Origin of the sequence: Vibrio sp. T9 (assembly GCF_003123985.1) — a bacterium.
GTDB classification, from domain to species: Bacteria; Pseudomonadota; Gammaproteobacteria; order Enterobacterales; family Vibrionaceae; genus Vibrio; species Vibrio diabolicus.
The window spans coordinates 1-57,671 of sequence record NZ_NIGY01000008.1 but is presented as its reverse complement, the minus strand read 5'-3'; the positions used below and the strand labels follow the sequence as shown (position 1 = coordinate 57,671).

42 protein-coding genes and 1 pseudogene (1 of these 43 running past the window's edge) are annotated in these 57,671 nt (G+C 43.0%); 7 read left to right on the top strand and 36 right to left on the bottom strand.

Annotated elements, in window-relative coordinates:
- From CBX98_RS17025 to CBX98_RS16995, 7 genes are all read right to left on the bottom strand, one after another.
- A protein-coding gene (locus CBX98_RS17025) for a Na+/H+ antiporter subunit E (protein ID WP_109169827.1) crosses the window boundary here: on the bottom strand, positions 1 to 466 show its 5' portion. It extends 11 nt beyond the left edge of the window; only the first 466 of its 477 coding nucleotides appear in the window; it begins with the start codon at positions 464 to 466; its stop codon lies off the left edge, out of view.
- Positions 463 to 1,959 (bottom strand): Na+/H+ antiporter subunit D, encoded by a 1,497-nt coding sequence (locus tag CBX98_RS17020; protein WP_109169826.1) that lies wholly within the window; start codon positions 1,957 to 1,959, stop codon positions 463 to 465. Before CBX98_RS17020 ends, CBX98_RS17025 begins: the two co-directional genes overlap by 4 nt.
- Positions 1,956 to 2,309 carry a Na+/H+ antiporter subunit C gene (locus CBX98_RS17015; protein WP_109169825.1) on the bottom strand — a complete coding sequence of 118 codons (354 nt, stop codon included), beginning with the start codon at positions 2,307 to 2,309 and terminating at the stop codon, positions 1,956 to 1,958. Before CBX98_RS17015 ends, CBX98_RS17020 begins: the two co-directional genes overlap by 4 nt.
- On the bottom strand, positions 2,309 to 4,978 hold the full coding sequence (gene mbhE / locus CBX98_RS17010; protein WP_109169824.1) for a hydrogen gas-evolving membrane-bound hydrogenase subunit E: 2,670 nt from the start codon (positions 4,976 to 4,978) through the stop codon (positions 2,309 to 2,311). The genes CBX98_RS17015 and mbhE overlap by 1 nt, the downstream gene beginning before the upstream one ends.
- A gap of 166 nt (positions 4,979 to 5,144) precedes the next feature.
- The gene (locus tag CBX98_RS17005) at positions 5,145 to 5,336 is read right to left on the bottom strand and encodes a hypothetical protein (RefSeq protein ID WP_005392611.1); all 192 of its coding nucleotides are present in this window, start codon (positions 5,334 to 5,336) and stop codon (positions 5,145 to 5,147) included.
- 110 nt (positions 5,337 to 5,446) lie between these two features.
- Positions 5,447 to 6,382, bottom strand: a complete 936-nt coding sequence (locus CBX98_RS17000) for a universal stress protein (RefSeq protein ID WP_046875927.1) — start codon at positions 6,380 to 6,382, stop codon at positions 5,447 to 5,449.
- Between the two features lie 396 nt (positions 6,383 to 6,778).
- The gene (locus CBX98_RS16995) at positions 6,779 to 7,498 is read right to left on the bottom strand and encodes an SDR family oxidoreductase (protein ID WP_006741073.1); all 720 of its coding nucleotides are present in this window, start codon (positions 7,496 to 7,498) and stop codon (positions 6,779 to 6,781) included.
- Positions 7,499 to 7,633: 135 nt separating this feature from the next.
- On the opposite strand from CBX98_RS16995, the gene CBX98_RS16990 reads away from it, so the two are divergent.
- Complete coding sequence (locus CBX98_RS16990) at positions 7,634 to 8,542, top strand: LysR family transcriptional regulator (RefSeq protein ID WP_109169969.1); 909 nt, start codon at positions 7,634 to 7,636, stop codon at positions 8,540 to 8,542.
- 93 nt (positions 8,543 to 8,635) lie between these two features.
- On the opposite strand, the gene CBX98_RS16985 is transcribed toward CBX98_RS16990, so the two are convergent.
- On the bottom strand, positions 8,636 to 9,409 hold the full coding sequence (locus CBX98_RS16985; protein ID WP_109169823.1) for a helix-turn-helix transcriptional regulator: 774 nt from the start codon (positions 9,407 to 9,409) through the stop codon (positions 8,636 to 8,638).
- Positions 9,410 to 9,508: 99 nt separating this feature from the next.
- On the opposite strand from CBX98_RS16985, the gene CBX98_RS16980 reads away from it, so the two are divergent.
- Entirely contained in the window at positions 9,509 to 10,645 is a 1,137-nt protein-coding gene (locus CBX98_RS16980) for a multidrug effflux MFS transporter (protein WP_109169822.1), read from the top strand.
- A 113-nt stretch (positions 10,646 to 10,758) separates the two neighbouring features.
- On the opposite strand, the gene CBX98_RS16975 is transcribed toward CBX98_RS16980, so the two are convergent.
- The 11 genes from CBX98_RS16975 to CBX98_RS16925 form a co-directional block, all read right to left on the bottom strand.
- Positions 10,759 to 11,862, bottom strand: a complete 1,104-nt coding sequence (locus CBX98_RS16975) for an alpha/beta hydrolase (RefSeq protein ID WP_109169821.1) — start codon at positions 11,860 to 11,862, stop codon at positions 10,759 to 10,761.
- Positions 11,863 to 12,085: 223 nt separating this feature from the next.
- Positions 12,086 to 12,496: a hypothetical protein gene (locus CBX98_RS16970; RefSeq protein WP_053807869.1), complete on the bottom strand. Its 411-nt coding sequence runs from the start codon at positions 12,494 to 12,496 to the stop codon at positions 12,086 to 12,088.
- Between the two features lie 203 nt (positions 12,497 to 12,699).
- Positions 12,700 to 13,230 (bottom strand): hypothetical protein, encoded by a 531-nt coding sequence (locus CBX98_RS26585; protein ID WP_242446591.1) that lies wholly within the window; start codon positions 13,228 to 13,230, stop codon positions 12,700 to 12,702.
- A 93-nt stretch (positions 13,231 to 13,323) separates the two neighbouring features.
- Complete coding sequence (locus CBX98_RS16960) at positions 13,324 to 13,935, bottom strand: hypothetical protein (RefSeq protein ID WP_109169820.1); 612 nt, start codon at positions 13,933 to 13,935, stop codon at positions 13,324 to 13,326.
- On the bottom strand, positions 13,928 to 16,153 hold the full coding sequence (locus CBX98_RS26580) for a hypothetical protein (protein WP_242446590.1): 2,226 nt from the start codon (positions 16,151 to 16,153) through the stop codon (positions 13,928 to 13,930). Before CBX98_RS26580 ends, CBX98_RS16960 begins: the two co-directional genes overlap by 8 nt.
- Positions 16,154 to 16,165: 12 nt before the next feature.
- A complete protein-coding gene (locus CBX98_RS16950) occupies positions 16,166 to 17,623 on the bottom strand; it encodes a DUF4150 domain-containing protein (protein WP_109169819.1) in 1,458 nt (485 codons plus the stop codon).
- A gap of 148 nt (positions 17,624 to 17,771) precedes the next feature.
- Positions 17,772 to 18,563 carry a type IVB secretion system protein IcmH/DotU gene (gene icmH, locus CBX98_RS16945; RefSeq protein ID WP_006741083.1) on the bottom strand — a complete coding sequence of 264 codons (792 nt, stop codon included), beginning with the start codon at positions 18,561 to 18,563 and terminating at the stop codon, positions 17,772 to 17,774.
- Entirely contained in the window at positions 18,560 to 19,885 is a 1,326-nt protein-coding gene (gene tssK, locus CBX98_RS16940; protein WP_006741084.1) for a type VI secretion system baseplate subunit TssK, read from the bottom strand. Before tssK ends, icmH begins: the two co-directional genes overlap by 4 nt.
- Positions 19,886 to 19,896: 11 nt before the next feature.
- A complete protein-coding gene (tssJ, locus tag CBX98_RS16935; protein ID WP_005392625.1) occupies positions 19,897 to 20,397 on the bottom strand; it encodes a type VI secretion system lipoprotein TssJ in 501 nt (166 codons plus the stop codon).
- Complete coding sequence (gene tagH, locus CBX98_RS16930; RefSeq protein ID WP_109169818.1) at positions 20,390 to 21,883, bottom strand: type VI secretion system-associated FHA domain protein TagH; 1,494 nt, start codon at positions 21,881 to 21,883, stop codon at positions 20,390 to 20,392. The genes tssJ and tagH overlap by 8 nt, the downstream gene beginning before the upstream one ends.
- Positions 21,884 to 21,892: 9 nt before the next feature.
- Complete coding sequence (locus tag CBX98_RS16925; protein ID WP_005392629.1) at positions 21,893 to 22,492, bottom strand: hypothetical protein; 600 nt, start codon at positions 22,490 to 22,492, stop codon at positions 21,893 to 21,895.
- Between the two features lie 538 nt (positions 22,493 to 23,030).
- Between CBX98_RS16925 and CBX98_RS16920 the strand changes: the two genes are divergently transcribed.
- From CBX98_RS16920 to CBX98_RS16910, 3 genes are read left to right on the top strand one after another with little or no spacing between them, the layout of a single operon-like run.
- On the top strand, positions 23,031 to 24,344 hold the full coding sequence (locus CBX98_RS16920; RefSeq protein WP_109169817.1) for a type VI secretion system ImpA family N-terminal domain-containing protein: 1,314 nt from the start codon (positions 23,031 to 23,033) through the stop codon (positions 24,342 to 24,344).
- A gap of 27 nt (positions 24,345 to 24,371) precedes the next feature.
- Positions 24,372 to 27,764 (top strand): type VI secretion system membrane subunit TssM, encoded by a 3,393-nt coding sequence (gene tssM, locus CBX98_RS16915; RefSeq protein ID WP_109169816.1) that lies wholly within the window; start codon positions 24,372 to 24,374, stop codon positions 27,762 to 27,764.
- Between the two features lie 28 nt (positions 27,765 to 27,792).
- Positions 27,793 to 28,245 carry an Lrp/AsnC family transcriptional regulator gene (locus CBX98_RS16910; protein WP_005373369.1) on the top strand — a complete coding sequence of 151 codons (453 nt, stop codon included), beginning with the start codon at positions 27,793 to 27,795 and terminating at the stop codon, positions 28,243 to 28,245.
- A 54-nt stretch (positions 28,246 to 28,299) separates the two neighbouring features.
- Here the strand turns inward: CBX98_RS16910 and tssG are convergent, their stop codons facing one another.
- The 13 genes from tssG to CBX98_RS16845 all read right to left on the bottom strand — a co-directional run bounded on the left by tssG (position 28,300) and on the right by CBX98_RS16845 (position 43,831).
- Positions 28,300 to 29,298 (bottom strand): type VI secretion system baseplate subunit TssG, encoded by a 999-nt coding sequence (gene tssG, locus CBX98_RS16905; RefSeq protein ID WP_006741089.1) that lies wholly within the window; start codon positions 29,296 to 29,298, stop codon positions 28,300 to 28,302.
- Positions 29,295 to 31,043, bottom strand: a complete 1,749-nt coding sequence (gene tssF, locus CBX98_RS16900; RefSeq protein ID WP_109169815.1) for a type VI secretion system baseplate subunit TssF — start codon at positions 31,041 to 31,043, stop codon at positions 29,295 to 29,297. The genes tssG and tssF overlap by 4 nt, the downstream gene beginning before the upstream one ends.
- A gap of 10 nt (positions 31,044 to 31,053) precedes the next feature.
- Complete coding sequence (gene tssE / locus CBX98_RS16895) at positions 31,054 to 31,464, bottom strand: type VI secretion system baseplate subunit TssE (protein WP_109169814.1); 411 nt, start codon at positions 31,462 to 31,464, stop codon at positions 31,054 to 31,056.
- Positions 31,465 to 31,525: 61 nt separating this feature from the next.
- A complete protein-coding gene (gene tssC / locus CBX98_RS16890) occupies positions 31,526 to 33,001 on the bottom strand; it encodes a type VI secretion system contractile sheath large subunit (protein ID WP_005392635.1) in 1,476 nt (491 codons plus the stop codon).
- An 8-nt stretch (positions 33,002 to 33,009) separates the two neighbouring features.
- Positions 33,010 to 33,516, bottom strand: coding sequence for a type VI secretion system contractile sheath small subunit (gene tssB / locus CBX98_RS16885; RefSeq protein ID WP_005392637.1), 507 nt, complete (start codon positions 33,514 to 33,516; stop codon positions 33,010 to 33,012).
- Positions 33,517 to 33,542: 26 nt separating this feature from the next.
- Positions 33,543 to 35,111 (bottom strand): type VI secretion system protein TssA, encoded by a 1,569-nt coding sequence (tssA, locus tag CBX98_RS16880; RefSeq protein WP_109169967.1) that lies wholly within the window; start codon positions 35,109 to 35,111, stop codon positions 33,543 to 33,545.
- Entirely contained in the window at positions 35,098 to 37,098 is a 2,001-nt protein-coding gene (locus CBX98_RS16875; protein ID WP_109169813.1) for a protein kinase, read from the bottom strand. Before CBX98_RS16875 ends, tssA begins: the two co-directional genes overlap by 14 nt.
- Before the next feature lie 237 nt (positions 37,099 to 37,335).
- Complete coding sequence (locus tag CBX98_RS16870; protein ID WP_109169812.1) at positions 37,336 to 38,280, bottom strand: hypothetical protein; 945 nt, start codon at positions 38,278 to 38,280, stop codon at positions 37,336 to 37,338.
- Positions 38,273 to 39,265, bottom strand: coding sequence for a DUF2169 domain-containing protein (locus CBX98_RS16865; protein ID WP_109169811.1), 993 nt, complete (start codon positions 39,263 to 39,265; stop codon positions 38,273 to 38,275). The genes CBX98_RS16870 and CBX98_RS16865 overlap by 8 nt, the downstream gene beginning before the upstream one ends.
- A complete protein-coding gene (locus CBX98_RS16860) occupies positions 39,246 to 40,565 on the bottom strand; it encodes a hypothetical protein (RefSeq protein WP_109169810.1) in 1,320 nt (439 codons plus the stop codon). Before CBX98_RS16860 ends, CBX98_RS16865 begins: the two co-directional genes overlap by 20 nt.
- A 111-nt stretch (positions 40,566 to 40,676) precedes the next feature.
- A complete protein-coding gene (locus CBX98_RS16855) occupies positions 40,677 to 41,159 on the bottom strand; it encodes a hypothetical protein (protein WP_005392644.1) in 483 nt (160 codons plus the stop codon).
- 2 nt (positions 41,160 to 41,161) lie between these two features.
- Entirely contained in the window at positions 41,162 to 43,240 is a 2,079-nt protein-coding gene (tssI, locus tag CBX98_RS16850) for a type VI secretion system tip protein VgrG (protein ID WP_109169809.1), read from the bottom strand.
- A 72-nt stretch (positions 43,241 to 43,312) separates the two neighbouring features.
- Entirely contained in the window at positions 43,313 to 43,831 is a 519-nt protein-coding gene (locus CBX98_RS16845) for an Hcp family type VI secretion system effector (RefSeq protein WP_005373415.1), read from the bottom strand.
- Between the two features lie 455 nt (positions 43,832 to 44,286).
- Between CBX98_RS16845 and tssH the strand changes: the two genes are divergently transcribed.
- A complete protein-coding gene (gene tssH, locus CBX98_RS16840) occupies positions 44,287 to 46,965 on the top strand; it encodes a type VI secretion system ATPase TssH (RefSeq protein ID WP_109169966.1) in 2,679 nt (892 codons plus the stop codon).
- A complete protein-coding gene (locus tag CBX98_RS16835; RefSeq protein WP_109169808.1) occupies positions 46,952 to 48,583 on the top strand; it encodes a sigma-54-dependent Fis family transcriptional regulator in 1,632 nt (543 codons plus the stop codon). Before tssH ends, CBX98_RS16835 begins: the two co-directional genes overlap by 14 nt.
- A gap of 72 nt (positions 48,584 to 48,655) precedes the next feature.
- Here the strand turns inward: CBX98_RS16835 and CBX98_RS16830 are convergent, their stop codons facing one another.
- The 4 genes and pseudogenes from CBX98_RS16830 to CBX98_RS26290 all read right to left on the bottom strand — a co-directional run.
- Positions 48,656 to 53,404, bottom strand: a complete 4,749-nt coding sequence (locus CBX98_RS16830) for an OmpA family protein (protein ID WP_109169807.1) — start codon at positions 53,402 to 53,404, stop codon at positions 48,656 to 48,658.
- Complete coding sequence (locus tag CBX98_RS16825; protein WP_109169806.1) at positions 53,397 to 54,638, bottom strand: hypothetical protein; 1,242 nt, start codon at positions 54,636 to 54,638, stop codon at positions 53,397 to 53,399. Before CBX98_RS16825 ends, CBX98_RS16830 begins: the two co-directional genes overlap by 8 nt.
- A 23-nt stretch (positions 54,639 to 54,661) precedes the next feature.
- Positions 54,662 to 56,317 (bottom strand): hypothetical protein, encoded by a 1,656-nt coding sequence (locus CBX98_RS16820; protein ID WP_109169805.1) that lies wholly within the window; start codon positions 56,315 to 56,317, stop codon positions 54,662 to 54,664.
- A 768-nt stretch (positions 56,318 to 57,085) separates the two neighbouring features.
- Positions 57,086 to 57,671 (bottom strand): annotated as a pseudogene (locus CBX98_RS26290) (hypothetical protein); the annotation flags it as partial.

Below are 57,671 nucleotides of genomic sequence, written 5' to 3'. Positions count from 1 at the left end.
TCACCTCCAAAATTCGATGCTCTAATCCGTTTTTAATTCCACGAATAACTTCTTCATGCTCAGGAGCAAACATGGCATGAACGATAAGATGCTTTTTATCAGGCGTAACGTCCAAACTGAGTGTGCCCGGTGTTAACGAAACCATATTCGCAAGTAAGGTGATTTCAAGGTCGGAATCGACGTCCAAAGGGACACAGACGATATCTGGCTGGCTCAAATGCGTTGGCGTCACAACATCCCACACGACTCTTGCAACCGATATGATCATTTCATAAGCGAAGTACACCAGTAACTTTAATGCCGACGCAAAACGTCGAAAGTAGCTGGTTTTTAATCCAAATGGTTGGCTCAACCGTAAGGCAAAAAAACCGACCGTAAATCCGACAATAAAATTCAAACTCGAATAACTGCCGTTTAACATCATCCATGCTAATGCTAAGAAAAGATTGAGGAATAGATAGATCATAAATTTCCTCCCAATACCGCTCGAATGTATTCATTCGGATTTAACAGTTGTTCAGCGGCTTGAACAGAAAACTGATAAAAAGGCTCCGCCACCAAGCCTATGATCAACGTGAACATGGTCAATACGGCAATTGGAACGAAATACAACCAATGTACTTTGACTTGCAGAGTCTGTTCTGTTTTCTCCCTAACCGGCTTTTTCCAGAATGCCTCACTCCAAATTTTCGTCATCGAGTAGACGGTAAGCAGCCCAACCAATAGCGCGGTACCGGCTAACCAGTAATATTCAGCCTGTAAACTCGATTTGATCACCAAGAATTTGCCCCAGAAACCAGAGAGCGGCGGAAATCCTGCCAGAGAAAACGCAGGGACAAGAAACAAGAACGCTAACCAAGGCATTGCTTTATATACCCCGCCCAAATGTTCAAGTTGACTAGAGCCATATTTGCGCTCAATAAAGCCACCGATTAAGAACAAATTTGCTTTTACAATGATGTGATGAACAATGTAGAAAATAGCGCCAGCCAAAGCTAAAGGAGTGTAAATCGCCAACCCCATTATCATGTAGCCTATTTGGCTAATAATGTGAAAAGAAAGAATTTTCTTAATGTCGAATTGACTTGCCGCCCCCAAAACGCCCGTTAACATGGTGAGGCCAGCAATCCAAATCAACGTCGGCTGCCAACCACTCTCGGCGAGCGGAAATACTAATGTGAAGACTCGTATTAACGCGTATACGCCGACTTTAGTAAGCAACGCAGCAAACAGCGCAACCACACCACTTGGTAAGGTATGATAAGAAGCTGGCAACCAAGCAAATAAAGGAAAGAGTGCCGCTTTGATAGAAAAGGCAAACAAAAACAAGGCGGACAACATCATGTTGATGCTCAGTTCGCTCTCTCCCGCTTTGGTATAGAGATCGGCCAAGTTCAAGGTGCCCGTTGCGCCATACAACAAACCGATGGCAAGTAAGAACACTAGCGTCGAAATCAGGTTCAACATCACATACTTCACTGCCCCATCAATTTGAGTTTTCGTTGCATCTAATATCATTAAACCAAATGACGCGATGAGCATGACCTCGAACCAAACATACAGATTAAAAATATCTCCGGTGAGGAACGCGCCATAAACACCAGCAAGCAACACGTGCGTCAACGCATGGTAATTGCTATAGGAAGGTTTTCGGTGAAGGTCCGCCATGGCATAGAAAACACATATCGCACCAATCACTGCCGTAATCATCACCATGGCAACGCTGAAGTAATCTGCGACAAAGACGATACCAAACGGTGCTTGCCACTGGCCAAAAGCAACGGCTTGAATACCATTACTTATGATGTTTTCTGTGAGAAGGCCTGTGACAACAAGGTTCAAAATCGCACTCGCGCCACTTAACCACTCAGCACTTTTTGTTGAGCGACGTACAAAGAAAATGGTCAGCGCCGTACTCAATGAAAGAACAACAGGTAGCGTCAGCAAAATCGAACTCATTGACCCTCCTCAGAACGTTGCATTTCGTCGACGTCTGCGGTTCCAGAGTCTTTATAAGCTCGATAGAACAACATTAAAGCAAAAATAAGTAGCCCAAAACCGATGACTATCGCGGTTAAAATTAGCGCTTGAGGTAATGGGTTTGCTGCGCCATCTGGTGGCAAAAGAGCATTATCGCCAATCAGTGGCGGCTCTCCAGGAGTCAGCCTTCCCGCGGTAAAAATAGCAAGGTTAACCGCACTGCTGAGTAACATGATACCGAACAAAAGACGCAAGATATGTTTTTCTAGCATTAAGTAAATGCCTGCGGCGACAAATACTCCAACGACAACACTCCAGACTATTTCCATCACTCTAGCTCCTCATTAATACGAAGCAGCATCCCCATCACGCCACCTATAACGGCAAGATAAACACCAACATCAAAAACCAACGGCGTACCTAGTGGTATCACATCTTTCCACCACAACCCGGTTAAAAACGGTTTATCAAACGCAAAGCTCAAAGCTCCTGATATCAAGCTCAATGCGATGCCAAATAACGCAATGAAAAACGGCTTGAAATACAATCTAGAACGAACGTATTTCGGTGATTCCGCGAACATGAGAAGCGATAAGCCAATAACGGCAATCAATGCACCAATGAAGCCACCACCCGGTTCGTTATGACCACGTAATAACAGATACACTGAGAACACGAGCATGAGCGCCGCGACGATATGTGCCGTGGTTGCAAAAATTAATGATTGAATACGGTTTTGCTTTTTCGCTCTTGTCTTAAGCAAGCTCACTGCTGCAATCCCAGCAATGACAACGACGACAACCTCTCCCAATGTATCAAACGCACGAAAGTCGACGAGAATGACGTTGACAATATTGCGACCATGCCCGCCTGGGACACTATTTTCCGCAAAGAATTCAGACACCGATGAATCCATCGGCTGGGACGTGATTCCTAACAAGAGGAAAGTAATCGAAACACCTATCACGCCCGCTATACAAACATTCGCCAATTTGCGTTTTATTGAATGCTTGGGCACGGTGGTTAAACGCGGCATATGACGCATTAACAATGCTAAAAAGACCACCATTAATGTTTCCACTAACAGTAAAGTCTTCGCGACGTCCGGAGCACTGTAGATCATAAAAACAAGCGTGGTCATAAAACCAATCATACCTAGCGCAGAAATCGCAAGAAGCCTTGAGTGAGACAACGTACATACGATCGCTGCACCAATCAGCAATAGGGCAATGCCAATCTCATAGAAAGCCACGTTTGAAAGCTGTTCAAACAAAGGCAGAGGAATAAATGCTACCTGACCAAGTAAAGCGACGGCGAGTACCGCGAAAAATAGCAGGACATAACGACTCAACTTCTTTTGCTGCAACAGCGCCGTTTGCCACTGCGCCAGTGTCATCATGTCATCTAATAGTCGTTCAAAAACATTCTCCGCTTTGGGGACGAATAGATGTAACCGCTGAAAAAATGCAGACACAGTAGGATAAACACGGTACACCACATACCCCAATACTAGCGTGACAACGCTTAGGACCAGCGGTACATTCACACCATGCCATAATGATGTCACTTTAATATCGGCTGCAGGCAGAATGTCAGCAGAGCCAGGAAAGATGATGTGGTGATCTAACCAATTTAAACCGACTAACGGAACGATGAGACTGCCAAGTGCCAGGAGCAAAGGCGAGATCCACATGGCTTTTTTTGTCTCAACTGGCTTCGTTTCAATTGGCACGAGATCACGGCGAGCAAAGAATGGTCTCGCAATAAGCATAATGGTTAGCGCAACCATCAATATATTGACCATTAAAAGTACAAAGGCGATCCAGTTATTGAGCTCTACTGCGGATTTGTACATGTATTCTTTGCTCAAAAAGCCTAACAACGGCGGGAATCCCGCTTTAGACAATGCAGCCAAACTCCCCGCAACCATGCTGATGACGAGCACTGACTTCAAGCCGTACAGTTGATCAATATCTCGTGTTCCTGTCGCTTTGTCGATATTGCCCACCACCATAAACAGCGCTGCTTTATAGAAAGAGTGAGCGAGAATAAACATCAATACTGCACTCACGGCCAAATCTGTGCCCATACCTAGTAATAATGTTAATTTACCCAAAGCAACATTCGTGCTGTAGGCTAGCATCAGCTTCAAGTCAGTTTGTTTTAATGCGACAAACGTGCACCAAACGGCGGTGATACTCCCTGTGATCACTAGGGCATAAAACCAAACCTCGCTATGAGCATAAACTGGCGATAAACGCGCTAACAAGTAAATGCCCGCCTTTACCATTGTTGCCGAGTGTAAATACGCACTGACTGGAGTGGGCGCTGCCATCGCGTTAGGTAGCCAAAAATGAAACGGGAACTGCGCAGATTTAGTAAATGCACCAAGTAGTATGAGCACTAGAGATGGGATAAACCATTCATGCTGCGCAATAGTGTCCGCCTGAGCGATGATCGTATGTAGCTCATAACTCCCTGCCATCGCTCCCAACAAGATAAGGCCAGCTAACAACGCTAATCCACCAGCACCTGTAACGATCAACGACTGCAGTGCATTTTTTCGTGACGTTTTGTTTTCGTGATTAAAACCAATCAGTAAGTAAGAAGTGATGGTGGTGAGTTCCCAGAAAACGAACAACAATAGGATGTTATCGCTCATCACAATCCCTAGCATGGCAAGCATGAATAGGGTTAGGTATAAATGAAAGGAAAATCGGCTATCACTCTCTCGTAAGTAAGCCAAAGCGTATATTTGGATCAGTGCGCCAATCCCGCTGATCAGCCCGGCAAAAAGGAATGACAGACCATCTAACCTAAAGCTGAAGTTAATATCGAGGCCAGGTATCCATTCCGCATTCCAGCTTACGCCTGCGGGTGTGTAGATGTAAAAAAGAAAAGAGAAGATTAAAATTGGCAGCACAGGGAAAATCAGTAAGACCAACTGATTATCGGGATTTTTCGGCAGGTTTTCTTTACCCGTTATGCTATTCAACATCGCAGCCCATTCATTTTTATAAGAAAGTTCGCCCTATTTGGCGCAAAGATAAAAAGCTCCACTTGATTGTTTTAGCCCAAGTATTTCAAAAAAGATCATAAAACCAAGGGATAAGTAGCAAACAGCAATCACTGAATGCTACTTAAAGGAACGTTAATACAAACAGCTACTTGCTGTCCGCTACGGTGTAAGAACGTAGATCACTACTTACGTGTTCTCGACTGAATGTGTATGGATTATCGTCATCAGTTAACTCGAACGCATCGTAGGTGCAGTCACCGATATCATTTCTCGGACAAACATAAACGTTCGAACGTTCTATCATTTCTGTGTGGCATTTCGGGCATAGGTTTTTCATGTCACTCTCCTCTGATAACTTATTGATACACTGATAATTCCATGTTCTAGAACTCCGTCTCCCTCCTTTACCTAAAACAACCACTTAAACCTAGGTTTGTTACACACCAATTACTGAATCGGCGATACAAAACCATCGGGCTTAAGAGCGACCAAACTACAGTTTATAGATTGCAAAATGTTTTCAGCCGTATTACCAATGACGTAGCCAGATATCCCAGTTCTCGCTAAGGTACCCATGACTAGAACGTCCACTTCTATGCTTTCTACGTAATCCGGGATTTTTTCATCAGGCTTTCCGTGTAAATGATGAATCACAATTTCACCCGTAATCCCCGACTCTTCCAGCAGTTGTTGTAGAGCTTGTTTATGATCGGCTTTTGCTTTGTCGAGTTCATGTTTCAACTCAGCATCGTCGACTTGAATCCAAGCATTGTCATGTAGGTAATTCTCTAAGTAATATTCCCAGCAAGAAATCACATGTAAACGACTGTCACAGGTGTCGGCTATTGAACGAGATAATTCAAGTAAACGCACCGCTAATGAGTGCTGTTCATCGCTCGCCGTTAACGGATCTATAGCAACAGCCACACGGCGTTTGTCTCTCGGCTTATCAATCGGTCGGTGTAACCATAATGGACAAGGACATTTGCGTAACAGTGTCATATCAATGGCTTTGAAGCCTTCAGCGCCTTCACCGAGTGGTTCAGCTTCTTTGATGATAAGATCTTTGTTGTCAGCTAATGCTTCTTTAATAATACAGACAGCGGGTTTTTCACTGCTTTTCACAGTAAGAGGAAATGCCAGATCATCTTCAGAAAGATCGAGCTTCTGTCTGTATTCCTGAATGCTTTGTTTGAGGGAGTCTTGTAGCGATTGCTCATAACTTTGCTGATACTGGAGCATATCCGCGGGGAAGTCGGGGCACGCAATTAGCCCTGAAACAGGCACTTTGTTGCTGGATGCGATCCTCATCGCTTGTTCGAGCGCCTCACTATGACCAGGCAATCCTTGTGTTGCAAAAAGTATGTTCGCGAATCGTTTCATACACACCTCCTTGTTTGGTTAAATATTAACCACCCACAAAGTATAATACCTAACGGATAATTGTAACGGCTTGTGACGTTGATGAAATCAATTCTCATTAAGCTATGGATATTGCTTCATTTTGCTTTACGTCACCTTCTCCTTTTCTTTACGACTGTGGCCCGCTGACCCCAATAGAGCTACATACTAAAAATTGAGACCAAATAAAAACCCAAATTACTCAAAGTTTTTTCTCACCTTGAGTAACTTGGGTATAAGCAATAACACACTTAGGCTACGGACTTAAATGGGTAACCTAAATTTTCATACGACTTAGTTGAAAGATGCCATATCAATCACGAATCAGTGTGCAAATATTCACAGCCCTAATGATCCAGAAGTCGCTGTAAATTAATGTTAAGGTTGCTGTTTTGTTGGTGCCAAAGCAATTTCGCGAACACATACACCTTGCGGTTGCTGATAAGCAAACAGCACTGCTCGTGCAATATCGTCGGCTGCCAACACGCCCCCCATATCCTCTTTCCAAGCATCATAGCCATCTTTAATATCTTGAGACGTAGTATGTGAAAGTAATTCAGTTTCCACTGCGCCAGGTGCAATAGTCGTAACACGAACATTCGATGATGCGACTTCTTCACGTACGTTTTCAGAAATCGCATGAACCGCAAATTTGGTACCACAGTAAGCGGCATGATCAGGAAATGTTTTCTTGCCCGCAATAGAGCTGATATTAATGATCGTACCACTGTTACGCGCTTTCATCGGTGCTAAAACGGACTGCATGCCATTTAGCAAGCCAAGTACGTTCACATCAAACATGCGCTTCCACTCCGATGCGTCCTGAGTATCTATCTGGCCTAGAAGCATAACGCCTGCGTTATTTACAAGTGCATCTACCGGACCATACAACGCTTCAGCTTTCTCAATTGCCGCTTCAAAAGAAGCTTTATCGATCACATCTACCTTTTCACAAAGCGCATTTGGCAAGTTTAATGCTTCTAAACGTTCTACACGTCTTGCTAACAAAAGAAGAGCATGGCCCTGTTCGCTGAAATGACGTGCAATCGCTTCACCAATGCCTGAACTAGCGCCTGTAATAACAATTAACTTTTTCATTTTGAATCCTTAATAGAACGGTTTACCTCAATGGCGATAAGTTTAAGAAAACTTAGTTTGTTGATATATACCGACCTAGTTGAAACACTGTTGTTATACTGCAACAATACTTTTTTGAATTACGCAGAAGTCATCATGCAAACACACATCAACCTTGCGGATATCCGCTCTTTCGTCCTAATCGCTCAACTAGGAAACTTCACGAAAGCAGCAGAGCAACTTGGCGTTTCTCGCTCACACGTTTCACGTCAAATAACAAATCTGGAACAACAGATTGGTGCCACTTTGCTACAAAGAACCACTCGAACACTGAAGGTCACCGAAGCAGGCAAGGTTCTGTATAAACAGTGTGAAACCGCCCTTCACAATATTGATCAAGCTGTTATGGCAGTGGTTGATGATGTAGAAGAATTAAGAGGCGAAATTCGTATCAACTGCGTGGGGGGGTATTTAGGGGAAGACGTTGTCGCAGATATCGTTGCTCAGTTTCTAATCCAACACCCACAAGTGAACATTAACTTAGATTTTAGCAGCCATCGTGTCGATTTAATCGCGGATGAATTCGACATCGCTTTTCGAATGGGAAAGTTAGACGACTCCAACTTTATCGCTCGCAAACTGATTGATGTGGAAATGGGGACGTACGCAAGCCCAAGTTATTTAGAAACACATGGCTATCCTTCGCATCCAAAAGACTTAGAAAAACACATTTGTTTGACAGGTAGTGTGACACGCTGGGCATTCGAGAACACAAATACAAAGCAGTCAACGGAACACCAGATACGTGGACAGTTACGATGTAAGAGTGGCAGAGTAATGATAAAAGCAGCGTTGGCGGGAAATGGTATCATCCGTGTACCAGCACTTTATTGCCAACAAGAACTCCAGACAGGCAAGCTAAAAGAAGTGTTTACCGACTGGAGCATTCCGAGTGTGGAGTTTTCACTCCTTTACCATCACGACCGACATCAACCAAAACGCATCCGAGCCTTTGTTGATTTTGCTACTCAATATTTTCGTCAACTGCCGAGTAAGCACAAGTAAAGTGCTCGATAGAATTTCCCTATGTGAACCAATATATACGGAATCTATAGAGCCCAAATTTGTACTAAAGAAATACGTAAGCATCGTGATGTTTTAAGGTCTAGTTTTCATAAACATTAGCGGTGTTTGCCCAGTTTGCTTTTTGAAAAATGCAATAAAAGCACTGTCTGACGAAAACTCCAGCCAATCAGCAACGGCGCTGACTTGCATTCCCGTAGATAACAATTCAACTGCTTTTAAGAGCCTCCACTGTTGACGCCAATCTTGATAATTCATACCCGTTTCCGACTTAAATAATCGTGTTACCGTCTTGGTACTTGCCCCCACTTTGCTTGCAAGAGTAGTAAGCGAAGGAGCGAGAAATGAAGGTTCAACCAACTCCCTGCGAAATGTTGTTAAGCGCCGATGTGATGGCAAAGGCAACTGAAACGAATAACGTTTCGCAGCATAAAACTCCTCCCAGAAGAGTGCTGTCGTATTTAGCATCTCGCTGTTAGGCTTATCCCACTCCCAAAATGACATTTTATCAATGAGGGCTTGGAGTAAATTATTCACTTCTATCATCGTGATCTTACTCGGACACGCAAACACCTCACAATCAAAATACAAAGATCGATACGCAACCACATTCGTCATCAGTGCGCGATGCGGCGTATTAGGTGGGATCCAAACCGCCTTTGTCGGGGGCAGAATACAAATCGAGTCCTTCAGAGCAAAACTCATACAACCTTGAGGTGCGTACAACAATTGCCCTTTCTTGTGCTGATGCATACCCGAGTCGTGCTTGCCAATATCCGCAGCAATTCCCACTACACAATTAGAAATTTTGTCTGCGTCAAACTGTGTTTCTTCGTCAATAAGTGCCATTTTGTCCGAATATTGATGTATTTGGTTTTTATGTTGTTATTGGCTCAATCATAGCCTCATTTATACTGCCCGCCAACTTCATTAACAATGGGTAACAATATGAATACTAAGCCCTCTTTATGGCTCATGCTGGTTATGTTGATGTTTCCGCAAATTGTAGAAACCATCTATAGCCCAGCGTTGAGCTCAATCGCTCTATCATTTGATGTAAACCACGCACAAGCAGCACAAACACTGTCGATTTACTTCCTAGCGTTTGCCATTGGCGTCGTTGTTTGGGGAGTGCTCGCAGATAAACTGGGAAGAAGGCCTACCATGTTAATTGGGCTCTTTATCTATGGTTTTGCGTCTTTACTCGCAACTCAAACCGAGAGTTTTGCTGTTGTCATGGCTGCGCGAGCCCTGAGCGCATTTGGTATCGCGGTAGGTTCCGTTGTCACACAGACCATGCTTCGTGACGCGTTTGACGGTCAAGAACTGAGTAAAGTCTTCAGCTTAATGGGGATGGGTATATCAATCAGCCCGGTAGTAGGCATGCTATTAGGCGGACAGCTTACAGGGCTTGGTGGATATCGTTATGTGTTTTTTGCCTTATTTTTAATCGCGCTAGTATTGCTCGCTTATAACGTTATTAAGCTTCCTGAAACACAGAAGGGACACACACCAGTGCGGTTGCATCAACTTAGCTGGAAAATGGTAAGAGACGCGCGAATTTGGCGCTCAGGATTACTGGTTGCTTTGTATAACATTGCTCTATTTTCTTATTACCAGCTTGGCGCATTTACTTTCTCAGCACTTGGGTATAACTCCGAACAATTTGGATACAGTGGCATGGTACTGGGGTTAGGCACTCTGCTTGGGAGTTATTTAAACAAATCCCTAGTGTCTAAAAATGTTCGAAAAAGCCAACTACTTTGGCTCTCAGCAGTATTGCTTAGTTTGGGATCAGTCGGTGTGTTGATTCTGAGCCAATCAATCTGGTTTGTTGCTCCAATGATGTTAGTCGTCATGTCGTATGGGATTGCGATACCCAATATACTCAGTGACGCACTCGTTGATTATAAACAACAGGTAGGTAGCGCAGGCGCTTTATTTGGGCTCATGTACTACATCATGATCGGGACGGGATTAGCGATGGCTGGAACAGCACAAAACTTAGGTGTCGTTCTACTAGCATGTAGCTGTTTAGCAATTTTATTGGCGTTTTCTACAAAACAAGTTCATACCGACTTGTGACAATAATGAAATACTCTCCGTAATGGTTCACCGAGAATCTAGAGAATTTTTCAATCAATAGGAACTGAGGAGCACAATAGTAACCGCTCCTCAGTTGTCTTCTAGAGTGCGATCTAAACTAAATTAACCTTAAAGAAGCTCTCTAATTTATCAAATGGGATCACATCCAATTGATCGTATAGATCCGTATGATTCGCATTTGGAATGACCATCAATTCTTTAGGCTCTGCCGCCGCTTCATACGCCGTTTCACTGAAATAGCGAGAGTGCGCCTTTTCGCCATGAATGAACAACACTGGGCGTGGAGATATCTCTTCAATGTAGGTCAGAATTGGCATATTCATAAACGACAGCGGCGTTGTGAGTGTCCATGCTGCATTTGAGTTAATCGCTCGTGGATGAAAGCCTCGTTCAGGAGACTTGTAATAGGCTGCATACTCAACAACAAATTGGGGCTCACCTCCAACTAACTCAAGCGATACTGGCCCGTAAGTAGGCGTTCCATTTTCGGCATCTTCCCATCGTTGCAGGCTTAGCTGCTCTAACGTTTGCGTGCGCTGTTCAAACGTCATACTGTCGTTATAGCCTTTAGACATTACACGGGTCATATCATACATCGTACTGGTTGCGACTGCTTTGACGCGTTTATCTGTAGCAACTGCGTTTAACGCCATGCCGCCCCAACCACATATGCCTATCACACCAATTTTCTGACGATCAACGTCTTTCTGTAGGCCAATAAAGTCCACAGCTGCGCTAAAGTCCTCTGTATTGATATCAGGTGATGCAACGTTTCTTGGTTCACCACCACTCTCTCCGGTATACGACGGATCAAACGCCAAAGTAATGAAGCCTCGCTCGGCTAATGTTTGAGCATATAACCCTGAAGACTGCTCTTTCACAGCGCCAAATGGACCACTAATGACGATAGCCGCAAGCTTGCCACTTTTATTTTTAGGTTGATAAAGATCCGCTGCCAACGTGATGCCATAACGGTTTTTAAAACTCACTTTGCGATGTTGAACTTGGTTACTTTTCGTAAATGTTTTATCCCAGGTGTCACCAAGATTTATTTGCGTCTCAGCTTGAACGGAACTCGTTGAGAGCGATCCGACTCCCATAGCAACCACGCTGGCACCCGTCATTTTCATCATATTGCGACGACCTTCATCAGGTTCATCTTGGTAACTTGCTTGATTGTCGTTCTGGCTTTTCATGGTAGGCACTCCTAATTAACGTAACACACGATGAGTACAGTACGCGGAGGCTTTATCGCTCCTACTTTACTGACACGTACATTGTTGCAACTTTCGTATTTTTTCGTTAACCAGATACTACGCATTGCTTGCCTAATCTTCCGAAGATTGGTCTAAACCTCTTCTAACGTTAATTAAGGCGTAAATAAAAAGCGCCTGTCGGCGCTTTAATTATCTATAGCTCTTATTGCCATGTTGGCTCACCAAACTCTTCACAACGTTGCTTGTCGTAATTTTCAATGCGCCCGCGTTTACCTACAAACTGAACCTGAACAACCATTCCAGCTTCAACATATTCACTGAAATAATCGCAAGAAACACGAAAACTAGTATCGCGTATCACAATTGGTACCCATTCATAGCCGCCGCTGCGTGGTAAGTAAGACTTGAAGGTAATGACCCCGTCATCTGAAACGTTGATTTCTTGATCATATTCATTCAACTTATAAAAACGTTGTCCATCAAACTCTGCCTTTGCTTTTTCAATTATTTCCTTCGTTGCTGTCGATTGCATCGGCGTATTTGACACCAGTTGACACCCAACAACAGATGTCAATACGGACAAAGCCAAAGCGAGTTTAGTTATTTTATTCATTTACCTAACCACTGTAGAATTATTCAACACTTATCATTTTAAAAGGAGGGAGACCATACTTTATTTTAAAGAAAATAAAAAGCGCCTTTCGGCGCTTTTTATCTGAACATTTCTTATCCAAACGTCTCGAGTAAATTTTCTAGAAAAGCTAACTCTTTATTACAATGAATTTTATTTAGGCTCTCACTGGAATCTATTGCTATTTAATCCCAAGCTTCAAACTCATTGGGCTTTACGTGTTTTATTTTTAATCTAACGCTAGGAGCCAGAGCTGTTTCAGTTTCCAATTCATAGTAGTACTCAACAGCATTTTCATCTTCAATCATGTCAACGGAGTTAGCAACGACACTCAACCGTCCACCACCTCTTGTCAATGAAAAGTACGCATTCTTGTTTTCATTTACTTCAAATTTCAAAGGAATGTATTCAGGTTCTTTAAGAGAAATATCTACCCATTTATAGCTATCTAAACTCTTCCCTTGTCGTGGGGCATAAACTGTTTTCAACCCATTTTCGTCAACAACGAAGTACATCGAATTCTCGGCTTGATTAAAACAAGCTTTCAAGCCACCACCTTGATTTTCCAAATCACATGTAAATACAACAGAGTCTTGTTCGCAGCATGCATTTACAAAAAATGGTAATGGCAAAATAAATAAAAAACTCACTACCTTAATAAATTTATAAACCATATTAAACTTAAGTGTATCGACTGGATTTAAAAATAAAGACAATACAGAGCCTTGTCAAAATAGAGATCGCGAATATACATCGGACATTCCAAAAATGAAACATTCATCAACATCTACTCTAGTCTTCTATACTGTTCATAAGTTAATGTCGATCGTCATATCTTGTACAGATTTATATAAATTGTTAACTATAAAATCAGAGAGTGCTCTTCTATCATAATTTTCCAAATTAATAATACTCTCTGGAGACTGTACATTGACTTTATATATCGTGTTTTCACCTTCTCTTTTATCAAAATTCTCTTCGAGATATAAAACATCGGTTAGAACAATTTTATTATTTTTGTAAGAATAAACCAAAATAAAACTATAATTAGAATTATCTTCCTGTGTTGTTGTTAATATAATATTATTTCCAACATTTTGGTTGGATGAATAACCCAATTTCTTCACTAGAGTATTTGATATAATCAATTTGTAATTAATATCATTTTCTAACACATCAGGATAATTACTCTCATTGCCTGAAATCGTTGATATTTGATTATCACCAAGCAATATATCTTGACCTAAAAAACGTTGCTCAGATTTTGAAAAGTAATAATCTCCATCAATTTTATTTACCTCAATTTCAACTTTTTTATTTTTAAGATCTATTAAAAATAAATCTTCAACTTGAGAAAAAGAACTAAAGCTCAATAAAGCTGAGGATATAAACACGATCAACCTTACTAAAAATTTATTCATTACATAAAACCTCATATATATCCAAAAAATACTTTGTTCTTTTTTCTTTGTGAGAACGTGGAAGGCGTGAGTTAACAACATTAGTGATACTATTTGTACTAGCTATACTTCCGGACACTTTCTCATTCAAATTATTAACATCCCAAAAGCCAAGAGCAGCTAAAAACCCTTCTTTGGTTTTCAAAACCGAGTAAGGGTCATCTGAAATATTAAAACCCAAGTCTTGAATTTTATTTTCCAATCTAGTTTGAACAGCGTCATAGTTATATTTCCAAGTTAACTGTATAAACCCCTTCCCCTTATACCTCAATCCAGAAACGTCTCCTCCCTTGACGAGTACAAAATGGCCATCTGGTGAGTCACAAGAATAAACACGTTTCGCTATCTCATCTTCCTGAGGAAGCTGGCTATAATAATAGCTTCTTCTTCTCACATACTTTTTCTTATCCGCCTGTGAAAGTGCTTTGTATTCACTTTCATCAATTCGTATGTAGCCAAGACTAGCTGCTTCTTCAGGGTATTTATTGAAGTAACGCTTAAACATTTCTTTTAACCTATCGACAGAATACCATAAGTCCTCTTCATTACCTTCTAGTTTCGAACCAACTTCAGCTCTTATCTGAGCAAAAAATTGTGCTGCTCGTTCATTGGTATTTATTTCAAAGCTACTGGCATATTTATTAAATAAGTCACGCACTTCTTCTCTTTTACTGAGGGAAGAATCTGGAAACATCAGATTCATTTGCTTTTGAGTCACGTAGTAACCCGAAACAAAAGAATTAACAAAAGGCCAATAATGCCAAAGACTCTTGTCACCGCTTAGTTGCAAATCACCTTGTAAATCCTGCATCCATGAGAACTTATCTGCTCTTTCCAGTTCGAATTGCGAGAAAAGATCAAAGCTATCCATCACTTGATCGCGCCATGGGGAGTTGCGGTAGTCTTCTTCAGTCACAAAACCAGCGGAGCACTTAATATCTAGAGCTTCCTTAGCGGTCTGATGGATTGATTCATAAAGACTTTGTGACGATTCTGTATGCCAATCTGTAGGATGTTTCACTATAAATCGCTCAAAGTGTTTACGCTTACCATCTAAGTATACTTTGGCATCACGAGCAGTGAACGAGGAAAAATCCGTTACTTGATCTTCTGTCACAGATTCAAGTAACTGCTGAATAAACGAATTACTCATATCAACGGCACCACTACTATCGGATCCATCGAGAACGACCAGTGGATTTTCTTCCGCATTTTTGGGAGAAATCTGTTTTTTGAAAAATTCGGGCGGCTCCTCAAAAGAAAACATCTCGATATGCACGCGATTATCGTCTTTCTTAGTTCCTATTGCATCGTTGCTGTACTCGTGCAGTCCCATGTAGCCGATATCTTCCCCAGCTGAAACTTTTATTTCCTCTCTAAATAAGATCGGGAGTAAACAAACCACACTACCGTCCCTAATCATTGCCGCGTTGTCCGACATCCATTTAGGTTCTGAAACTGGTTCTGATAGGACAGCAGAGGAATCTTCTAAAATGTCAAAGTCACTATTGAGACCCGAAGCAAACCAAACAATCTTGTTTAGCAGTGCTTTTTCGCTACCACTTGCCGATTCACCATTCTCTACCACACGGCACTTTATCATTTTGTAGGTATTTTTGCCGATCTGGTATGGGTGGGTTTCCTTCTCTTCAGCATACAAGTATTCAAGTAATGTCCCTTTAGACATCGACCGTTTTTTTACTTTTACGCTAGAGTTAGTAGGCACATCACTATGTTCGAAAATGCGTACATTACGCCTTTCTTGTAAGCGATAACGCGTGTTTATTGATGAATTAGCGCCAATATCTGAAGGTGGCGCAAGGTGCATATAAAGTGTATAGAATTTAAATACATCTTCACTATCTTCGGGGTTTACAGCCTCATGCTCGATAAGCACAAAGTTATTACTGTATTTAAACTCTTGCTCTTGGTACGTTGATGTTAGGTAATCAGGATTTATGCGAAATGCCACTATTTTTCCATCAAGCATCGCTTGAATAGGTCTGAGCCCTTTCCCCCACGGTAACATTTTTGATGTTAAGTGAACACCACTATGCCAACCATATCCTTGTCCTATTAAATAACGACCACTCTTAGCTTGAGCAAACAATTTCGTAAAATCACTGAGCGTGTAGTAAGCGTCACCTTCTCGTTGCGCTATCGGAAAAACTGCATCCATGATTTAAATGTCCTAGTCAGAAAAGTTATCGTCAAAAGTGACAAATGATGGGCGGTTCAAATTGTTTGACTTCGTGTACACCACCGCATTAACCCTACCTAAATTAGTAGCAAAGCTAGATTGGCTCGCTATGTTAACGGTACTCCCAAGGGCCATTGCCGATATAGAGATTAGGGTGTCATTTTTGGTCTCGAAAATTTGGCTAATGACGTCAGGAAGTGCTTGTTTGAAGTGGTTAAGTGCTTTTTTATAACCGTTTATACCCTCTTCAACAGAACTCAACGATCTTGCAGAAGCTTGGCTTTGTATGAAATCTAAACGACCGATGATTTCACTGTTTAGCTCATCGATGTATGAACAGATTTGATTGTTTATCAACGTCCATAAAACAAACTGCAAATACTTCACAGTATTCCCAGTCCCTAAAAAGCGAAGCTTCGCCAATAATTCATAGGGAGGCTCAAACACATCGGCTTGATATAAGACTCTCAATATATCGCCATTTTCGTGCACTTGCTCCAAGAGCAGTTCAACTAAAGGTTCATATTTCTCTAGCGCAGTAGTATCAGTTTGGATGTGATAAAGTGCCGAAACATAAGCATCAGAAAAGTCTTTAGAGTGATTTTGACTAATCGCATAAGGAGACGATATACGGCTTTGCTCTAACACAATATCTTTAAAGTCATCATCACTGAAGGATGGGGACATCAATATCCCCCAGTCATTAGCAACCCCAACACGATCTTCCCAAAATGGCGAGCGGCGACCTGCGACAAACATACAAAAATCATTCGGATCAGGGTAAGTTTCCGTCACAATATTTTCAGCTAAAGATTGGGTCGGGGTGTATGAGTCTTGAGTTTCGCTGAGCACTAACTTGCATTCTTTTAGAGCGAGACCATTAACAGATGCTTTTCCGCTAGAATCCAGCACTCCACTCCCAATGACAGCACCTGAAGGTTCGACTAAAGAAAATTGTGCATTAGAGTAAGGGAGCCCATTTGGATATTTGCATTCTATATCCAGCGTATACGTCCCTTCCTGATCTTCCGTAACAGAAACCGATGGGTTTTGTGCCCCACCCAAACACATGGTGTTGGCTTTGTTCATGGTCATTTGATCGGACAGGCGACATACGCCCTTACCTTCAAACTTAACCGTTGGTGAAGCTGAAATGAATTTTGCTTCGGCTTCTATCGTGCCTGAGGCAACGCCTTTTCTGTCACCGCCCGCATCGCCAGTACTTTTTGAGAACGTACTGCCCTTGATAGCGACACTGTTACCGCCATCCATAGAGACCGTCGTAGTCCCACCTGCAAGGTCTGCTGATTTAGCATTGTTGCCATAAGGGATAGGAACGACTGGCTTGCCGACCTTAGTTAAACAAACATCTGGGAGCGTTGCATTCGCTTCACCACCTGAGCCTTTATGAACTATCGAAAGTCCATTCGCACCAACTGTTACGCCCATAACCAATCCATTTGAATTTTATTGATTGAATGATAAAAGAGATCGCACATTGCAATCTCTCTAAATGACTAGTGAATTTCACTAAAAGACCAGTGATATTCACAGCAAACCTTAAAACTGGCAGAAGATCTCATTTTTAGATTTCTGGTTATCTATACACTTCAAGCAGTTGCTGGAATTTTAAGTCTATGACGATGTAGGTTGCCGCATACATAAGCGCAAACGTAATCGCACTAAGACTCAAGATCAGCTTGGGTGAAATTACCCTTTTTAACGGCTTCTTTAGGTATTTAGCTTTAAGGTTAATTAAAGAAACTTTTTCTTGTTCTGCTAGGCGGTCATCTCGCACTAATCGATAAATGGTGCTGCCAATTTCCGCTAACTTTTCGTTACCACGCTCTTCACGGCCGTACTTGCCTTGGAAACCAAGTTGAAGCAATAAATAGAGAAACTCTATAACGTGACGGTATTTGCGAGGGTCGGCTTTTAAGCGGTCGAGAATAACGAAAAACTTGTCACCACCAGAGGTTTCGTTATGGAATTCAGACAGTAAGCTGTTCTGGCTCCAGTGACTATTTGCCCCCCATTCTTGCCGACAAACAGATTCATCAATCGCCGCACACAAGCAGTAACGAATAACAAGAACCGAAGCACGATCGAGCTCCATTTCATTAAGTTTTCGTTCACCTTTTCGAATCTCACGTGCCACTTGTTCACGAAATGGCATCGGGTCATCAAGCCAAGGGATCGAAGACATACAAGACAGACTGGCGATCAACCATGAGAATTGATCCACCAGCGGGTTAATACCCATGTTGTCGATAGATAGATCTTGTACTGCGATGTTTCTCGATAAGTCAGGCGCTGGCATTACCTCCATTGGTTTGCCAGGCTCTGGTTGGAATAAGACTACGGTGACGTCTGTTTCTGCGTAACTCATAGACGAACGGCCCAAAGTTGCAATGATAAGTTAGCGAAATCGCCCGCAACGTGAATCGCAATCGCAGCAGTGTTCTTCAATGCCATCCACTCTTCACCCGTTTTATCGAGCTCGAAATAGGTATAGCCAGCGTGATACGGCAGCGCGCGTGGCACAACTGGCATTGGTTTGATCTCAATCCCTGGCAGTTGAAGGTTAATCAAGTCGCGAATGTTATCGATTGAACCGATCTTCGTTTGGCTGACAAACTGCGTATGCAGGACATCCAAGGTAACGTCGGCTTTAACTGCAAGAATAAAGGTCGTCGTATCAATGATCTTATTGTCAGGGATCGCTGCCGTTCTGATGCCATAGTTCTGATCTTTTAAGGTCAGTGGAATTGCTCTTTGTTCAGACATCACGCTCAATGTCATTTTCGCACTGTCTAGAACGCGAGAAAGACAGCTAGTAAGATCACCATGATTGTATTTAGTAAACTCAATAGGTCGGCGTGTCGTCGAGCACAGCGTCGAAAGCTCGCCTTCTGCCTGAAGAAGAATTCGATACAAAGACTCAGGGTGTACAGCTTCTGTGTTTGCAAAATGCCAAAACAAGGGTTCGTATCTATTGAGCGCTTGCAATAGCATAAAGTCAGAAACTGATGATACGCCTTGTTGATCCACCACTCCCAGTCGCTGAACTATGGATTCTGCGCGGTGCTTGAGCATAGAAGCAAACTCCGTCGCGAACTTATTAAGTACCGTAGATGCGTGAATATCAATACAGGTAGGAATGAAACTATCATCTAAGATCACGCTGCCATCTGGCTTCACTTCCGAGATCTTGAGGATCGGAATAGACGTGTAAGCACTTTTATCTTCATGGTCGTACATTAAGCAAAAGTTAAGCTTACCGACGACGATATTTGCCATGTCTTCCGAATCATAACAAGCATCAACCGCTTCTTGAGATTCCATCGTATAACGTGCACCGTCTTTTTTAGTGCCAAATAACTCAGAACGTTCCGATGGTAACGGACAGCACAAATAAACCACTTTATCGGCAATCGAAGGATCCACATCTTTCACTTCTGGTAGTTCAGCGAGCAGTGGAAGCTCAAATGGCGTGCGGTCCTGTAGGATGCCTTCTGCACGCGTAATACCAATTTTACCGAGGGCTAGCAGTTGTGAATTTATTTCCAAACGCTTAATCCCCCAATGTAAAGGAGATGCGTTGTTGCTCAACATGCTCGACAGTTTACTTTGCGAACGATCGAGTTGTTGAAAATGCTGCGGCTTCATGAACATTCCATCTTGCCAAACAACTGGATTGTATAAAGACATGTTTCTATCCCTTAAAAGTAAACCTGTTCAATGCCGCGAGTATTATCAGAAATTAACTCACTGCCTTCTAACTTGAGCTTGATGTAGTACTCGCTCTTCTCTTCAATGACTTCAACTTTACGCCATGACGAACCATCAATATCACGAAAGGCCACAGAAAAACCGACGGCACGAGTGTCAGGGTCTAGCGTTAGCATTTCATGAACTTTTCCACCTGGCTGTATTTGATATTCATAACGTTTGATGTACTCATCACCCAACGACGCTTTATCGTTTTCAAACAGCGCAAAAAAATCTAAGCTTCGGAATAAAACTGGCGAATTTAATTCGTGAAGACGGAGAATGACCGGAGATGACTGCCCCCCATCTCTCACATTGAGTACAGGTGACGCCTCAATAACCAATTCAATGGACGAAGTTTCTGGTGTGATACCCGTGGACTCTTTAAATTGATCCCACATGGAACAACCGGACAACATGGCAAATCCGAGTAATACGGCGATACTACGCATGGTTTCCCTTAATCACTTTGTTATAGTTTTTCTTAATCAGCCCTTTTAAGGATGTTTCGTTGAGCAGGCGACGATTATTAGAGTAGAAATCTAAATATTCGCCCCACAGTTTTGACTTCGTTGAGAACAAAGATTGACTCGCCACTTTGTTAGCAAATGCAACGGGATCGTTCGTCTCTGATTGTTCTAAAATAAGCTCATTCAGCGCTTTGTTAAACATGACTTGGTGGTCATTCAACTCATCAAGCATTTGTTCTACCAGTTCATTTGGAGCCAGTAGATGTTGGCTATTGAGAGTCAGCATCAGCTCTGCAATGTTAGAGTTAGACTCACTCGTACTCTGCTCTTCTTTCAAGGACTCTACTTCGTGTAATTCTTTCTGTAGGTTATCAATACATAAGCGCAAACAAGTGCCCATTTGTTTGAACAACTGAGCTTCATTCGTCATTAGCTCAGGATTTCTTATACCCAAACCATCAAAAAACGCTTGTGCTATATCTTGAGAACAGGCGGTTGCTTCGATACCCGCTTGCTCTTTAGTCGTACTGTTTATCGTAGGTTCTACCGCAGGCATTTGAAGTGGCTGATTAGTTTGAGAAGAAGGAGTAAATGACTGTGTCATCTCTTCCCATTTTGAACCTTTAGCAGTATGCTCGACGATCGTCTCTGTGGAGTTAGGTGCACGATGTTGTCTTTGAACTGCCCTATCTAGAATCGTCGTTTGGGGTTGAACCGTCTCTTCTGAGACAATATCTTCTCTATATGGCGTACCGTTCTCTACCCCTAACGAACCCTTTATTGATGCGTTACTCTTGGTCTCCGTAGCCATCCAATCTTCAGGGATGAGGCTTGGCTGATCGAACTCGGAGTATATGCTGAAACTGTCATCGACCACCTGACGTGTGCTTTCCACCGTTTTAGGTTGTTCAGGTTCTGGATGCTCATCGTCACGAATCAAATAATCATCATCTCGCTGCATTGAAAAGTTAAGGTGCGCAACAGGATCATGACAATCAATGTCATCCTGTTTAGTCTCCATAAACAAATCTTCTAAAGCGCCTACTTTTTCTTCTTCTTCGACAACTGCGTCTCCGAGGCTAACCAAAGGATCATTGGATACTCTCTCAGGGGCTATATCAGCGGCAATGTCTTGTGTCGAGGTAACATGCTCCAGAGAAACGCCAATTTCATATTGTCCTAAAGAAATAATATCGCCATCGACTATCGCAACAGGTTGATTTTTGAGTATTTTGTTTCCGTTAACCATAGTGCCATTAGTGGATACGTCACTAATATAGTAGGTATCTCCATACACACTGATCAGGCAATGAGTGCCTGATATAAAGCGGTTGTGATCGGTTAAAGACACACTACAACTTGGTGAACGCCCTATTGAACCACCACTCTCGGGCATTTCAATGTGCTTGACACCTGTGTATTCCTCTGGGCATTTAGAAATAAATAGAACTAGCTGATTTGAGTGCATCTATATACCTCAAAATAGCATAGAAACAGACAGTTCAAGCCCACCTATCCCATCATTGATAACTGGGAGAATATAAGAGGCTTGAGGAATGATTTGTATATGAGCATCTGGGTTACTACCTAGCTTAATGACTGTACCAACGGCGATAACTGCACCCAGCTCGAACTGATCGATGTCCTCGACACTCTTATAGCGGTAACCTTCTGGGTCAACTTGCCAACGGTTTGAATATTGTGAGTAACCTGCAGATAAACCAGCACCTACGTACGGTGTGAAAACGCTCCAAGAAGCCAGCGCATATTGCGGTACAACACGAAGTTCATAGTTAGTTACTTCTTGATATAGACCGCTAGCTGGCGCTTCGATATCTTCTGCTAGGTAGTTAAGCCCTAACCACCAGCGCCAACGGTTATTATTTTCATCAATAGGGCGAGAATGAACCAAGCCAAACCTTAGAGTGTCTTGTTCACCACTGTTACCTTCTTCGTAATTAATGCTATCGATAGTCAACATACTGGCAGAGAGTCCATAACGCTCTCCCTTTGCTACTGCAAAAGAAGAAAATAGACACATGGCTGAAATCAGCCCGATTTGACTTGGTTTTAGCATTTCGTCCCTCTAGGAAAACCGATATTCTACTTAGAGGCGAAAGATATCAATTATATTCTCTTTTTCAATAAGCCTAAAAAAACACCTATAACTTAATACATTTCAACTATAGGGTTGGTTATTTTACCTACAAACAAAAACTAATGGACCGAACTGAGTTAAAGCAATGAGCCTGTAAACCTATTTAATTAAATAAAAATTAAGAAGGCTCTACCACCAATTTAAGAGGGCTAATTTAAAGAACACAGGCGAACAAAAAACAGACAAAGTTAACAATTTAGTCACATTTATTAACTCAAAAGATCGACTTCGTCATATATAAGGCTCTCCTTAAAAACAAATCGAACTATTGACATTAATATTATGAACAAAGATCACACTAAGGATAATTTAATTTATTTTTTAAGTGTTTTTATTATCTAAACAACTTCTTTTATCTATAGAATCACTTCGGTAATGCACTGCTTACAATTTAATATAACAGCAGTGGAGTCCTATATACCTTAATACTTCTATATGATCAGTTGGAATTTGCCTTATGTTTTTTAGCGACTTCGCTCGAAGACCAATCGATGAAAATAACCCAAGCGGCTCTAACCCTAATGGCTCTGAAGACTTTGACGAAATAAAACGTCAAATAAATAATCTTAATAAAGTCACCGGAAGAGTCTCTTGGAAAACGGTTCAAACACTCTCAAAAAAAATCTTGAGCACTCACGCAAAAGACTTACGTTGTTGCTGCTACTTCACGGTCGCATCAACATATAACGATGGTCTAAGAGGCCTTGTTGAAGGGTTAAATTCATTGCTTGATGTGTGTGTCGTCTATTGGAACACCGCATACCCTGAACATTCAAAGTCAAAAGCACGAATGAGCGCAATTGAATGGATGGTGGAGCATACTGAAAAACGTATTAATAAGCACCGTGCGTTGCCGGAAGAACTTCCACTGATTGAAGCTGCGCACCAGTTGTGTTTAAGAATAGAGGAAGAGCTTCGCCTTCATTACGGTATTCAAGCGCCTTCATTTGGTCGCATTCGTCGTATCTTAAATCAATGGGCTGAACAGATAAAAGAACAACAACATGCCATAGAGTTACGCGAGAAAAAACAAGCAAATACTAACGCTGCTGCTTCCGCACAGGCAACACCTGAAATTAAAGTGAATGTATCTCCCTCTCCTGCCCCGGACTCGCCATCCCACCTCAATAACAGTGAAAAAACGACCCCAACAAAGTCCGGCCGATTTATGATCTACTTCATCATTGGCTTGATTGTTACGGCGATATGTTCACATTTTGTGTACGAACAACAACGCTATCGAACGCTGGAGCAAAAAATTAGTCAAGCTTCACTTAATGAACTTGTAAAGTTGGTCGCCTCGTTAGATTACGAAAATAAAAAATATGCCCAGTCACTGAAAACACCAACTATTAATCGCGTAGATATTATGATGAATAACTGGTTTTTAGACTCGGCCAAAGTAAGTAACGTCAGCGAGCTCGATAGCTTGACCAATGAATTAATCGCAATCTATCCAGATTCATCTTCTGCCCAGCAGTTACGTCAAAACTTTTTGACACAGAGCGCCCATTTAGAAGACCAGTTTATGGATGTGTATAAGCGATTTTCAGACGCAAGAACGGTGTTTGCCAACGTAGCTAGACAGAATGTAGATAAGAACTCTAAAACGGCGTACGAATATAGTAACTCACTATTCCCGCTTCTAGGTCGTATTGAATACGCTGAAAAGTATTCACAGCAAAAGGAAATTGACCGCGCAACCCTTTTACTGAACATCTACCTATATAAATTGAGTCAGCTACAAGCTGAAAAAACTGACAATAAATAACAATACAATTAAAGAAGTTTTAGGCTTATGTTCAAACAAAAACTGTTTAGAAATCCAGTTGTGATTTCTACTATATTAACGCTTTTAGTGGCGATAACCATTACCGCTATTTATCTTCTTTTTCTAAAAGATGCAGATAAACTGTATCTTTGGCTGAGCCTTGGTGTTATCGCCATTTTCTACGTCACTTTTCAATTCACACTATGGTTGAAAAAAAAGAACAGCGCTAAAGCTCAAAATTTGGAAACTGAGGAAGAAGCTCTTTCTATGGTTATCCAACCTCTTCTTGCTAACTCAGGGAAGAAACCAATTTATCTGATGCTTGGCAATAAAGGGTCAGGGCGACGTCAATTTTTATTTAATTCTAGTGCAATTAAACCAATGGATCGCACGAGAACCGCTAAGAATGATTTTTTTGAATGGTACGAATCTGACAGCGCTGTATACATCAAACCTGACCAACGCTTAGTGTTTCAAGAAATATCAAGCAGTGATGCTTCTTTATGGAATACATTCATCGAAGAAGTGATTCGCCACCGACCTAGAAAACCATTTTCTGGCTGTTTATTCTTCATCGACTTCGAGTTCATGATCGTCTCTGAGCCAGAACAAAAAGAGTACACTATTTCGTCGTTATTGGGGCGCTTGAGCACTATCAACTCTAAAACGTCGTCAGCATTACCCATTTATCTAATTATGTCGAAGCTAGACAAGTTAGATGGATTTAAAGAATACATGCACTTTAGCTCTCTTAAGACACGTGTAGAGTTCCTTTCTATCCCGCTGAAAGAGGCCAAAGGTGTTTTTTCAGAATACTACCGTGATAGCTACCGAAATCTAGTTAAAGTGCTTGAAAGTAACGCGCTAGATGCATCAGCTAACTCAACAGATATCGACGAGAAACAGGCAATTCTCGCTTTCCCTAAGCAGTTTGAGCTATGTCAGTCTGAAGTCAGCTATGTTCTAGAGCGTCTGTGTGATGTTAACAACGGTGTTTATTCGCTAGATATCCGTGAAATTTTCTTTAGCTCAAGTTTACAAGGCGGTCGTAAATACAATTTACTAGCAAAAAGTTGTAGTAACTACTTCAACTTACCAATTATCGCCTCTGAGCATACCCAGTTGACGGAAACACCGTATTTTTCTCGCTTTCTGATTGATTCGCAAATATTGCCTGAAAGCGATTTTGCGGGAGAAAACAAGACGTATCTTCGTCTAATTCAGAGACAAAGCCGTTTAGCCATACTCGGCTCCATTATTCTGCTTGCTGGCGGTGGTTACTTTTTTGCAACTACGTTAGACAGTAATTTACATGTGATGAATCAACTACTAAGTATTGATGACAAATCACAAGCAGAGCACGATGCAAGATTTAGTGAGCTTTTAGAAAATGCAACCAAAGCGATAGAACCGTCTTATGGGGCATGGCTTAAAGGTTCTAAGGCTTTAGATGAGGAAATATTACCACTCAATATTAGCCGTTTGGATCAAAGCACTCGCATTGCCTACGAAGCGTTACTTAAGGAAGTCGCTCAGCAGCTAATACCTCTGATTGAGAAAGGTTACCGTCTACAATTGGCACAAAATCAAAACGCTTTCACGCGCGCTTTACCTCTATTGAAGGGGTATTTAATGCTTAACGATCCATCTAAGCGTGATATCCGTTTTTTACGTCATCAAACACTCCAAATGATGAGTGATTTGAGTAACCAAAGTGACGTCGTTGATCAGGCCATGCGCTACTTAGACGCCTACTTTCGCACACAATTTGCTCCAATCGATATCAACATGGATCTTGTTCGCGCAACACGTCGCTCATTACTTGCAAATTCGAATGTCGACCTCGTGTATGCAGGCATTTTAAACGAAGCAAGCTCTATTGATTTAGGAACATTAGATCTGCAACGAGCCGTCGGTTTTGAGTTTAGCAATGTATTTAATACACCAATCGATAGCGAACGCTTAATCGTCGATAAGATCTATACCTCCACTGGTTTTAGCACCTTTTATCGACCACGCGTGGACTTAATGTCACAACGAGTAATCAGCGACAACTGGGTTCTAGGTCTATCGCAACATGTCATCCCTACCAACGAAGAGCAAGAAGCCTTTAAAGAAGAAGTGCGAAAAAAATATACTGATGACTACATCAATAACTGGCGTAATGCGCTGAGTGAGCTCAAAGTCCAAAACTATGACAACGTTGGTGACCTGACCAACGCGATAGACTTAATCTCTGGCCCTTCTTCACCAATGACAACGGTATTGAAGCAGGTCTATGCCAACACACAATTTTCACCCGTTGGCGAAAAAAGCGCTCTAATTTCAAAACTTGACCCGAAACTCGCGGCAGCAGCAGATTCGGCATCAGATGCTGTAGAAGAAGTGGTAAAGCCTGATTACTTGCTAATGCAACGTGTTGAGCAAGCCTTTCACCTATTAAACCAGCTTCAAGTGAGTGAGACACCAAACTCCCCTACTCCTTGGGATGAGACCGTTGCAGCGTTGAGTCGTGTTCGCACCTACATGAAAGACATCGCCGACGCGCCAGATCCACAAATGGCGGCGCTAGCAGCAGCACAGCATCGAATGAACAGTACTGAGGCGGACCCATTAATCAAGCTTAAACAGATTGCACAAAAATCACCAGAACCCGTTCGCAGCTGGTTACTAGATGTGGTTCAGCAAAGCTGGTCAGTAATGATTACAGAGTCCGCAAAAGGCATCCAAACTCAGTGGTACAGTGAAATTTATACCAAGTTTAAAGAGATTGGATTGGGGAAATATCCATTTGACCTAACAGCGACCGAGGAAATCTCAATTGAAGATTTCGAATTGCTATTTGCTTCAGGTGGTTTGTTAGACACATTTATTCAGAAAAACTTTGCACCGTTCTACGATACGAACTTGTGGACGCCAAAGCAGGTAGATGGTGAGACGATGCCAATCTCTCCAGCTCTGCTAGTGCAACTACGCAACTATAATGTCATTCGAGATACATTAATTAATAAAAGCACCAACCGAGTTCATATTCCGTTTAGTGCAAGAGTACTCGACCTTGACTCTAGTGCAATTAGAGCCAGTTTAAAAATTGCGGATACCAATATGAGTTACTACCACGGTCCAAGCCGAATTCGTGAAATGGCCTGGCCACCGCAAAATGGTGACTTCAATATTAGTATCACACTCCAGGATGTAACCGACGAAGGTAGACAGCACGTTTTAAATAAGAGTGGTCAATGGGCGATATACAGATTGCTAGGTGACTCGACCTTGACAAACACTCATAACGGCAGCTTTGTCAGTGACATAAAAGTGTCAGGGAGGGACTTAAGCTTACGCATCACTCCATTGACGCAGAAAAACCCATTCACTCTTGCTGAGCTATATAACTTTACGCTCCCAGAGTCGATTAAATAACAATATAAAAACAAAATAGGCAGAACACATGATTTCAAACATGACTTTACAAGGTTTAGATAAATTAGATCGAAAAATACTTTCAAGTCTATTGTCAAACGGGCGTGAGTCTATTGCGAATCTATCTCGAAACATTGGTTTGTCTCGTACAGCAGTAGCAGAAAGGATTAATCGTTTAGAAAAGACCGGTATTATCAAAGGCTATACCGCACAAATTCGTGTAGAAAACGAAGGGCGCAAAGCCGCAAGCTATCTATTGATATCTTGTGAAAAGGGTAAGAAAAATGATGTAACAAATGCGCTTAAAGAAATCCCTGAGGTTCGCTTAACAAGCGTTGTTGGTGGCAACTTTGATATTATTGCCCTAATTGAAGCGCCCGATCTGCAGTCTATTCATCATCTTTGTAACGAAATTGAGTCATTTAACGGGATTCAAAGGCTTGATACTACCGTCGTACTTCACCAGCCGATCAGCCGTTAAGCTTTTCTGACCTTTTTGATGACAACATAAAAAGCCGCTCGTAGAGCGGCTTTCTTATATGCTTCCGATAACTCGGATTTTGGCATCTTTATCACTTGGGTTACCTAACCAGAATGTTTGTCCTAAGTGGTTCCCTTCCCCATTACCTAGCTTATTCTCTGGAATACTATCTAAGTTAACTGTCAACTTTAAGTCCCACGACATCGGGTCACGCAAAATGAAACGCATCAGGCCAACCAGTGTTTTGTGTAACTCACCATCGTAGGAAAACTGCTTAAATGTTTCAAAATCGATGCTGTCGATGCAGAGATTAAATTTGCCGTTTAAGTCCGCAATGCTTTGTCCTAAGTGCAAATTTTGCCCTAATATGCAATTAGCACGGTTGAGTTTATTCCGTTGGCTTTCTGCGATTTCTACGCGGCGATATACCCACTCTTCAATGCGCACGCTAGGCAACGAGAAGTAATGCGAAACAATACCGGAAATCAGCTTCGGCGAACGCGTACGCGTAGAAAGTTGGTTTACATAAGACAGTATTTTCGCTCGATCTAACTCTGCGACCTTACTATCTTGCATTACGCTAGATAGGCCCGCCAAGTGCAGAATACGTCCAGAGAAGGCATCACTTGCCCCGCTTTGGTACTGCACGTGATATCGGTATTTCTTCCAAACCCGGTACAACAAACTGGTGTACCGATTATGGAAAAAATCAAAGAAATCTTTTACCGGATTGTCTTCAGGATCTCGCCCTGCTAGTTTCTCAGTATAAGAAGCAGGAAGTGGTGAGCTTGAACCATGCAAGCCAAGAAAGTTAGTTTCGACTCTAGAATACTGCTGGCCATTTCTCTCCATATGAGCAATAAAGTCCATATCGCTCTTTGGAAAAGATAAGTTTGGCGAAACGCTGAACTCAATACGTTCTTGGTGGAAGTACTTGTTCTCACCGACGGCGACAAAGTTAGAGTTCGGCTCTAGTTGATAATGCTTCTCTAGCAGCAAGACTGCTTGATAGAAACTAAACTCATTCGACTTATCAGAAAGTGTATTAATCATAGTATCGTCTGCTGTCCGATAAGACTTGCCCAGTTATAAACCTCGCCTGTCGCTTCATCAAACACTTCCAGTTCGGTAAAGGAGTTCACACTCGAGTACAAACGGATGAATTCGTTAAGCACCGTCGCCATCAAGAACATGTCGCCTTCATTGACAAAAAATTTGGAATTGGTGACCAACTTAAACTGATTGCCGCGTACCGAAACGCCACGAAACACACGGTCTATTGGTTTCATTTCCGAAGAGATAACCCCATCAAGTCGATGAATGGATGCGCGGTGCGCTTGTCTGTCAACACGAGAGTGGAAATCATAGGTAGAGAGAAGCACTTTAAGTACATCAATATTTGCCAGCGATAAGTAGTTGAGTGACATATTCGCAATTAACTGCCACTGAAGCTCACCATTCACTTGCGGACTGACCGATTGAGTGGGCTTGGTAATATTCCTAAACGTCGCATAGGTCGGTGATTTATGAGTCGCGTAAGTGATGTCCCCCACTGACAAACGTTCCGCCAAATCTGCGTTACTACATTGCAGTTTCATGAGTACCGTTTCTGTTCCCAGTTCCGCAATGTCCCCATTATGAGTATGAAATGATATGTAGCGTTCAAGGCCTCTACCGCTTACACGCTCAGCGACTTTAGATTTGTAGAACTCTCGCTTATCACGTTGGTTGATTTGGTGCTCAAACGACTCAAATTCGATTAATGGTTTACGACGGCGTTCGTCCTTACTCCAACTCTCCACTTGATCAATGGAATAAACCTCGTAATGCTCCTGAGTGTTACTTTGTGGACGCACCTTGTACTCGTTTCGTCGATGTTCTAAACGGATTGGATCGCCGTCTTTTTCAAACAAGTTAACGGCAGGTGTGCAGTGCAACCTTAAGTGTTTATCTTTAAGCACCACTTCTGAAGGCAAAGCACGCTTAAAGTGGAATTTGATTTTGACTGTGCTGCGTTGCGGAATGCCTTTTAACCACTCTAAGCCCTTAATATCGAAGAACATGAACTTATCTGGCAAAGAGAAGAATTCTTGCAGCAAACGGTAACCTGCAAATGAATTTTTGCTGTAAGGCAGGAGCGCTTCGTCCTCTTCATGCCCAACTGGCTTAACGTATTCTGGCCCTAAGCGATGTTTGTAACCACCACCAACATCTAATTCGACATAATCTAGGTAACGGAACAGCCATAAAAAGACAGTTCGAGTAATATGAATCTCGCCATGCAGGTGTAATCGCAGCGTGTCTAAACCGATCCGAGACAGTTCAAGGCCATGCTCCGTCGATAAAGTCACATCAATCATCGAACTGGTGCGGCTGTTGGTCTGTTCGATGTTAGTGATCGTAATTGGGTATAGATTGACGTCGTAACAAGTACGGAACAAACATTGCGTGCCCTCTACCTGTTCACTCGCCATTTCTGCGCCACGTTTCACCACGGTTTTCTCAGTAACACTTCCGGTATGCGGTTTTAGTTCGCTAATGCACAAAGACGGAATCGAACGCATGTAATGTGGCCACAGCAAAGTCATCAGAGATTGCGTCAGCTCAGGCAGTTCATCATCAATCTTTTCGCGGATTCGACCTGTCAGAAAGGCAAAACCTTCGAGAAGTCGTTCGACATCTGGGTCAAAGGTTCCCTCAGAGAGAAAGTGAGTTAACTTCGGATGATATTTGGCAAACTCACTACCCGACTCACGCAAATACGTGAGTTCATCTTGAAAGTATTTACTGTTACTCAAGTGGCACCTACTAAACGTTAAATTGGCCGTCGGTTCCCATGTAGACGTCTATCGACATTGGGACTTTACCGCCGTTATGGGAAACTTCGCCGCGAATACCAAAGCCGAGTTGTAGCGGGTTATGGTGATCTTCACGGTAATTAACCTCGACATTCAACAGTCGCGGTTCAAAGCGCTCTATGGTTGACGTGATGTTTTTTTGAATGTGGCGAACTAGGTTCGTGTTGTTAGAAAGTACGTCATTAAAATCGGGTAAACCATACTCATTGTCGATCATTGCATTCCCAGAATGGGTATTCAGCAAGTCTGCGAGATGAGAATGAATAGATTCAATCAAATGCTTGTGAGAAACGACTTTCTCGTAACAGCTTTTGGGTTCACCAAGCTCAATCCGCTCTAAAAGGCGATAACCTTTTTCCATCTTCACTCCTACGAAAAAAGCAGCCAGTCTGTACTGGCTGCTTTATGGTTTCAGCAATGGGTTATTGGTCTAACTTACCAACTAGAGACAAGTCGAAGCTTGCACCCATGTACTTGAAGTGAGGACGTACAGACATTGATACTTTGTACCAACCTGGGTCGCCTTCTACGTCTGATACTTCAACCTTAGCAGCACGAAGCGGACGGCGACCACGAACTTCCGCTGGCGGGTTTTCCTGGTCAGAAACGTATTGACGAATCCACTTGTTCAGTTCGATTTCTAGGTCAGAACGCTCTTTCCAAGAACCAATTTGCTCACGCTGTAGCACTTTGATGTAGTGTGCTAGACGGTTGATGATGAACATGTAAGGAAGCTGAGTACCTAGCTTGTAGTTCATCTCTGCTTGTTTGCCTTCTGGCGTGTTCGCAAACACTTTCGGTTTTTGAACAGAGTTTGCAGAGAAGAACGCCGCGTTGTCAGAACCTTTACGCATGGTTAGCGCAATGAAGCCTTCTTCTGCTAGCTCGTACTCGCGACGGTCAGAAACAAGAATCTCAGTTGGGATCTTAGTTTCGATTTGACCCATGGCTTCAAAGTTGTAAACCGGTAAGTCATGCACAGTACCACCGCTTTGAGGACCAATGATGTTTGGACACCAACGGTACTTAGCGAAAGACTCACTAATTTTTGATGCCATCGCGTACGCAGAGTTACCCCATAGGTAGTTGTCATGGCTGTCTGTTACTTGCTCATCGTAGTCAAACGCCTTAATTGGGTTATCTTCTACAGAGTAAGGTGTACGTAGCATAAAGCGAGACGTACATAGACCTAGGTAACGTGCATCTTCGTGTTCACGTAGACTACGCCATTTAGTGTATTGTGGGCCTTCAAATACTGACTTAAGATCTTTTAGATTCGGTAGCTCTTCATAGCTATCTAGACCAAAGAACTTCGCAGACGCCGATGTAATAAATGGAGCATGAGACATTGCACCCACGTTTGCCATGTACTCCATCAGTTTGATGTCTGGAGACGAAGCCGACATATCGTAGTCACAAATGACTGCGCCAACAGGTTTACCACCAAATTGGCCATATTCACGCGTATAGATTTGTTTGTACAAACCAGACTTCACCACTTCTGGCGCGTCTTCGAAGTCATCAAGAACTTCATCTTTCTTCGCAGAGATCAATTCAATTTGAATGTTCTCACGGAAGTCAGTGTGGTCAACCAGGTACTTAAGGCCACGCCAAGTTGATTCAATCGCTTGAACTTCTTCGTTGTGAAGAATTGCATCAACTTGCTTAGACAGTTTTTGGTCAATTTCTGAGATCATCAGATCAACTAAAGACTGATCCACTTTCTCTGTGTTCGAGCTGCTTAGTAGCTCACTGATGAATGCTTCTACGCCGCGTTTTGCAACATCAAAACCTTCATCACTTGGCTTTAAACGAGTTTCGTTAAGAATGCTATCCAGAAGTGAGCCTGATTCAACTAAGGCTGCTTCTTGTTCTGGCGCTTGTGCTTCTGCAGACATGATATCCCTTACTCTTCTTTCGCGTCTTGGTCGTTACCAATGCTTAGTTCATCCAACAGTTTCTTTCTCGCGTCTTCATCTTGAAGTACTGATGCGATCTTCTTGCGGAACGCAGGAACATTACCTAGAGGGCCTTTCAGCGCCACCAAGGCTTCGCGAAGTTCAAGCAGGCTGTTTAGTTCAGGCACGCTTTTCGCGATCGCTTCTGGAGAGAAGTCCTTCATGTTTTGGAACGTTAGATCAACACCGATTTGGCCGCCTTCTTCATCAGAAAGACGGTTTTCAACGTTCACTTTAACGTTTGGAGACATGCCTTCTAGCACTTCGTTAAAGTTGTCTTTATCGATATTGATTGGAGTGCGTTCTTCAATTGGCGTCTCATCTGCACGTGCAGTAAAGTCGCCAACCACCATCATGCTTAGCGGCAGTTCTACGTCTTCTTGCGTATCGCCAGTTGCTGGAACATAACGGATATTAATTCGCTCTTTAGGAGCCACCGAGCCGTCACGTGACATAATTCGTTCCTTATCTAACTCTTTAATTAGTCATAAATTGCTTTCCACTCTTCATACTTCTCAGGTAAAAGATCCTTACTTCTGAATAACTGATGGAGTGTTTTTCGAATCAGGTCTTCTAACTGCGACGATAAGTGGGGTTCCCAGCTCGCGAGATTAAACGCATTTTGTACTTCCCACCCCTTCTCAAGATACGGCAAACACAACGGGTATAATCCAACAGACTGGTAAGCTGCTATCAATTGTAAATACAGCATGAACTGTCCACGCCCTGAGCCATCCAGCTCAAGTTTGCGGGCGAGTTCTGCGGCATATTCCCCTAGATTTTCTAGAGTGATATCCTCCACCAGCAATGAATCTTCTTCAGCGATCACAACCGTCTGTACAACAGTTTGTGCTGCCGATGAAGTAGCATCTTGAGTAGACAACCAACTCAATGTTGCTTCATCTGCAAATGGTATAGAATTCTTAAAAGAGAGGCGTTCGATGCCCTCCAGTGACTCAACAAACCGCTTTACTTCTTGTTTCACGGCAAGTGCTGCGTCATCAAAACCTAAGTTAGTAAGCATCAAATACACGAAATGGTGGCCTGTGAGCCAAAATGGCGCGTCAGTTAGCGTGCGCTCCAAACGTTTAATCGTGTCGATGTCACTTTCCTGATTGGCTTTGTCGCGGTATTCCGCTTGTTGATCGGACGATACCGCCAAGCTCAATGGCGTTTGATCGTTTTGGTGGTCAGGTAGACCATCAATATCATCCCAAGTCAGATGACGATAAATTCGGTAAGCCAGCGGATCACTTGGATTTGCATGAAGCATGACTTCCGCGACTTTTTTTAACGTGCGTTTTGAAGCCGTAGGCGATGAGAAATCTGTATCGACATCGACTTCTTTTGCTACGGCTTTCTTAACTGGCGCAGGTTTAGGGGCCGGCGGAACCGTCTTCGCTGAAGCGGTTTGAACGTCGTTCTGTGCTGGCGTTTCTACCGCGGCAGGCTGCGTAGCTGGTGCCGCTTGTTCGATGGTAGCGACTGAGTCATCGCTCTGGTCATCGGCAGCTGCTTGTTGAGATAAAACATTGAGCTGCGTGCGAATCTCAAAGAAGTCAGCTTCGGAGTCTTGGTAAACATCGTCGTACTGACGCTGCACTTCTTCAATCGCCGAAATACAGCCTGAAACTAATTCCCAAGATTGCGCACTGTCCGCAAGCTTAGTGCTCATCAATTTAAATTGATGATTCAACCACTCCACCGCTCCGTCTCTACCGCGTTTCCGTGTCGGATAAAGATCACTACCGAAGCAAGCTAACGCCTCATTAAGCAGTTTCAGACCTTGTTCAAAACCTTTGATCCCGGATTCCTCTGCAAGCGCTCGTACTAAATAGCAAAGTGCTTTTAAATCTTTACTATGATGCTCGAGCACTTCCATCGCATTGGTTTTTACTACATTCCAGTCGACCGTTTCGCCAAATAGTGAGCCGAACTTTTTTACCTCGGCTTCCATCATTTCATAGCAAAACTCGTAACGAGCATCGTTACCCGCAGGAGATTCATCAGAAATCGGTTTAAGAAGGTGATCAGTATCAATGTTGGACAAAATTCGCATCTCCTTCAGTCAAGTAGTCTCTCAATGCACGAGCTACGGCGATGGCACCATTTGCAGGCTTAGAAAACTGATGACTCTGATTAATCGCATCCGACGCCATGCTATCTAGAATTTTTGTGATCTCTGTAAATTTTCTTGGCGCATTTCGTTCTAAATCAGCAAGGGACTCATGCAATTTCTGTTTGTCGAAAATGGATTGCTCCATCACCGTACTAAACAAAATAAATTCGCTTCTTGCGATGATTAAGTCTGTTATTTTTTTTTCTAGTTCTGGCGTATTACCGAAGTAGTCTTTGGCTAATTTAGCTTCTTCAATCGCTTTGGTATAAAAGTGCGCTTCTGCATGTTTATCAATGGAGTCATTAATATTTTCCATCACTCTCTTTGGTAAAATTTGGCTATAGAAATATGCCTGTGACTGGTTTAATAACCACGCCTCTTTCATTTCTTCTTCTGCGAGCTTAGCTTCACCATCTAAAATTAAGTGAGCAATCTGCTTATCACGACTGCCAGCAATGGCAGATACTTTCATGGAATCAACAGAGGCGACATTCAAACCCGACATCACTTTAGTCAGTGTTTCGTCCGCATAGGGAAACAATGCACCATCACGAACGAGTTCCTCTCGTAACGTGACAAGCTCCTTGCGTAAATCCACTAATGTCTGTGGTAGTCCATCAGCTAAAGCTTGATAAGACTTCAACAGAGTCTGTTTTTCATTATATAAACCCGAAAGGCTTAATTGCTGAACTCGATACGCTTCTCGGTAGGCTTTAGTTGTATCAACGCTCTGCTCAGTTTTTGCTAATACTTCTTTGATTTTCCATGGCGGCTCAGCCAAAAAAGAAGCAGTATCTGTGGGCGTGATTGTGTGACTTAAAGGTGTCGTTTCTTTGGCAAAAATAGCATCCAATGCATCCGAATTTTGCTGATACAAATAACTTCCTGTCATTGCCACCACACTCAACACTAAACTCGCCTCCAATAGTTTGAAGCGTCCGTACGCTGTTTTATCATTCGACTTACAGTGTGTAAGCAGAAGATCCGCATTACGCAAGCTACTGAAAATTGGTGCGTTAGAATTTGAGTTAATCGATTGAGTATCGATTCGTGCTAACTGCTGGGCGAAAGAAATAGCGGTATAGCCATGCCCTCTTGGTTTATTGATGACTTGTTTCAACAACTTCCAAATATGAGCCGGGATCAATGCAGGACGCTTTCGGTCTTTTAATTGTTTATTCCAAGTATCACCAAATATTGAACCCAAAAATAAATGTCCAGCGAGCAAAGCAAGGGAGTAAACATCATCTTGCGGTTCCGCGATGCCAGTTTCGATATAAAGAGGTGAAGCGTAGTTCAAGCTTGCTTCTGCGTAAGGTTCCGTTTCTCCAATATAACGAGCAGCACCGAAATCGATGAGTTTAACGTAATCGCCTTCACTCACTAGCACGTTGGATGGCTTAATATCAAGATGGCAGATGCCTCTTGTGTGCATAAACTCTAAGGCACCAGCGAGTTGATATACCAACCAAGCGATATGGTCGTGGCGGAAACCTTTAGAAGAGTGACGCTCCATCTTTTCTGCCAGTGATTCACCTTGGATCCACTCGTACATCAAATATGGGCGTTCGAATTCGTTGCCGATTTTTATGAAGTTAGCCACGCTAGGATGTTGGGAAAGCTCTAATCGACTCGCTTCGTTAACCAACATTTTACTCGCAAATTCTGGCGAGTCATCATTGATAACTTTGCAACAGATCTGCTTTTCTGGCTGCCCTTTTTTTGCGAGATGATAAACGGTTGTTTTACCATTTTTAGAGGGAAGCTTGTCTAATACATCAAATTGTGAAAAAAGCACGTACTCAAGCTTTGGCTTATTTTTTTCTGCTAGCCTTTGCTCATTCAGTTTCTTTTTCTCAATAGCTTTCACAACCAACTGATCGATATATCCTTTGGCTGTACTCTGATTATTAGACACTTAGTACTCTTTCATAGAATAAATATTATTAGAGTTGAATAATATTTTCTTGAACATACTTGTATCAAGGCTAGTATTTAAAACAAACAGTAAGCCTATTATTTTAGTTATTATTACTAACTTATTAGAGTTTTTTACTTACGCTTTCACTGCATCAGTTATACGCTTTTTCATGATACAAACGTAAACCTAATAATATGAGTGTATTTTCATTGCCATTTGATCGATGAGTGCCTACTAACATTGCAGCAACTGGAGAATCCCCTTGTCACCATGAAAGTCAAACATTAACAACGTGGTTGGTTGTCTAAAATGGTGATCTCTGACCGCAAAGGCGATTAAGGCTAGAGAAGAGCAACTGCCCAACGTGCCCCACAATTCGTTAATAAGCTGCGGTTGTTCTGGATTCGTGAACCGTTCCGCTTTAGCTCCCAGAGCAAAGCCGTAATCTTCCGTGTGCATGCGAAGGTTCGTCATATCGGAATACACTTCACCAAATGAATCGAGCTTTTTACTCGCACGTTGAACAAGTCGAAACATACCTCTTCGGTCTGAAGTATTTAATTCCGTATCAATATAGCCAAGTTGCGCTTGAGGCTTAAGTTTCAATGTCTCTATGGTATTTCTGCGACAAAGAATTAAACCTGCCCCACCCTCGCTCGGAATAACGCCCCATGGATTATTCGTACTCATTACCATCGCATCGTCGATAAGTGTTTGCATCGAACTCACCAAGGAATCGACACTGATACACATCATGGCATCGTATTTATCCAATGATTTCATGGCCTGGAGAACGAAACTAGGCCCACTGGCATGAACTGCATTCACCACAGAGAGAAAGTCAGCGTAGTGACTTTCACCAAGCCATTCTTGTACTTTTACTAGTGAAATAGACGCAGGCACCGCTATAAGTAACGGAATCGGCCTTAAAGAACGCGGCAATTGTTCCAACAATGAATCAAGCAAGTGGGTTATTAACTCACACGTTTTCTCAAACTGCTCAATTTCTTTGGTGTATTCGATTTTTGCGTAAGTAAACCGCTCGATACCATCATCCCCTACACATTGGTCGAATCTTCCTAAATCAGCATACGAAACTGCACTGGCAATATCTAAGTTCATACCAGTTGGTGTCATCACTTCCATACCCAACACATAGCGACCTGTTGAATTATGCATGCTCGCTTACCTCTTCCGACTTAGTGATAGATGTAGACAGCAGCAAGTGTTCTTTCCCCTGACAAGGAAACGCAGCGGTGTAACTAATTGATATGGCTTTCTTTTCAGCATCAACGAATAAGGTGTACATCGCCATATCAACTTGATAGATATCGTTATTAAAAATGGCAGTTGCTCGATATTTCTCTTTAGGAATGCGGAATGAAAGCGTGTCATCATGACAAAAGCCACTCATCATCAAACGCTCCCCCCCACGAAGAAAGCCTTTGCACTGCTGATCAATAGGCGCGCTTTGGAAGAACCGCTTATCAAAATCGAGTGGCAACATTGGCTTGCGGTTCTCAATCCAATCGTCATCGAACGTGCCGGCCAGCTTCTGGCGCGACTCAAAGAACGGAGGGACTGGCCCGAACCCCGCAACGCGTAGTTTTTTCGCGGCGGCACTCCAGTCCTCTCGAGGATAAAAAACCGAGGGTACTTTCTGTTCAAGCAATTCTTTGTTGGAGTCGGCAACCCCACCACCTATTCGGTTACGTAAATCACCGCCTACCGCGCAAGTGTAATCAATGTCTTTTTCAATAAATGGGATTGGATTACTCAGCGTGATACTGCCAGCATGCTCAACCCATACGCGTTCCCCGTGAATAGCGAGAGTCTTATCGATATGACCATCAATCAACACGCGGCATTCTTGGTATGTCACCGGCTTTTTCGCGTAGCTGCGCGCTTTGCCGTAAACAAGTACGTCTGTGTTGTCTTTGGTATAAGCGAATTCGTGGTCAACTTTCATCGCAGAGAAACCTTCTTCGCCCAAATATTGGGGATCATCGAAGATTTCACTTTCACCTAATTCGTGCCAAACCACACCATCGAATTGCCATGTGCGTTTGGCGACCACAACCCACACTTCATCGCCGTTTTCGTCACGTTGAAAACGACCTTTAAGTGATAGCTCAGGGTGCACCTCAATATCCCATAACTGCATTGCTATTCCTTAAGTTGAATCGTTCGCTCGCAGAAGGTGCGGCCTTTAAATTGTTAAAGTTCCAGTCTTGTTGATGAATCGGCATTGCCATATCCCAAGGCACGTAGGCTCTGGATTGAATACAGAGTTGACGCCATAGCCAATCGCGGAACAGCACATCAACGTTAGCATCTTGCATCGCAGCTAACGTAGACTCGAAGCTCAATGCGTAACCCAAGCGGCTTGGTAGATTTTGGATATATTTTTCATCTTCCACCCACTCATTGAGAAGATCGACGATCTCTTCCCATTCATACTCGACACCAACATCTTGCGGAGCCAGAGGAAGAAGTTTTCCGTAGACGACATACAAGGCTTGAAGCCAAATTTCACCCTCTGCTTCCTCTAGGCTTTCCAAGTGCTCGATGATTTGGGGCATCAACTTCCAATCACCACTCAGAGCAAAATCAACAGGTGCTAATGGAGAAGAGATATCAAACGCCTCAAACTCTTTTAACTCAAGCAACTTGGCATAAGTGAGCACTTGCGCTGATGGTAATCCATTTGGTTCGATGCCAAAGCTCTGACGGAACCAAGTACCTCTGTCACGTTTGGTAATCAAACGTTCAAATAGATATTGTTCGCTGCCTGCATTGTCATTGAGCCAATCAATCCCCTCTTTCACGTCTTGTAAAGCGAGTAGTGGCAAAGCAACATGAGAGCTAATGATGCTGGCTTTGTGCCAGCGCTTGATGAGAGAAACACTTAATGTCTGGCGGACACGTAAGCATTCAAAGTAAAACGCACCGGATGTCGCATTACCCTCAATAAGCTCCGAAAGCGTGCTATCCATAGATTCAACCGGAGATTGTACGGCAATGACCATTGCAGTTTTAGCATCTAACTCTTCGAGTAAACTCAATCCACACAAAAGGTTATCAAGATCTGAACCTAGCTCTCCTTGTAACATGAGCCAGATATAGATTTCTGGCTCCTGGTCTCTTAATTGATGAATCAACCCCGGCGCTAATCGATAAAACGACAAGTACACCTGCTTCAGTTCTTCAATTTGGCGTTCGATCAGTTTGAGATACTCCAACTCACGACTTGGATAACCCCTTTTGTGAATTTGAACTCGCTGCCTGATTAAAAACCCGATACTTTCAGAAGCAATGGACAGCTTTTCATTACAGAAATCCAGCCATGTTACTGGCAACTGGGAAAGGTCATTCACAGCGCGCTCAGCTTTTGCTAACGCGCCTTCGACTTCTTGATTGGTTATGGGTGCCTTTAGGTGCTCGGCACCGATTCTTTGTCGCATCTAGTTGTCCGTTATTAGCGTGCCATAACGCGATTGCAATTAGTTAACTCGAAGTAATTAGCTCACTCGGCGTGACTTGTTAACACAAAACCATTAGCTAACGCGATGTAACTAGTTAATTGCGATCGTTCCGCCTTGAATTTTTTGTGCTTTTTCTGCTTGAGAAGTGACGTACTTCGCTTTAGTGGTAATTCGTCCATCGCGCCCGCTATAGCGAGTTTCTGTCTCACCACTTTTGACTACCAACTCTTGTTCTGTCTCGATAACCATCTTCTTCGCTCGCAATACAAACTCATCAGAGTCATCCAGAATGGAGAAAAAAATGTCCGTCACAAGAGGCAAGCTTAAGTCGTCGTTCAAAAACTCAATTCGACAACTTAATCGATTATCGATAGCCATTTGCAGTTCAGAACGACGAAAGCCACGTCCTAGTCTCGCAGTGAGTGGCTGCTTAAATGGGTTACCATCAAAATCAACTCGCACACTGCCCGTAGACTCATTGATAGCCACTATTATTCCAAAACGCGAAAAGCAAGCCGTTGATTCGGCTTGCTGCTCTGATATTACTTCTGTTGTAAGAGGTTGTTTTTCCATTGTTAGTTAACCACTACGTTGCCACCTTTCACGACGACTTTGTCACTGCCTTCGATCGTAATAGCCGAGCCTGATAACTTTATTGAACCATCACTGTTCATCACTAAAGAGGAACCACCCGTTTTCAATACAATCTTGTCGCCACTGATAATTTGCGTCGCACCATCGGCTTTATAAGCGGTGTTCCCTTTCACTGATACCGTTAAGTTGCCACCAACCGTCTGGTTATCATCAGCACCAATGTCTGAACTCTTAGACGCACCGATAGTAAGGTTACTGTTTTCACCAATATCTAAGTCATCATTTTTGCCGATCTTAGTCGTACGGTTATCACCAATTTCTAAGTCAGAATTGTTTTTCACATACTGAGCTTCATTCGCGTTGTATGTGACGGTAACGTCTTGCTCGACTGTCTCGGTAAACGTACTGTTTACTTGTGTCGTTTTATGCCCATGAATGGTTTCTTTATGGTCACCATGAACTTCATTCGTTTGGTGACGTGCAACCTTCAAGAATTCATCTTGACCGATATCACGGTAACGGTTGTTGAGCACCTTGGTCGACATGTCTTTTTGAGCGTGAATATAGACTTCTTCTTGGTTCGCTTCGTCTTCAAAACTCAACTCGTTGTAACCTGTTCCTTTGTGCGTTTGCGTGCGGAACGTGGTGCGAGTTTTGTTTTCAGGTAAAGAGTACGGAGGAAAATGTAAACCGTTGTAAACTGCGCCCGTAACTAACGGACGATCTGGATCCCCCTCAAGGAAAGTCACTACGACTTCATGGCCAATACGCGGCAAGTACACTGCGCCCCAAGTTGGCGCCGCCATTGATTGGCTTACGCGGATCCAGCAACTTGAGTGTTCATCGTTATCGCCATAGCGATCCCAATGGAACTGTACTTTCACTCGACCAAGTTTGTCGGTGTAAATCTCTTCACCTTCTGGTCCTACAACAACCGCTGTTTGCGGGCCATCCACTACTGGTGCCGCTAGTTTAGGCGCTTTAAATACCACATCACGTGGAATACATGAGAACTGGTTGTAGTAAGTGGTTGGCATACCACTCGCTTCATCTTCATGCACTTGCGGATCTTGCCCTGTGTGCATTACAGACAACATAAGGTAATCGCGGTTGATCTCAGAGCGCGGATGGTCACTGACGTTAAAGCTGTAACCAGATGCTAAGCGCATTACGTCACTCGTTGCTTCCACTTGTTGATTATCGACTATGTGTTCCGACATCCACTCCGTGGTTCTCACTTGGCCCATCAGCGGGTCAACGTATCGTCCAGGATAATCAAACTGCTTGAGATCTTGGTCGAGCTCGCCAGCCTGTGTCATCTCTTGTGGAATTTTAGGGTGTTCGTAGTTGTAATCTGTGTACGTAACCTGTCCCGTTCTAACGCGGTTAACTAACTCGAGATCAGAGATATGTTCGCGATCGGCAACACCGCCACCATCGGCATGATAAACAATCGGCCCAATGTATGAAGCATTTAGTGGTGAGCTTATCAAAGGTGCAATCGCGTCATTACTGTCGACAATGACCATCGTATGATTTGAATCGCTATGGTCAAAGTAATACCACATACCGTGTTCAGCCATCATACGCTGCACGAAGTGCAAGTCAGACTCACGGTATTGCAGAACGTATTCTTTTGGAGGGTAAGTACCCGACACTTCAAATCGGTAATCGGTGACAGCCCCGTCATCGAGTACTTCTGTGATGATGTCTTGCGCTGACTTTTGCTGGAAAATACGACAATCTTGGCGCTGAGATAAGAACCAAGCTTGAGGAACCAAGACTAATTGATAACGAGAAAAACGACGTCCAGTCCCTAAGTAACGAACTTCATTCACCACGCCGTTGAACACACGCGCAGCCCCAACACCTTGTCCGTAAAGTGTCAATGTTCCTGCTTTACGTATTAACTCATCAAACGAGATATCTGGATCAAGTGAAAGTAATGAGAGATTGATGTGGAAAGGCTTAGATAACTCTTCATGAACATGAAAGCTCTCAACCCGAAATTCATGCCCACATCCAGGCACTTCAAATTTAAATTCTACGTCATTCACCATATCTTTTACCTGATACAAATAATCGAATTAGGGCCAACAATCGTTGGCCCTGAATCTTTACGCGACGAGCAATTAAGCTTCGCGTGGAGCACGCCAGTCGTCGTTACCCGCAGTACCACAGTTTTCGTGAGTTACTTCGATCGCACGGTAAGTGAACTTAAGCACTTCTTCTGTCACGCGGTCAGCTGTTGCTGCGTCTTGACAGTGGTTCATACGAGTTTGGATATCGACAAGTAGCGCATCAATCAATTTGATTGAGTAGTAGTGCTCTTGTTTACCTTGAACTGAAGTACGGTAGAAGCGGATCACACACTCAGGAAGTTTTTCGCCAGATACTAGTGCGTTGAATAGTAGTGGAGATGAGCGATCTTGAACTTTAGTTACAACAAGTGGACGGTGTACACGTTGACCAGTTGGCTGACCACTTTGTGGATCACGTGGAACAGTTAGCACGTGATCAAGTTCTTGTACTAGGAACTCATCAACGTGAGCTTCTTGCCATGTGTTACCTACTGAATCTGCAGAGTAAGTATCTTTAGTAATATGGCCTTGAGTCTCACCTTGGATAGACATATATGCTGGAGTTGGCATCGCTATTTCCTTTTCTAAAATCTGTTTTGTTTAAATCACCAAATCGCTTATCACCGCGACTACTTGGTATAATCAAAGTCCATGCCAACTCTAAAAACACAACAAAAACAACGATTTAAAAAAATTAAGACATTATTCACTAATATCTTGAGTACAATTTATTGGATAAAAAAACAAAAAGTTGGATTAAGATAATAATAAATTGTTCTAATTTTAAAAAGTGAAAATAACCATATAAAACTGTGTAAATAAAGTCATTAAAACTAATAAATCCGACACTTTTACTATCAATTAATTTAGAATAACAACGTCATTAAAACAACCACAAACATTAATGTCACAATAATCATTAAAAATAACCAACAAACGATAGTCAAAATATCTTGATAAAAAAAGAACGCAATCACTTTTAGTATAATAGCCGCTACTCTTTTCCTCTAAAGAATAAAATGGCTATGATAAATATAAACCTTTCTTCATTAATTCAGCGTCTACACCCTATTGCAAAAGTAGCATTAGAAGACGCCGCTGCACTTGCAGTCTCTGAAAAAGCAAACGAAGTTCAAATTGAGCATTATTTACTGAGTCTATTAGAAAGGCCAAATAGTGATTTTGACGTCTTATTAAGTCATTTTGATTGTTCTGAGAACTTATTAAGACAATCGGTTCGATCCACGCTCGACACCAACGCCAAAGGAAATGGCAGCAAACCTGTTTTTTCTGCTTTATTAATCGAATGGTTGCAAGAAAGCTGGCTGGTTTCTTCTTTAGATCTATCCGAAACACAAATCCGCTCTGGCGCCCTACTCCTTACTCTTGTTAGCAACCCTCTCCGTTACGGCCAACATGGTTACGCCTCTATCCTTGAAGCGGTAAACCCTGACAGCCTTAAGCGTAACTTTGCAGAGCTAACAAGCCACTCTATTGAGGCGCAAGTCGCGACTTCAGAGAAAACACAAGCTCGTGAAGATGGTTCAGCACTGAGCAAGTTCACAACCGACTTCACTGGTAAAGCACGCAAAGGCGAAATCGATCCTGTTTTCTGCCGCGACCAAGAAATTCGCCAAATCGTAGACATTCTTGCTCGTCGCCGTAAAAACAATCCTATCGCAGTTGGTGAACCGGGCGTTGGTAAAACAGCAGTAGTAGAAGGCTTGGCACTTAAGATTGTACAAGGTGACGTACCAGACAACCTTAAAGGTGTTGAGCTTTACGGGCTAGATATGGGTCTTCTGCAAGCTGGTGCAAGCGTAAAAGGTGAATTCGAAAAACGCCTAAACGCGGTATTGGATGAAGTGAAAAACTCGCCAACCCCTATCATTCTTTTCATCGATGAAGCACACACCCTTGTTGGCGGTGGTAACCAAGCAGGCGGCAGCGACGCGGCAAACTTGCTAAAACCAGCCCTAGCGCGTGGCGAAGTGAAAACCATCGCTGCGACAACATGGTCGGAATACAAGAAGTACTTCGAGAAAGATCCTGCTCTTGCGCGTCGTTTCCAATTGGTGAAACTCGACGAACCGTCTCCTGAACAAGCAGCATTGATCATTCGTGGTCTGCGCCCAGCGTACGAGAAGTCACACAACGTTTACGTGCGTGATGACGCCATCACTGCTGCGGCAGCGCTTTCTGCTCGTTACATCTCTGGCCGTCAACTGCCAGACAAAGCGATCGATGTACTAGATACGGCGTGTGCACGAGTGAACATCAGCCTTAATGCCATTCCTGCTTCTGTTGAGACTCTGCAGCAAGAACTTGCAGCTCAACAGCGCGAGCTTGAAGCACTTGAGCGTGATGCTCTGCAGCAAACTGGCGACAAGCACAGCCTTGCTAACATTCCAGACCTAAAACTGGCAATGGAAACAACGAAAGAAGAGCTAGCAGAACAAGAAGCGCAATGGCACAAAGAAAAAGAGCAGATCCAAGAGATGATTGCTCTACGCTCTCGCTTGCATGAACTGGTCTTTGGCGAAACAAATGAAGAGGAGCTTGTTGCAGAAGAAGATTCAGAACAAGAGCAAGACGTTTCTCCATATGCAGAAATGGATGAAGAAGCCGTTCGCATTGCAATTTCGGCCTGCCAAGAACAGCTAGATGCAATCCGCAATGGCAACCCACTGGTTCACTTTGAAGTGGGTCCAGATGAAGTCAGCCACGTCATCTCGGACTGGACCGGTATTCCAATGGGTAAGATGCTTCAAGACGAAGCAGAGACCACGCTAAAACTGAAAGAAAGCCTAACACAAAGCATCAAAGGCCAAGAATACGCTATCGATGCACTGTCTGAAGGCATTCAAACCGCGAAAGCTGGCTTAGGTAATCCAGACGCACCGACAGGCGTATTCCTTCTGGTTGGCCCAAGTGGTGTGGGTAAAACCGAGACAGCTCGTGCGATTGCTGATCAAATGTTTGGCGGTGAGCGCTTTATGACGACCATTAACATGTCTGAGTTCCAAGAGAAGCATACCGTATCTCGCCTAATTGGTTCACCTCCGGGTTACGTAGGTTACGGTGAAGGCGGCATGCTGACAGAAGCGGTACGTCAGCGTCCATATTCTGTTGTACTTCTTGATGAAGTAGAAAAAGCCGATCCAGAAGTGTTGAACCTGTTCTACCAAGTGTTCGACAAAGGTACGCTGAACGACGGCGAAGGCCGCACCATCGACTTCAAGAACACGCTGATCATCATGACCAGTAACCTTGCAACGCACGAGATTGAATCTTTAGTTCATCAATCCAAAGACATCGATGCAAACATCATCGCAGAAGCTATCCGCCCTACTTTGAACCAACACTTCAAACCGGCGCTGTTGGCACGTATGTCGGTACTGCCATTTGTTCCACTGTCTGATGAAGCAATGACAGAAATTATTCACCACAAGCTGAACAAAGTTTCTCAGCGTCTACAGAGCCATCACAAGTTGTCGCTAAGCTACGAAGAAAGCTTGGTTGAGTTCGTACTAGGTAACTGTCGCCTTGCTGAAACAGGCGCGCGTAATATCGACGCGGTCATCAACCGTCAGTTGCTGCCGCAACTATCGACTCAGCTATTGGTGCATGACAAGGATGATTCACATACGCAAATCGAAGTGTCTGTCGATGAGCAAGGAACACTAACCTATGCGTTCAGCTAACCATAGCGAACTTAGTAACGCCCTACTTGCGATCAGTCAGTCTTTGGCTGATCGCAGCCAGCTTACGCAAACATTGGATGCTGTGTTGACCGCTGCGAGACAAATGACCCTCGCAAAACATGGCATCATTTATGTTTTGGACCAGACTGGCCAGGCGTTGATTCCAAGTACCGCTCACCATAACGATAAAACGATTGTTTCCCACCCTTGGGAAGCATTACAGTTAGACTCAGCCAGTGAGAACGACCCATTTAACTTTGCTATTCGTAATGGTGAAGTGGTGTTGATTAACGAGTTGTATAAGTACAACGGCTATGACTGCGAAAGCATTTATCAAACAGAACAGACACTGGGATTAAAAAGCGAGAACTTACTGGCTTGGCCTTTGATTGATAGCGAAAGCAAAACCATTGGGCTGTTAGTCTTACTCGATTTAAGTGTTATCGACAATGAAGCTGCATTGACTGAGTTTTGTCGTATGGCTGCGAGTAATATTCGCCAAGCCGTTTGGTTAGAGCAATACGGGCAAGTAATAAAAAATCTCAATGCCGACAATCAAGCCCTAGTACGCGAGAACACTCAGCTCAAAAAACGTACCCAGAAAGCCTATCAAGGTCCTATTGCAGAGAGCGAAGAAATGCTCAATGTCTTGAATCGTCTTGATAAGGTGCTATCTCTTCCTGTCGATGTGCTGTTGCGTGGTGAAACGGGCGCTGGTAAAGAGGTGATCGCGAAATACATTCACGAAAACTCTAATCGTTCAGAACAACCTTTGATCGTACAGAACTGTGCCGCAATCCCAGAGCAGTTATTAGAGTCGGAACTCTTTGGCCATAAGAAAGGCTCATTCACTGGCGCGGACAAAGACAAAGTCGGTTTGTTTGAAGCAGCCAACGGCGGTACGCTTTTCTTGGATGAGATTGGCGATATGCCAATGCTACTGCAGGCAAAGTTGCTACGTGTGCTACAAGAACGTAAAGTTCGCCCAATCGGCACCAGCAAAGAGATTGAAGTGGACGTTCGCGTTATCGCGGCAACGCACTGTAACCTCATGCAGCAAATCAAAGATGGCGGATTTCGTGCCGACTTGTTCTATCGCTTGAATGTCTTCCCTATTACATTACCACCACTGAGAGCACGCAAGTCGGACATTATTCCCCTTGCTGAGCATTTCGTGCAACACACGACTAACACGCTAGGTTTGCCGCAAGCGCCAGGGTTAAGTGCCAATGTACGTAAACAGCTCCTTGCCTATCAATACCCAGGTAACGTGCGTGAGCTTAAGAACATCATTGAGCGCTCGGTGCTACTGTCCGATTTTGAAACCATTACTCACATTGAGTTTGGCGAACAAATCCCAGAAGATGTGCCAAATATCGACATGAAAGCAGCCTCACCTACCCCAGACCAACCTGCTTACGAGCGGCAGGCACAAGCGGATTTAGAAGACGCTTCAAAGAGCCTTAAGGACGTCGTTAGCCAATACGAGCGTACTGTGATCATCGATTGCTTAAATGCCTGCAATTGGCACACCAAGAAGGCCGCTGAGCAATTGGCGCTGCCAATGAGCACTCTCAACCATAAGATGAAGAAATACGACATTTCTGCAGCGGGTTGATGGGGCTTAAAAAGAAAATTCTAAATTCAGTATGAAGTCATAAGAAAAGAAAAACCGCCCGAAGGCGGTTTTTTATTTTCCATCAAGTAACCACTTTTTAAGTATTTGCTCTCGTTGCGCAGATAATGGAAGATCCCTAGCGACAGAGTAGTCTTTCATTACAGGCTCTGCATTCATCCAAACACTCAACGGAGTAGCTTTGTGGGACATCTTGCTACGAGTTGAATTTGCCAAATTGGAATCAGCATCGTCAGTCGTTCCCGCAGTATATTCAGAAATAGCTTTAAACTCCTTTTTACTCATCTCATACCACTTTGGGTTGTAGTGGATCTCTCGCGAGTTGAACAAGGTTGGCGCCGTTGTATTTATAGCTCGTACTGGAAGCTTCTGTGATGAAGCGTTTAAAGATAAGCCTGCTTTCCCATCGATATCGAGCATGATATATGGCTTTTCGTTTTCACTAGGGATAAACGGGCGCAAGCCAGCCATCTCTTTCCCAGTTGCATTAGTGTACTTCAGTGAAATCTCGACTGCATAGAGATCAGTGTCAACAAAGTCTGGTGATAAATCGAATAGCCCTCCTTCCTTGACTACCATGTCGTTTACAAGCTTACTTATATTGCTCGAAAGATGCTTCGAAATGTCAGTCAAGTTTTGCGGAACCGACTTAGGTTTGAATAAGACCTCTTTTTTCACGAGATTCACTTCGACCTTTCCTAGTGGATACAGATCGACATCTTGATGCTCAAAACTGTAGCGACCTCTTGCGTCGTTTGCTTTCAAACGAATATCCACTGGTAAACGGTGAGTGTCAAACCCCCCTTGCTCAAGAGTTATCTCCACATTAGCAACCGATTTAGTGCTGACAATAAGTAGCAGCTTGGAGGCTTGAGCCGAAGGATCATAGGATGGCTGTTTTTTTGTCCAGCCGAGCGCTTCCATTATGTCGTCATGCTCACTTCCGGGAATGAGGCTCTTAACGCTAGCATCATAAATGTACAAGTTTGCCTTAGCATCTGAGAATAATTCTGGATACTCTACTGCTTTTTTCCCTGCTCTTGCTAAGAAGGTTTTCTCATATAAGAATTCATGCTCTTTCGACATTGTTAAATTAAAGATGGAAGCCTTATTCGTACTAGAAGTTAGCTCCTCACCATCTTGTGTTTTAAATACGAGCTCTCTTTTATATGTTAGCTTTGTTTCTGTTTTAGCAACGTTAGGCACACCAACTTCTAAAAGGTAACGCATCACATAAGCCGCTGAGTGTTGTTCATCTACCTGACCAAACACCGACTTCCATTCTTTGCTACCGTAGTCATCTGCAATAGGCTTGATGCCACTCATGATGTTGCATCCAAAGTAATAAGTAGGACTTACAACAACACCGTATAGTGTCGTATCTGTCTCTAACATTTGCTTCTCTGTTAAATACGCCCTCTCAGTTTCAACTAGTGATTCCAGTGCAATTTCACGAACATATTCAGTAGTGTAAGAGCCAAAATCGTCAAAGAACCTATTTTGCCTCACAGGTCTAACACCGACAGGCACAAGATTAAGCAAACCTTCTTCTTTGAACTTGGTCAGCGTTTCGTCCTTCATATCAAGAATAATAAGTACTCTAATTGGCATAGTCGGCGTAATAGCTTCACCGCTATTAACCCTGTCTTCGAGTGGGAGCCACTCGTCATTGACTTTTACGGAAACCATATGCCCAGCAAACATGGAGTCATCGAGCTTAGATAAATCTGGAGCTTTTAATAGAGATCTAAGCTTAGTTAAACTAGGGTCAGCAATAGTATGTATAGGACAGAATTTTTGATATACCTGCGATTGTTCAAGCGCTTTTATCCCGGTCTGAGATTGCTTCGCTCGGTATGTTACGTAACTCGTCATTGCAGCAAAACTCAGCACACTTTCCGAAGCACTACGGTAAATATTCTTTGTTTCTAGCCACGCTTCATCAAGGTGGAAAGAAGGAAGCCAAGTTCCCCCCAAATCCCATTCATCACTTAAAAGATAGGTCTTTATATAGCCTTCAATATCAAGATCTCTTTGCCCAGACGTCAAGTGATTAACCGCGTAATATTCCGAAACGTAATTAGTTGTTTTATTCTCTTCTTTTATTTGAGATTCAAGTAGAAGCAATCGCAGCAGCCCATTGAGCGCTATAGCGCGTTTTATATATGCCTTGCCAACAACACTCAGTTCATCGAACGCAGGTAAACCTCGATACAGTAACGCCTGTCCTACCACATCAAATTCAGAAAAACGTTTCTGCTTCTCTTTGTATTCTTCTAATTCTTTATTAAGAATTTTGGCTGCACCATCCAAAGTAGAAACCAAGGTTTCACCTGACCAATACAACCCATATGCTAACGCAGCACCTGGACCAAGCATTGGCGCAGCAAAGCCTAATGCAATATCAAAGGCTTGGCCGGAAAATTTCCAAATTTCCTCATGGACTTTCATCTCTGCTAAAACCGCTTTCTGTCGATTTTTCTCCAGAGCTAGCAGCCAACTTCTACAAGCAGGATATTCAAAAGCAGAGTTGAGGTAGAACTTCATCTCCGCTCGACGACTTAAGCGCCTATTACTCGTATCATTATCGGCATAAACGCCTTTACCAAGCGCAGATATTCGATGGTCCCACTTAATAGCATCAGTGCCAAGATCTTCTAAAATTGATGATTTCAGCGCCGAAGCACGTTTTTTCGACAGTTTAGTGTTGTATTCCACCGAGCCAATATCACACGTATATCCTTCAATGTTCAGCAACATTTCTGATTCTGTATTACGCAGATATTCAGCCACTTTAGAAACGAGCTTCTTATCAGAATTGGTAAGTTCATCATTTGCGCTATCAAATTCAAAAAACAGCGTGAGATAGCTTGCCTCACCTTCTTTTGCCCGTTTTTTCTCTAACAGCGGCCTACCATTTAACAGCACTTTATGACTTACACTTTTATCAGAGAATGCTTCAAGGAGCGCTTTTTTATGTTCCGCTTCAGACTCAAGCAGTGCCTGACGATCTTTTTCATCGCTCAATAAAAGTGTTGATATTACCGATTGTGTTTTCTGGCCATATTCCTTCGACTTATCAATATAGGCATTAAACGCCGCCTCGGAATTCTCGATACCTTTCGGAATTTCAAGACCGCTAGAAACAAACTCAGCAAAGCCAAAAGGCTTATCAAGTGCATATTCAATAGCCCGAACGGCGGGCTTTAAAGGAGTTACGATCTTATCGTCCACCTTATGCCAAAAATGCTGTAACGCTGGTGGAATTGTATAAACGCTCGGTAACGCGCTCCCAAAGTGATTTGACCAGTTAAGTGCTTTTGCTAAATCTTCAACAGATCCAAGCGTATCTTGAGCCGGTGGCTTCAGCTTTTGCGCAAAATCTAAGAAACCCTTTGCTTTTGCATCAATACCGACCGCGAGTTTTAAAGCATTTAAGAGCTTATCTTCAGCTTGCTCTCGATTCAAACCTGCGCTAAATGCTTTATGAACCGTCGTCATACTGAATGGATCCATCACGCCAGACGCTGAAGCCTCGATAACGGCTTTATAGTTACCGATGGAATTTAGAATATTAATCGACGGTTGCACACCAGTAGCAGGTTTGTTTTCGCTTGTATAGGGGAGATTTTTACTCCAATCGAGCCAGCCTTTAAATGTTTCTGGCGCATGTTGGAACAGTGACTCCTCAACAGAGATGGGATCACCAGAAAGGATGATGCTGCGCCCTGCTATTGAATAAATAGGCAGGTGTAAGACTTGCTCAGATAATGAGTAACAATTGTTTGGGATATTTAACTTAGCAACCTGAGCCATCTGGCTATCTGAAGGTTTAAGTAATGCATCCCAATATCGCTTAATTCCCTCTAAATCTATATCAAAGCGGACTAATTGCTTGATTTGATCATCCTCATCCAGATGACCGCCAGTTATCCAAAATGTGGCGACATATTGGGTTACTTCCTTTGCAACGTCAGAGTCACTGGCCTGATTAGCAATATCAAAGTATGTAACCGGCCTTACTCGGCTAGTGATTTTATTGCCTATATCCTTAGCATCCCCTTGGATGATCAAGTTTTCTGGTTGTCCGGACAAAGTAACTTCTGCCCCCTCAAAATAGTCGGCAGAGAAGAATAAATTGATGGTCCAAACTTGAGGAATACGCAGATAATAAAAATTATGATTATAGTTTTTGCTATAAATTTTTTCATACAGGCGTTTATACGCGCCTTTATTTTGCCCAAACTGCGCCTCTGCTGCTTCAGCTTTATGGATAAAAAACTCGGCTAATTCGGGCGCTAAAAATCGCCTCTCGGCAGGGTCTTTGCTTAGCTTTTGGTCCTGTTCAATATCTCTGTTAGTTACTACGCCAACTTCAATGCTTTCATCACTAGAACTTACAACATCCTTGGCCAAGGCTGCTAAGCGTTCCGTCCAAGCAGTATCTTCAGACATAACCGCAGCGGGAATTAAGTAAGGTGGGATATAGACGGGTTTTAGCTTATCTGTCGTGCTAGAAATCGTTAGTGGCGAAGAAGAAGAAAGCTTATTCCCATCAAGCTCTTTAACTGATTGAACCTTGGTATTCCAACCTTGTAGCCGACCTGATGAATCACTGAAGTATAGTGGTGACGCATTCTTACTATTGCTACCATCCACAGCTTGACCAACTGTTAACTCTGGAAGGGCTAACGCAAAACCGGGCAATGGATAGAGCCCGTTGCCAGTAATGGCCTCCCCGCCTGGTCCGACCAATTGTCCCATCAAGTAGAGAGAGTGCTGTTCAATCTTAGCCCTAGCCATGATTACGCTCCTCTAGAACGGTTCTTGCTTTTTCGATGTCAGCATAACTTGGTAGCGGATAGAGTGACTCGCTCCAATTATCCGCTTCTTTATGCTCAATCACATTACGGCTAAAGCCAAAGCCATAGGCGGATTTTTTAACTCGTTCTCCATCTCTAAAACCTACGAACCCATATATCATTTCTGTAGTAGGGCTATTATCGGTGGGCTGGTGTAATACGCGGGTTATGTTTCGACCGTGAACAGGGACGAACCACATATCACTACCGTTAAAAGCCAACAAATCCACTGTAGCAGGGAAATCGCCTATTTTTTCAGAGGGCCTTCCCGAGCGGTATGCCGCACCTCCAAGGCAATAAAAACCATCTCCATACTTTCCGCCCCAGACATTACAATCGTAGCTATCCGGAGTAAAGTCACCGCGATCGACCAGTTTTAAGGTTTTTGCATCAAACACGAATGTATTACCGCATTTGGGTACATCGCTCTCCCCAAAAGTTTCAAGGTATTCGTCATTCTCCCACCCACAGCCAAACCCCGCCAAACTCGAATTAAAACTCAAATAGATCGCTTGCTCTGACTGGCTCATATAAGGCTTGGCAAAAGAGGTCATGTAACGTGCGTATGAACCATTTACATCAGTAAATTTCACTACCTCTTTGGTGTCTAGCTTAACCAGAAGAAGCTCATCTCTTTTTTTCACAACAACTTGTGTGCTGTCTGTATCCCACATGATGTCGTGACGAGTTGAGCCAGACTCCTCACTAATGTTAGTTATTTCGCCATTATCTAGATCATACAGCACGGTACTATCTTTCTGAGGGACAACAAGATAGCGGCCGTTTGGCGATCGTGACATATATTTAGCATAATCAATCCCAGTATTAGGCGGGGGAGGCAATATCCCTTCAGGGATCAGCAATTGAGGGTTAGTACCATCAATATTTAATACCCAGTAACTGACCTTGGATTTATCTTCTCGGTTTTCGATAGTAAACAGGACCTGAGGGAGTGTCACATTTTCAGTATTCCAATCTGCAACATTTGGGTTATCCGGTATTTCAAAATCGTACTGGTAAAGCCAAGTATCCGTTTTACCTTTGTACAAATCTAGGCGGTCTGCCATGCTCTCTATTCGAGCTTTCTCATCAAAATACGGCTTAGCAATAATGTAACCAACACCCGCGACAACAACAGTCGTCAAACCCAAGCCGAGTAATATTTTCTTTTTCATTCTTAATCCATTTTCTATTTAGGTTACAACGACCAATCCAGCACTAATGACTCAAAGAGTTGTTTTTCTGCTGCAGTCATATCTTTAGGCTTATCGTTTGGCTGAGCTTCGGGCGAACGTTCAGTAGCGCTCTCAGGTTCAACAAATAAATCGTTGTAAGCGACCCGATCAAAAAGTACGTGACGACTGTCTGGGTCTTGGTCATGTACCAGGGACATAGTAAAGACCCCGTCCGATGGTAGCCCACTTAACAGCGCTTGCTGCCAGTCGTGGTCTTCCCCTTCATAAAACTCTAAATCAAAGACGTCTTTATAATCGCTATTGTGATCGATTACATAGAGTGAATTCAAAGCGGTGATGCCAGACGTACCAACATCCACCCGGAATAATAGGCCACTGTTTTTTCCATCCACATAAGCGATGACCGTATTACTCTGGTCATAACTACGTACTATGGCTTGCTGGTCACTCAGCCATGGCATGTCATCCTCGGTAACTTTGTGGATGGCGGCACTGTCTACATCGGAGGTGAATTCTTGTGCACTGAATGACTGCCCGTCACTGTAACTGCTTAATTCATCTAATGGTGTGCTGGATTTCTCTAGCAAAGCAGCATCCGATTCTAATGCTTCAATTTGAGCAAAGCGCTTTTGCTTTGGTGAGAAAATGATCTTGAGTCCATTTTCCCCCTGTTGGATCTCACCCGATATTTTGTAAGGTGCCCAGAAGTGCGCCATAGCAAAACCGCTTGCGCTTCTTTGTATTACCTGAGGTGTGTCTTTTTTCTTTTCTTCTTGCTCTAGGGTACGGTAATACTCGACGTCAACATCTTGGTAGTAACCTTTCTCGTTTATGGCCATCTCGCGCCAAAGCTTTCCTTTCCAAAAGACATAAAGAAAACCACCACGCAGATCAGAAGCTTTTGCTTTGTCGTTGCTACCATCTAAGTAAGCCAATGGTCTCACAGGCACCAGCACGTTATCCCACTCATCCATCTGAGTGTCTTTATCAACGGGTTGCAGGTCTTCTGCGAGTTTAAGCAGGATTGGCTGAGGCTGGTCAGTACATGGGATTTTGATATAAAGCGTTTTGCCCTCAGCCTCGAGATCTTTAAATGTCGCGAGGCTGCGGTGTTTATTTTCTGTATCGGCCTTGCCTACAGTAACTTTTTCTTTTTGAGCTTCGGTTTTTCCCAACATCAAACATGCCGCGTTGCTAGACCACTGCCCTGCAAACTCGACAACGATTTTTTGCTCTGGACTTGGCTCAGAGGGGACATGCGTGTAACTACGAACTAAAGCAACATCTTCGGTAACCTGCTTGTATCCTGCTTTAAAAGCTTTGCTTTCATTCGAAGCAGATACAGAGTCAACGAGTGTTTTAAGTCTAGGGAAGCTTTGCAGCTGAGAGTCCGTCAATGGCGACCGACGAGCAACGGTAGATAATGACACCCAATTGCCTTTTCCCAATTCGATTCTTATAGCAGCTAGCAATGCGCTGGTCGTTTTTTTGGCAGAGATGGAAATCTTTTGCGCCAATTCTTTAGGGAGGTTTCTAAGGATGTCATCTGAATTTCGCAAACGCGAAAGCTGTCCTATACACTCGTCCGGTGTAAGAACATAAGATAGCTCGTTGGAGGATAGCTTCGAGCTAGGTATAAATTTGCAAACTAAATGCATTTGAATTCTCCACAACCAACATCGTAAATATGGCTGCGGTGACAATTAAGCTGATAAGGCTTACAAGTACGATTTGGTCTGCGTATCCTACTTACTTAGCCATTTATTTTCAACGAGATAGAAAAATCGCCCGAAATCAAAAAACACCAAAAAAATGGTAATTTTTACTATCAAAACATGCGATTTGACCACTATAAAAGCCAGTAACATCACCCACTCTGTCAAAATGGTAAAATCTTACTCTCTAAAAAAATTTAATTTATGGACTGAAGTTAACAAAAATCGTAGTAACGTGCGCTTCAGGTAAGCTCGAGGAAATTCAGAAGTTTATGAGGTGCCCTCCTCAGCAACAAACAACAAATTGACTGCTACTGAGGAAGTTTAAATAAAAAGGTGAGCGCATTACGCACTCACAAAAGTAACTGCTCTGAAGCTTGCTAGGATTAAATTTGCTTCATCGCGAGTTAAAGAGGCGAGGTATTACCCATCGACCTCATGCAGAACACTATACTCTGAGTATAGAAACGAGCGTAAATATATAATATTTAAAAAGATTTTCAACGCGACACATTCACCACAGCATCTACCGAGCGACCATCACAATCACGTCATACACACCTAAAAGCAACATTGGCCTAGTTATTATAGTTATTCAGCCTTGTATTAAGACGATTCATTAATTCGAGTAACTTATCAATAAAGGCAATTATTTTGATAAATATCACAAAAAGTCCCAAATAAATAAAGCGAGCTAAACGCTCGCTTTATTTATGCCGCATTTTTTAAAGTTTTGTTCTCACTAAAATATCGGTTGTAGACAGCACCTAAGGAGGCTGTACTTGCGAAACGATCATAGTTCAATGTTGCTTGGACCTCTTCGGCAGAGGCAGACAGCTTGTTGGTACCATTCACATAAATCGTTACGGCTCCGTCCTTCAGTCCTGAAAGATCTAAATCAGTTGTCCATGAGTCTGAAAGCACGGTTGCCATGCCTGTGGCTTCTGTACCATCAGCGTCGACTGCTTTGATATCTATATACTCACCATCTTCAAACCGTTCACTGCTACCACTTACTGTCACGCTTTCCACTCCAGCAACATCGTTGATAGCATCTAGATGTATTGTTGGTGTAATTGGCATGGAGTAAGCCGTGTTCTGGCTACCGGTATTCCCTGACAAGTCTTGGTAGTCACGAACCAGTAACGCCACATTGAGTTCTGACGAGCCTGGTACCACCACATCACCAGTCCAAACGCTTGGGTCCGCGGTTGCCACTAATGAGGTGACCGTCGTACCACCTAACGCCGCCGCTGCGGATTGCAGATCTTTATCGAATTCCAGCGTTACCGTCACG

Bases quoted from the DNA above. Each gene is read 5' to 3' on its own strand.
- CBX98_RS17020 (WP_109169826.1), bottom strand. From the start codon at position 1,959: ATGAGTTCGATTTTGCTGACGCTACCTGTTGTTCTTTCATTGAGTACG.
- icmH (WP_006741083.1), bottom strand. From the start codon at position 18,563: ATGAGTTACGCAGAAACAGACGTCACCGTAGTCTTATTCCAACCAGAG.
- tssE (WP_109169814.1), bottom strand. From the start codon at position 31,464: ATGGAAAAAGGTTATCGCCTTTTAGAGCGGATTGAGCTTGGTGAACCC.
- CBX98_RS16910 (WP_005373369.1), top strand. From the start codon at position 27,793: ATGATTTCAAACATGACTTTACAAGGTTTAGATAAATTAGATCGAAAA.
- tagH (WP_109169818.1), bottom strand. From the start codon at position 21,883: ATGCACTCAAATCAGCTAGTTCTATTTATTTCTAAATGCCCAGAGGAA.
- tssJ (WP_005392625.1), bottom strand. From the start codon at position 20,397: ATGCGTAGTATCGCCGTATTACTCGGATTTGCCATGTTGTCCGGTTGT.
- CBX98_RS16920 (WP_109169817.1), top strand. From the start codon at position 23,031: ATGTTTTTTAGCGACTTCGCTCGAAGACCAATCGATGAAAATAACCCA.
- CBX98_RS16990 (WP_109169969.1), top strand. From the start codon at position 7,634: ATGCAAACACACATCAACCTTGCGGATATCCGCTCTTTCGTCCTAATC.
- CBX98_RS16820 (WP_109169805.1), bottom strand. From the start codon at position 56,317: ATGCATTTAGTTTGCAAATTTATACCTAGCTCGAAGCTATCCTCCAAC.
- CBX98_RS16855 (WP_005392644.1), bottom strand. From the start codon at position 41,159: ATGGAAAAACAACCTCTTACAACAGAAGTAATATCAGAGCAGCAAGCC.
- CBX98_RS16925 (WP_005392629.1), bottom strand. From the start codon at position 22,492: ATGCTAAAACCAAGTCAAATCGGGCTGATTTCAGCCATGTGTCTATTT.
- CBX98_RS16830 (WP_109169807.1), bottom strand. From the start codon at position 53,404: ATGGCTAGGGCTAAGATTGAACAGCACTCTCTCTACTTGATGGGACAA.
- CBX98_RS16950 (WP_109169819.1), bottom strand. From the start codon at position 17,623: ATGGGCGTAACAGTTGGTGCGAATGGACTTTCGATAGTTCATAAAGGC.
- CBX98_RS16865 (WP_109169811.1), bottom strand. From the start codon at position 39,265: ATGCAGTTATGGGATATTGAGGTGCACCCTGAGCTATCACTTAAAGGT.
- CBX98_RS17000 (WP_046875927.1), bottom strand. From the start codon at position 6,382: ATGAAACGATTCGCGAACATACTTTTTGCAACACAAGGATTGCCTGGT.
- CBX98_RS26580 (WP_242446590.1), bottom strand. From the start codon at position 16,153: ATGGATGCAGTTTTTCCGATAGCGCAACGAGAAGGTGACGCTTACTAC.
- CBX98_RS16970 (WP_053807869.1), bottom strand. From the start codon at position 12,496: ATGAATAAAATAACTAAACTCGCTTTGGCTTTGTCCGTATTGACATCT.
- tssB (WP_005392637.1), bottom strand. From the start codon at position 33,516: ATGTCACGTGACGGCTCGGTGGCTCCTAAAGAGCGAATTAATATCCGT.
- CBX98_RS16825 (WP_109169806.1), bottom strand. From the start codon at position 54,638: ATGAAAAAGAAAATATTACTCGGCTTGGGTTTGACGACTGTTGTTGTC.
- CBX98_RS16985 (WP_109169823.1), bottom strand. From the start codon at position 9,409: ATGGCACTTATTGACGAAGAAACACAGTTTGACGCAGACAAAATTTCT.
- CBX98_RS16835 (WP_109169808.1), top strand. From the start codon at position 46,952: ATGCGTTCAGCTAACCATAGCGAACTTAGTAACGCCCTACTTGCGATC.
- CBX98_RS16960 (WP_109169820.1), bottom strand. From the start codon at position 13,935: ATGAATAAATTTTTAGTAAGGTTGATCGTGTTTATATCCTCAGCTTTA.
- CBX98_RS16870 (WP_109169812.1), bottom strand. From the start codon at position 38,280: ATGCATAATTCAACAGGTCGCTATGTGTTGGGTATGGAAGTGATGACA.
- CBX98_RS16860 (WP_109169810.1), bottom strand. From the start codon at position 40,565: ATGCGACAAAGAATCGGTGCCGAGCACCTAAAGGCACCCATAACCAAT.
- CBX98_RS16980 (WP_109169822.1), top strand. From the start codon at position 9,509: ATGAATACTAAGCCCTCTTTATGGCTCATGCTGGTTATGTTGATGTTT.
- CBX98_RS17015 (WP_109169825.1), bottom strand. From the start codon at position 2,309: ATGGAAATAGTCTGGAGTGTTGTCGTTGGAGTATTTGTCGCCGCAGGC.
- tssH (WP_109169966.1), top strand. From the start codon at position 44,287: ATGATAAATATAAACCTTTCTTCATTAATTCAGCGTCTACACCCTATT.
- tssC (WP_005392635.1), bottom strand. From the start codon at position 33,001: ATGTCTGCAGAAGCACAAGCGCCAGAACAAGAAGCAGCCTTAGTTGAA.
- CBX98_RS17005 (WP_005392611.1), bottom strand. From the start codon at position 5,336: ATGAAAAACCTATGCCCGAAATGCCACACAGAAATGATAGAACGTTCG.
- mbhE (WP_109169824.1), bottom strand. From the start codon at position 4,978: ATGTTGAATAGCATAACGGGTAAAGAAAACCTGCCGAAAAATCCCGAT.
- tssK (WP_006741084.1), bottom strand. From the start codon at position 19,885: ATGTCTTTATACAATCCAGTTGTTTGGCAAGATGGAATGTTCATGAAG.
- tssM (WP_109169816.1), top strand. From the start codon at position 24,372: ATGTTCAAACAAAAACTGTTTAGAAATCCAGTTGTGATTTCTACTATA.
- CBX98_RS16995 (WP_006741073.1), bottom strand. From the start codon at position 7,498: ATGAAAAAGTTAATTGTTATTACAGGCGCTAGTTCAGGCATTGGTGAA.
- tssI (WP_109169809.1), bottom strand. From the start codon at position 43,240: ATGGTGAATGACGTAGAATTTAAATTTGAAGTGCCTGGATGTGGGCAT.
- CBX98_RS16975 (WP_109169821.1), bottom strand. From the start codon at position 11,862: ATGAAAAGCCAGAACGACAATCAAGCAAGTTACCAAGATGAACCTGAT.
- tssG (WP_006741089.1), bottom strand. From the start codon at position 29,298: ATGATTAATACACTTTCTGATAAGTCGAATGAGTTTAGTTTCTATCAA.
- CBX98_RS16845 (WP_005373415.1), bottom strand. From the start codon at position 43,831: ATGCCAACTCCAGCATATATGTCTATCCAAGGTGAGACTCAAGGCCAT.